The sequence below is a fragment of the Flavobacterium frigoris PS1 genome, from assembly GCF_000252125.1.
GTDB lineage: Bacteria > Bacteroidota > Bacteroidia > Flavobacteriales > Flavobacteriaceae > Flavobacterium > Flavobacterium frigoris_A.
This window is the reverse complement of record NZ_AHKF01000019.1, coordinates 1-57,671: the sequence shown is the minus strand read 5'-3', so window position 1 is coordinate 57,671 and position 57,671 is coordinate 1. Positions and strand designations below refer to the sequence as shown.

The following is a 57,671-nucleotide window of genomic DNA, read 5'->3' as shown; positions in this document are numbered from 1 at the left end:
CCGATGCAATATTATACTTTAGCTTACGGCCGACAAACAAAATACGGAAGCGTAATAGCTAAATTTAACTTCAACAGAAGGTTTAATGAAAATGGAACTCAATTTGAATTGGATATGTATCCAAAAATTGCAAAAGGAGTCTATGCTTATCTGAATGTGGGTGTAGCAAATACGTTCCTTTTTCCAGATTTAAGATATGGCGCCGAGCTTTATAAATCATTACCTAAAAGCTTCGAAGTTTCACTTGGATTCCGTTCTCTAAAATACGATACAACGACTAATATATATACCGGTTCGATAGGATGGTATACTGGAAACAGCTATTTGTCTATCCGCCCTTATTTTACACCAGGCGACAATGGCACCAGTTCTTCTGGAACTTTTACGTACAGAAAATACCGAAGCGATGCTGATAATTACCTAGGTTTTACTTTTGGAATGGGATTTTCTCCAGAAATTAACCAATTTAATTTCAGCGCAAATCAAAGCGCAATTGTGAATCTAAAATCCCAAAAACTAAATATGGGCTATTATTTTACGACCGCAAATAAAAAAAATGCCTGGGGAGCACAATTTGGTGTTACGCACCAAGAAATCACCTTCGATCAAGGCAATTACTTTTGGATTTACAATATTACTTTGTCATGGGATCTTCGTTTTAAATAAAAATATTATCGTTAGAGATATCTTTTAAATTCATTGATTAAAGGCAAAAAAAAAGCAATTAGTATCTTTACTTTCAAAAAGACTATCTTTGCAAAAAATTTAAGCAAATGACCACTTTTGAGCAATTCAACCTTCCTAAATCAGTACAAAAAGCAATTGATGATTTAGGATACACAACACCTACTCCTATTCAGGAAAAAACTTTCTCTGTGATAATGTCAGGTCGCGACATGATGGGTATTGCACAAACGGGAACTGGTAAGACATTTGCCTATCTTTTACCCTTATTAAAATTATACAAATTTACTGAAGGCCATACCCCAAAAATAGTAATCCTAGTCCCTACTCGTGAACTTGTAGTTCAGGTTGCAGAGGAAGTAGAAAAACTGACGAAATACATGTCGGTTCGTACTGTGGCTATTTTCGGTGGAGTGAACATCAATACACAAAAAACAACTGTTTACAAAGGTTGCGACATACTGGTAGGAACGCCCGGAAGAATCATGGATTTAACATTAGACAATGTAATCCGTTTTGAGGACATGCAGAAACTAGTTATCGATGAATTTGATGAAATGTTAAATTTAGGTTTCCGTACTCAGTTAACAGCTATTTTGGCTATGATGCCAAAAAAACGTCAGAACATTCTCTTTTCAGCAACCATGACTGATGAAGTGGATGCGATTTTGAACGACTATTTTGACTATTCTGAGGAGGTTACACTTTCAGCTTCTGGAACTCCGTTAGAAAACATTAAACAAATCGCGTATAATGCTCCCAACTTTAACACTAAGGTAAATCTATTAAAACACTTATTGCAAAACAATGAAAACATGAGTCGTGTTTTAGTGTTTGTCAACAATAAGAAAATTTCTGATATGCTTCATGAGCGTATCGAGGAAGATTTTGAAGATCAATTTGGAGTAATCCACTCTAATAAATCTCAAAATTACCGTTTGAGCACTATGGCTTCGTTTCAAGAAGGAAATCTTCGTGGTCTTATAACAACGGACATTATGGCTAGAGGATTGGACATTTCTAACATTACACATGTTGTCAACTTTGAAATGCCTGACATGCCTGAATTATACATGCATAGGATTGGTAGAACAGGTCGTGCGGATAAAACCGGTATTGCAATCAGTTTTATTGCTCCACGTGAAGAAGAGTATAAAGTCGAGGTCGAAGTCTTGATGAATATGGAATTAGCAATCGAAACATTCCCTGAAGAGGTAGAAATTTCTGCAAAACTAATCGAGCCAGAGAAAGAGCGACAAGTAGTTAAGTTCTTAATGAAAAAGAAGAAGCTTGAAGGAGATGGTGCTTTTCAAGAGAAAAGTAAAAAGAATAAAAAAGTCAATTTAGGTGGTCCTGGAGTTACCAAGAAAAAAACTCATGGATCTGTCAATCGCAATATGTTAAAAACGAGAGACAAAAAGAGAAAAGATAAAAACAAATAGCATAAAAAAAAGGCTAAAAAATGAATCTCATTTTTTAGCCTTTTTCCTTTTCCACAAATAATATTAGGGCTTTTCTAATTTTCAGCAAACACTAAACACACAGGAGAACATAAGTCAATTCTCTTGCCAGTATCAGTAAGCGCACCAGTTGATTGATTTCTTTTAAAAATCATGATGTTGTTAGTGTATTGATGTGCTACCAATAGAAAGTTCCCTGTTGGGTCAATTGCGAAGTTACGTGGTCCCTTACCCAACGTACTCGTTTGCCCTTTCAATTCTAATTTCCCATTCTTTGCTATTTTAAAGATAGTAATAGCATTAGCCTCTCCTCTATTTGACGCATACAGAAATTTGCCGTCTGGTGAAATATGAATATCAGCAGAACTAAATTTTCCTTTGAAATCTTTTGCCAAGATGCTGGTTTCACCTATTTTTTTTAATTTTCCTTTTGAGTAACAGAAAGTAGTTAAAGCGCCATCCAATTCTTGCAATAGATAAACATACTTTCCGTCTTTGCTAAAAGTCAAGTGTCTAGGTCCACTTCCCATAGCTACTGAAACGCTATCTTTTACTTTTAAGGTTTTGTTAGTTGAGTTGGCATCATATTCATACGAATACACCTTATCATTCCCTAAATCATTAGACAAAACAAACTTTTTATCTGGGGAAAAATGCACCATATGTACATGTGGCCCTTCTTGTCTTTTGGAGTTAGGCCCTTTTCCGTAATGCTGAATCACTTGTTTTGCTTCGGCAATACTTCCATCACTGTTTTTTCCAAAAACGGAGATATTCCCACCAGAATAATTGGCAACGATTACGTTTTTATCATCGTTAATGATATAACACGGATCTGCTCCCTCTGAATCTTGAGAATTTAAAAAATCTAATTTTCCAGTTGTTGAATCAAAACCAAAAGAACTCACTTTACTTTGAACTCCATTTTCATTTACAGAATAAATAAAATCATTATCTTTTGAAATAGACAAATAGCTTGGATTCACCACATTTTCAGAAGCATTTTTAAAATTAAAATCGGCTGTTTTTGAATCAAACTCATACACGTAAATTCCTTTACTATCACATCCCGTTGTATAGGTCCCAATCAACAAATTAAATTTATCCTTTTGTGCATGACCAATTGCACAAATTAAAAGTAAAAAAAGAGTGAAATATTGTTTTTTCATTTTTTGAAGTTTTATTAGAAAAGCTAAAATACACAATATACAGAACCCAAATCCTATTCCTTTAAAAATATAAAGTGAATTGAAAACTGATTTGGTAAAAAAAGAGATAAAATTGATTCCTCTAACAAAAAATCAAACAATAGCGTCTTACAACTGCAAACAAATATGTATTTTTGATAAACTAAATATTAGAATGCAATTTAGACATCCCGAAATTCTATACTTTCTCTTCCTGTTGATCGTACCAATTTTGGTTCACTTATTTCAATTTCGCCGTTTCAAAAAAGAATATTTCACCAATGTTCGTTTCCTAAAAGCACTTACCGTACAAACCAGAAAAAGCTCTAAAATTAAGAAATGGCTGCTCCTTAGCACCCGTTTATTATTGTTAAGCTGTATTATTTTTGCATTTGCACAACCCAACTTCAAAGCTAAAGACAATGAAAACACAACTAATGAACTGTACATTATATTAGACAATTCATTCAGTATGCAGGCGAAAGGAAAAAAGGGAGAATTACTAAAAAGAGCTGTGCAAGAATTACTCGAAGATACTCCGGAAAACACTACTTTTTCTTTGCTTACTAATTCCGAAAATTACTGGAATACTGACATTAAATCAATTCGCAATACCTTACAAAATATAAAATATAGTGCCATCCCATTTCAACTAGACTATGCGCTAGCCAAAATAAACTCGCACAAATCAGCATTTAAAAAAGATATTGTGATTATCACCGATGCAGTTGGTATTGAAACGAAAAAGCTCAAAAAAAGTGATCAAAATGAGCTAATACATTTCATCACACCAAAAGCAGAACAAAAAAATAACGTTGCCATTGATAGTGTTTTCATTCATGAAACACTCGATAATTTCTATGAAATCACTGTTGATTTGTCTGCTTATGGATCTGGTATTAAGCCTATACCTATTGCCATCTACAATCAAAACAAGCTTATCGCAAAAACGATTGTTGACTTTGAAACCAAGAAAAAGAGCATCAATTTCACTATTCCAAAACAAGCTTTTCATGGCTATGTTTCAATAACAGACAACAGATTACCTTATGACAATACTTTATATTTCAGTATTTCCGAAATAAAAAAGGCAAATATCATCAGCATTGGCGAAGCAGAAAAGAGCAACTTCCTGAGTCGGATTTACACCAGTGATGAGTTTAATTTCAACAATTCAACAATTAGTTCATTAGACTACAATGCTATTGAGAAACAAGACGCAATCGTATTGAACGAACTTGATGAAATTCCGCAAGCCTTACAAAGCACTTTAAAATCTTTTGTGCAAAAGGGAGGAAACCTGATTGTAATCCCTTCAGCAAAAAATTCAATTGCGAACATGAATACATTCCTGATGAATTTTGGAGCTATTCAATTTAAGAACTTTGAAAATGTAGAGAAACTCATTACTAAAATCAATTTCAACCATCCTTTATTTACTTCCGTATTCGAAAATAAAATCAACAATTTCCAATATCCAAGAACAAATGGTTCCTTTAGACTATCTAGTTCAAGTCCGGCTGCTTTGTCTAATGATGACCAAAGCACTTTCTTGAGCTCCGTATCAAATTCCATTTCTACAGTTTATGTGTTCTCGGCACCAATAAATACATCAAATTCAAATTTCCAGCAGTCGCCATTAATCGTTCCCGTTTTTTATAAAATGGCAATAAGCAATCATAATAACGGTATAAACAACTTAACGATAGGGAATTCAAATCCTTTTCTTGTGGACGTATTACTGTCTAAAGATGCTGTGCTAACCGTCAAAAACGCAACAGAACAATTCATTCCCATTCAACAGATCCTCAACAATAAGGTCAAATTAGTTTTTAATGATTATCCGGAGCAAGCAGGAAATTTTGAAATTTTCAACCAAGATGAAAAATTAGAAAACATCAGTTTCAATTACGGTAGAACAGAAAGTGATTTGGCAGCAGCCAATGAAAAAACACTTTCTGACTATAAATCGACTGATTCTATAGCGTCTTTTTTCGATACTTTACAAACGAACAGAATGGACAATCAAATTTGGAAATGGTTTGTTATCTTTGCACTGCTCTTTCTGTCAATTGAAACAGCAATCACACGATTCGTGAAATAAACGAATTCGTTTCTGGAATTCAGAATTAAAAAATAATACCCGTATATGAAAGTAATCATCCGAGACGCAAAAATTATCGATTCGAAAAGTCCTTTTCACAACAAGACAATAGATATTTTAATTGTAGATGGTTTAATTGAAAAAATTGGCGTTTCCCTTCCCAATTCAGAAAACATAGAAGAAGTAAAACGAGATAACCTACATATTTCCCAAGGTTGGTTTGACAGTAGTGTTTCGCTAGGCGAACCCGGTTTTGAAGATAGAGAGACCATTTTAAATGGGTTAAATGTAGCTGCAAAAAGTGGTTTTACGGCAATTGCTCTTCAACCGAACTCCTTCCCTATCATTGATAACCAATCACAGGTTCTCTTTGTACAAAACAAAGCCAATGGCAGTGCCACACAGCTTTACCCAATAGCTGCCTTAACAAAAGGCAGTGACGGAAATGACATGGCAGAATTGTTTGACATGAAAAAAGTAGGAGCCATTGCTTTTGGAGACTACAACAAAAGCCAGCCAAATGCAAATTTGCTAAAAATAGCCTTACAATATGTACAAGATTTTGATGGATTAGTGATTGCATTTCCTCAAGATGAAAAAATAAAAGGAAACGGAGTTGTCAACGAAGGAATTGTTTCAACACGTTTGGGATTAAAAGGTATTCCAAATCTAGCCGAAGAACTACAAATCTCGAGAAATTTATTTTTACTGGAATACACAGGAGGCAAATTACACATCCCAACAGTTTCTACAGCAAAAGCAGTACAATTAATAAAAGAAGCCAAGGCAAAAGGCTTAAATGTAAGCTGCAGCGTTGCTGTGCATCATTTAGTAATGACTGACGAAAAGCTAGAAGGATTTGACACTAGATTTAAAGTATCACCGCCTCTTAGAACTGAATCAGACCGAAAAGCATTAGTAGCTGGGATATTGGACAACACAATCGATATGATTACATCAGACCACAATCCGATGGACATTGAACATAAAAAAATGGAGTTTGATACGGCTAAAAATGGAACAATCGGACTTGAAAGTGCTTATGGTGCTTTGATGACCGTATTACCTATCGAAAAAGTAATTGAAAAACTGACTTCTGGAAAAGCTGTTTTCGGAATTGAAAGTCAGTCGATCAAAGAAGGTGCGCCAGCAAACATCACTTTATTCAATCCCGAAGGAAATAGCGTTTTTACAAAATCATCCATACTGTCCAAGTCAAAAAACTCCGCATTTCTAGGAATGGAAACCAAAGGTCAGGTTTACGGGATTTTAAATCAAGGAAAATTAATTTTAGCAGAACAACATGAATAACACTATTGAAACAGGTAAAACGGCGGCAATTACAAGCTATATTTTAGGCATTGGGGTATTTATTGCCATGTCAATGAATTCCGACGATAAGAATACTTTTGCCTCATTTCACATACGCCAAGGACTGGGATTAACACTGACTTTTATCTCATTGGGATTAATTATAAGCAATTTTGACAGCTTAATGATTTCTGCACCAATGTGGATTTTCGTTTCTGTTCTATGGTCATATGGAATTTTCACTGCTATAAAAGGAGAAACAAAACCGGTTCCATTATTAGGGAATCTTTTTCAAAAATGGTTTGCAAATATATCTTAAACAAATGAAATTATCACTGGACTATCTCATTAGAGAACCAAAAATCAAATTAGACAAAAACCCACTTATACTTTTACTTCACGGATACGGCAGTAACGAAGCTGATTTATTCTCGTTTGCATCAGAACTTCCAGACGACAGTTACGTCATCTCAGCTCGTGCTCCTTATGATTTACAATACGGGAGTTATGCTTGGTACGCTATTAATTTTGACGCTGATGAAAATAAATTTTCAGACTTAGAACAGGCCAAAGCATCTAGAAATTTAATTGCTGGTTTTATAGAAGAATTGATTGACACTTATCCCATTGACACCAACAATATTAGCTTATTGGGCTTTAGCCAAGGTGCTATTTTGAGCTATGCAATTGCACTTTCACATCCTGAAAAAATCAAAAATGTAATAGCCTTAAGTGGTTATGCTAATGAAGACATCATGGAGCCGAATTACCAAAATAACGATTTTAGTCAATTGCGAATATTCCAATCTCACGGAACTGTTGACCAAGTGATTCCTATTGATTGGGCTCGTAAAACGAAGCCTTTCTTAGATAAACTAAACATAGCATCTGTTTATAAAGAATACCCTATTGGTCATGGGATTTCCCCACAAATATTTAATGACTTTAAGAATTGGTTATTAGCATAAAAAAAGGTTCCAATTTAAATTGGAACCTTTTTTTTAGTCTTTTGGATAAAGCAACGATTGGTTGACTTCAAAAGAGATACTTTCATCCCCATTGACAAAGTATTTAAGTAAGACTTCACCCCAGATATTTCCATCGCTAAAATCAGCAATAATCCATCTGTGATTTAGAATTTTCACTTTGTTGATTATAAATTTGTTTTCTCCTATTTTATCCTGTCCGACATAAGGGTTTCCTTTAGGATTTGAATTATAATCCAATAATTTCTCAGTGACATAGGGAATTAGTTTTTCATATTGAATCGTTTTTTCTGAACTTCCGGAATCAAAATAATTTTGCGCATTTTCGTTTTTTTCCAAGGAAAAATAGTTGGCATTCTTCAATTTAGCATTAACAGACACCAAGCTGTCTTTTAATTTCTTGGTTACTTTTTCATATCTCCCCTGTTCGAATGCAACTTCTTTACTATAAAACATATACGTAAATACGTTCATAAGTACGAGTATAATAAAGGCATAGAGTAATAACGATTTTTTCATTTTAAGTTAAATTATAGTGTGATTTCTAGATTATCATAAGCAAGGTAAACATTTTCAGGTAGCCTTTTTTGGACTTCTTCATGAAAGCCCAACATATGGCTAACGTGAGTAAGGTATGCTTTTTCTGGCTTAACCAAGGCTATAAAATCTAATGCTTCCTGTAAATTGAAATGGGAAATGTGCTGTTCTTCTCGCAACGCATTTATAACCAATACCTTCAGGTTTTTCAGTTTTGAAATTTCATTTTCGGCCACCGTTTTCGCATCGGTCACATAGGCAAAATCATCAATTCTATATCCAAAAACCTGTAGGTCGCCATGCATCACATTCACAGGAATTATTTTTTTATCCCCTAGAGTAAAAAGCTCATTGTTAACCACTTCTATCGTTTTTACCGAAGGAGCACCTGGATATCTGTCTACGGTAGCAAAGACGTAATCAAATCGGCTTTTCAGATTATCAATTACCCTTTGATGCGCATAAATAGGAATTTTTCCTTGTTTAAAATTGAATGGACGAATGTCATCAATACCCGCCGTATGATCTGAATGTTCATGAGTAAAAAGGATTCCATCTACATGTTGACAGTTTGAAGCAAGCATTTGCTGCCTAAAATCAGGCCCACAGTCGATTACATAAGAGTGCTCTTCCCATGATATCCATACGGAAACCCTGAGTCTTTTGTCTTTATTATCAGTGCTTTTACAAACCGGATGATCGCTTCCTATAACTGGGATTCCTTGTGATGTACCAGTGCCTAAAAAATATACCTTCAATTGCGTTTAATTTTTTTACAAAAATAGGATTAAATCTCTTTCATTAGAACCCTATTTAATTAACTTTGTAACATATTAGCCATATTTAAAATAAAAATGGATACTGAAATAAAACTCAAAGGTGATAAAGTCATCGCACAAATACCTTCAATAAAGGACAAGGCACTTCGTATCAATTTGAATGAAAATATATACGGAACCTTTGCTGAAATTGGCGCTGGACAAGAAACGGTACGACATTTTTTTAGATCCGGAGGTTCTTCCGGAACTATTGCAAAAGCAATGTCAGCTTATGACAAAGATTTTAGTGATGCCATATATGGCATTGAAGAAGACGGCCGCTATGTTACAGAAAGCCGACTTAAAAAAATGCTAACATTTGAAGGCCAATTGATTGAAGAGCGTTTGAGCAGAGAAAAGCATCCTAACAAAATGTTTTTTAGTTATGCCAACACTGTAGCTACGATTGATTTTGCAAAACAATTTAAAGGACATGGTTGGGTTGGAATTCGATATCAAATCGAGCCTGACGAAGACTACAATGAGATTATCCTTCACATTCGATTCAAAGAAACGGATGCTCGTTTACAACAAGAAACCCTTGGTACCCTGGGTGTGAATTTAATTTATGGTGCTTACTATAAATACAATGACCCAAAGCGATTGCTGCGTTATTTATACGATCATTTAGACAAAGACCAACTTGAAATTGACACCATTAATTTTTCTGGTCCCCGTTTTGCAGATGTAGACAATCGTCTGATGAGTTTACAATTAGTAAAAAACGGAATGACTGATGCCGTAATGTTTGACCCTAACGGTAAAAACATCCTTCCGGCAGCAATTCTATACAAAAAGAACATTCTTGCCTTAAGAGGTAGTTTCCGACCTGTAACAAAGGTTAATATGGACATGTATGAGAAATCATTAAAAATGTTCCTTCAAGAAAACAAAGTTGAAAAAGAAAACACATTAGTCGTATTTGAAATTACCTTATCTAACTTACGTTCAGACGGAGAAATCGACGAACGTGATTTCATGGATCGGGCAGAATTACTATGTTCATTAGGGCAAACGGTAATGATTTCGAATTTCCAGGAATATTATAAGGTAGTTGAGTATTTTGCTAATTATACCAAAGCGAGAATGGGACTAGCCATGGGTGTAAATAACCTAGTTGATATTTTTGATGAGAAATACTACCGTCATCTAAGTGGTGGAATCCTTGAAGCTTTTGGAAAATTATTCTTCCGCGACATGAAAGTGTTCTTGTACCCAATGCTAGACGAAAATGGCGACATCACCACCTCAGAAAACTTAAAAGTTCACCCACGAATGAAAGAGCTTTACAAATTCTTTAAGTTCAATGGTAAAGTAGTTGACATAGGTAATTATGATCCAGAAATTCTAGAAGTTTTCTCTCGTGAAGTATTGAAAATGATTAGTGATGGAAAACCTGGTTGGGAACCTATGCTTCCTTCCGGTATTGCTGAGATCATAAAGGAGCATTACCTTTTCGGATATGAGCCAAATAAACTTTTGAAAGAGAGTGACCAATAAAAGCAACTAATTTAATAGTGTTCCGTTACTGTACGTAATAACACACTGACAAACTACATATAATAGAAAAGTCCATAATTAAGGTATTTTACAACCTTGATTATGGACTTTTTTTTATTTGCAATTGATTTTATAACTAACTAGTTGCGAATAGTAGCAGTATACTTATTTCAGTATCTGATCAGCATGTGCTTTAGTCTTTACTTTTTCTATAACCTCATCTATAATTCCGTTTTCATCGATTACAAAAGTGGTTCTGTGAATTCCATCGTACTCTTTTCCCATGAATTTCTTAGGTCCCCAAACACCAAACGCCTCAATCACTGATCTGTCTTCATCAGCTAGTAACGGAAATTGAAAATCATATTTTTCTTTGAATTTAGCCTGCTTTGCAGCTGCATCGGCACTTACTCCTAAAAGTTCATAATTATTAGCTTGAAAGCGCTCAAAATTATCCCTAAGATCACAGGCTTCAGCAGTACATCCCGGGGTACTTGCTTTTGGATAAAAGAAAACCACAAGCTTTTTTCCTTTGTAATCTTCTAATTTATGTTCTTTGCCATCTTGATCTAGTCCCGAAAAACTTGGTGCTTTGTCGCCTTTTTTTAATGTTGTCATAGTTATATGTTTATGTATTATTTATGATTTGCCCCAGATTGAAGTAAAAACCCCGGAATACAGTTAGTTTCAATTTTATGTGTTTACAAAGCGACCAAAGGAAGCTCTTGAAAACGCTTAAAAATTGCGCTAACTGGATGAGGAGTTGTAACGGAAAGCTGGATTAGGCACATCCTGAAATTTATTCTATTTTTACAAGATATAAAATTACGAAAATGACCAAGCAAGAACGGGTAACATTTGTTATAAATACGTTAAAAGAATTATATCCTACGATTCCAATTCCGTTAGACCATAAAGATCCTTATACTTTATTGATTGCCGTTTTGCTTTCGGCGCAATGCACCGATGTACGCGTCAATAAAATCACGCCTTTCCTTTTTGCAAAAGCTGACAACCCTTATGATATGATAAAAATGTCTGTCGAGGAAATTAAGGAAATCATAAGGCCTTGTGGTTTATCACCAATGAAATCTAAAGGAATACACGGATTGTCCCATATTCTAATTGACAAGCATGGTGGCGAAGTACCGCAAAGTTTTGAATATTTGGAAGAGCTACCTGCCGTGGGACATAAAACGGCCAGTGTGGTCATGTCACAAGCTTTTGGAGTTCCCGCTTTTCCCGTGGATACGCATATTCACCGACTGATGTATAGATGGAATCTGACCAATGGAAAAAACGTTGTGCAAACGGAAAAAGATGCGAAACGTATTTTCCCAGAAGAGATATGGAACGATTTGCATTTACAGATTATCTGGTACGGAAGGGAATATTCACCTGCTCGCGGTTGGAATTTAGAAAAAGATATAATTACGAATACTATAGGAAGAAAATCAGTATTGGATGAATACCGCAAAAAATAAGATTCACTTATTTAAAAAATAAGTGAATCTTATCAATACAGGACCTCTTAACCAAATCTTGTATTATTTAATTTTCGATAAAAATCTAATTTGATATTATTTCGAAGCTCTTGTTATTAATTTTCACAATGCTCAACGCTTTTGAATAATTTAATAAAAAAGAAACGATTTCCTTTTTTGGCTTCATTGCCTTGGTTTTCAATGAATCTTTAGAGTAAATTTTTGCCATGTTGTATGAATTTTGTTATCATACTACAACGTGCAAAATATTGATATATTGTCAATTCGTTAAAACAATTTGGTGCTTGTCGATAACTTTTCTTAAATTCATTAAAGCGTAACGCATTCTGCCTAAGGATGTATTAATACTAACCCCTGTAATCTCCGAAATTTCTTTAAAACTCATGTCTTGGTACATTCGCATTACCAAAACTTCTTTTTGATCTACCGGTAATTCCTCTATTAATTTCTTTATGTCGTGTTCTACTTGGGCAGTAATTAACTGACTTTCTATTGTAGGGGAATCGTCAGACATAACCGAGAAAATAGAAAACTCCTCTGTTTCCCTGAATAGAGGCATTTTTTTAGTTTTTCTAAAATGGTCAATTATTAAATTATGAGAAATTCTCATTACCCATGGAAGAAATTTACCTTCCTCGTTATAGGAATTTGACTTTAAAGTTTTAATTACTTTTATAAAAGTATCTTGAAAAATATCATTTGATATATCTCTATCTGCAATTTTGGAGTATATAAAGCCGAAAATTCGGGATTCATGTCTTTTGATCAATGTAGCTAAAGCATTTTCATCTCCTGCCACATAATTTTGTACCAATAAAGCATCTGGGGTTTGTATATTAGCCATAGTCTTACCTTTTAGTTTTGGTTAAAATTTGTAAAAAATTTTCTAAAAAAGTAGTTTTATGTTATAGGCTAATTGTATTTTTGGGTTAACTTAATTTTCAAATTTAATAATTAATTACTTGTAATTACTAATAAAATTAAGAAAAATTAACAAACAAAGCTTCAAAATCTTAAAAAATAGTTCTTTCACACAGCTTGATTCGTTTAATGAGCTTATAAAACAGCTGAATATGGTGAGTTCTCCATCCTCGATCGTAAAAAATACAAAATGAATATAAACAAATAAACATTTAGTATTCAGTCATTTAAATGTATTTTGTGCTGCAATTATGCATGCTGTTTTTCCTACGTAATTCTTTTAGCGGCATATACCTTAGTACGTTGTGCTGTGACATTTCATGATTAAAAATCGATTTCTTATATATTAGAAAAATAAACTTTACTACTTAAAAAAAGAGAGAAGAGTATTGTTTAAACAATATCTTCTCTCCTTCAAAAAAAACGACTACAAACTAAACATTACTGATAGACTTTTATATAATCGACGACAAATTTTTGGGGCAGGATATTATCATCAACTGCAGGTCCTCCAAAATTACCACCAATAGCCATATTGACTATAAAATAAAATGGTTGGCTAAATGGCCATGTATTTTCATTTTTAATAGCGGGTTGAAATGTATAAACCAATGCGTCATCAACAAAAAAATCAATTTTATCCTTTGTCCAATCTATTGCATAAAGATGAAACCCATCTTCTATACCCTCTATTTTAGTTTTCTTAGTATTGATAGTATTCCCATGGCTATCTTGTGTATGCAAAGAGGTAAAGACCGTGTTTGGTTCTTTTCCTACATACTCAAGAATATCAATTTCCCCCGATTTTGGCCAGCCAACAGTACCAATATTTGACCCAAGCATCCAAAAGGCTGGCCAAATACCTTGACCAAGAGGTAATTTTGCTCTAGTTTCAAAATAACCATACTGAAACTCCTTTTTTCCTTTTGTTGTTATTCTAGTAGAAGTATACTTATCTCCTTCTTTTTTAGCCGTAATTACTAAATTCCCTTGTAGAAATTCATGGTTTTCATTGGTATATAATTGCCTTTCATTATTACCCCAACCGCAATTAGGACAACCGTCCCCTAACTCGATGTTCCAAACTTTTTTATTTAATGATTTTCCTGAAAAACTTTCCTCCCAAACTAATTTGCGGTCCCCTTGCTGCGCTAGACCTACCTGCGCAAGAATCAATAGTATTAAAAATTTCTTCATTTATTATTAATTAGTATATTGAAAATTAGCCTCTAATGTTTTTGCTGAGCTTCCTCCAATAAAAACATTAAAATCACCTACTTCTGCTTCCCATTTAGAATTCGCGGTATAATATTGAATCGTATTTTCATCAATTACAAACGACACTATTTTGGTTTCATTTGGATTTAACTCAATCATTTCAAAGCCTTTTAGTTCTCTAACTGGTCTTGTTACACTTCCTATTAGATCTCTAATATAAAGTTGAACCACTTCTTTACCTGCTATTTTTCCTGTATTTTTAATTTTCACAGAGACTTTAATACTACCCGCTTGTGCGAATGAAGCACCCGAAAGTTTTAAGTCAGAATATTCAAATTTTGAATAACTCAAACCGTAACCAAATGGATATAAAGGGGTTGTCTTTTCGTCAATATAGTGGGACCAAAATACACTTTCAGGCTCGTTCATAGCAGGTCTACCCGTATTTTTATGATTATAATATAATGGTAGTTGCCCTACATTTCTTGGAAAAGTCATTGGTAATTTACCGCTTGGATTATAATCTCCATATAAAACCTGCGCTATAGCATTTCCACTTTGTGTTCCCAATTGCCAAGCCTCAACAATTGCAGGAATATTCTCAGCAGCCCAAGGAATTGCCAGCGGACGACCATTGTTTAGAACCAAAACTATATTAGGATTCACTTTGTAAACCTCCTCCAATAACTCTTGCTGAACTCCAGGCAAACCAATATCAGCTCTACTTCTACCTTCACCTGATTGCAAGCCATGCTCTCCTAAAACCATTACCACAACATCAGCTCCTTTTGCAGCAGCAATAGCATCGGCAAATTCACTTTTATCTGTCATGTTGATTTTTGTTTCCCAAATAAATTGCGTTCTACCCACAGCAACATCGGCTCCTTTTTTATATACAATTTGATTTTCTGGATACTTTTGCATTCCTTCCAAAACTGATACTGCAGTCTCATCATCAGCAGCAATTCTCCAACTTCCTAACGGGCTTGTTTTATCATTCGCTAATGCTCCAATTACTACAATTTTTTGACCCGATTTTTTAAGTGGTAACAATTCTTTTTCGTTTTTCAACAGCACAATTGATTTTTTAGCCATATCCAAAACTCCGGCTTGAAATTCGGCTTTTCCTACGGTTGTGGTTTCGCGATTTTCATCACAATATTTGTACGGATCATCAAATAAACCCAATTCAAATTTTACTTTTAAAATTCTTTTTACTGCATCATCAACAATGGCTTCTTTTACTTTTCCCTCATTTACTAATGCAACCAAATGATCTACATAAGCACTAGATTCCATGTCCATATCAGATCCTGCATTAATAGCAATTTCTGCAGCTTGCTTGCTGTCTTTTGCATACCCATGATTGATCATTTCATTAATTGAACCCCAGTCAGAAACTACAAAACCTTCAAATTTCCAGTCCTCCTTCAAAATTTTTCTTTGCAGATAAGCGTTTCCAGTCGCAGGAATTCCATTTAACTCATTAAAAGAGTTCATAAAAGTTCTTACACCTGCATCGACAGCTGCCTTAAATGGTGGAAAAATAGTATTTTGCAAAACAGTTTCACTAACATCTACTGTATTGTAATCTCTTCCAGCCTCAGCAAATGCATATCCGGCAAAATGTTTAGCACAAGCCAAAATAGTATTCGTTGCCCCTAAATTATCACCTTGAAAACCCTGAATACGAGCTACAGCAATTTTACTTCCTAGATATGGGTCTTCACCAGCTCCTTCCATTACTCTTCCCCATCGTGCATCTCTGGCAACGTCGACCATTGGCGCAAAAGTCCAATTTAGACCTACAGCGGCAGCTTCTTCTGCAGCAATAGCAGCTGAATTTTTTATCGCTTCCATATCCCAACTTGCTGATTCAGCTAATGGAATTGGACTAATTGTTTTATAACCATGGATGACATCAAATCCAAAAATGAGCGGAATCCCTAATCGGGTTTCTTCGACAGCAATTTTCTGTAAGGCTCTTACATCTTTGACTCCTTTGACATTTAGCATTGATCCTACCAACCCTTTTTTAAGGTCTGCGTATTTTTTAGCCGCTTGACCTTCTTTAGGCGTTGGCCCAGTTATTTCCCAAAAACCATTGTATTGATTCAGCTGCCCCACTTTTTCTTCCAAAGTCATCAACTTTAAAACGGAGTCTACTTTTCTTTCCAATGGATTCTCATTAGAGAAAACAGTCAAGGGTTGTGTGATTTTTTTACTACAGCCAGCCAAGACTACAACTAATATGCTGGATGATATTAATAAAAATGATTTCTTCATTTATTTCCTTTTTTTATTAAAATAAAAAGGTAGGCAAAAAAACCTACCTTTTACTTATATTATTACAATCAATAATATGATTATTGATACACTCTTACGTAATCAATTTCCATAGAAGATTGACTAAAAGCGGAATCAATTGCACCTCCAAAAGTTCCTCCCATCGCCACGTTTAAAATTAAAAAGAGATCTTTATTAAAAGGTAAAGAACTGTCATTAGTTACAGAATGAAATAGTTTATCATCAACATAAATTTTAACTGAACTAGGACTCCAAATAGTTTTGTAAACATGAAACTCAGATGCTGCGTTAGAAATAGAAGTTGAATTCCCGTTTCCATTACCACCAGAACGTCCAGGATAATGTAACGTACCATAAATAGTCGTTGGTTGACTCCCTTTATACTCCATGATATCTATTTCTCCACAACCTGGCCAAGTATTTGTTGCATAATCTTGACCTAACATCCAAATCGCAGGCCAAGTACCCGCACCAGTTGTTAACTTTGCTTTTATCTCTACTTTACCATACGTAAACTCAAATTTGTCTTCAGATTTCAACCTAGCAGAAGTATAAGTAGCGCCTTCCTTTTTGGCAGTTATTTTCAGACTTCCATCTTGCACTACCACATTATTAGCACTATTGGTATACGTTTGTTCTTCAGAGTTACCCCAACCACCTGCACCTAAATCATAACCCCATTTTGTTGGGTCAGGCGCACCATTTGTATTAAACTCATCAGAAAAAACCAATTTTGTATAATCTGCTACTGGTGTAGCTTGAGACGGCGGAGTTGTTGTAAATATATGATACCATGCTAAGGAAGTATTCCCTGGCATAACCCCTCTAACCACCATTCTATTCTCAGTGATAGAAAGTATTTCATACGCACTAGCTCCGAAAAAATACCCCATAAATCCATCATTAGAAAAATTCAACTGAGTCCCTCTAGTTTGCGTAGCATGATCTGGATTCATTGTCACAAAAGACTCAGATGGACTTAAGGTAACTACCTTGTCTCCTTTGGTGTCTAGCGGATAACAATTGTCATCGCCTCCTTTGATAGCTCCGTTGTAATAGGTTTCGCCTTTATTATCTAAATTAAATTTTATTTGTCCTTGAACTAGAGAAAAGGTCATTACACTATTGTATAAACAAGTAGTCGATTTTTCGTTGGCTTGTGTAGCATAATACGTTGGATAATAATTTAAATTCCCATTACCATCAATCTGCTCTGCAGTATTTTGCCCCACTCCTAGATGTGCAATTTCATCTTTCGCCCAATACCATTTTTTTGACGCACCGCCAGTTAAAAACTGGATAGCTTCATCATCTTTAAAGTTACTTAGCACCTCAACATCTACCGTTGTAGTCGTAGTGACTCCTGCTTTTCCTGAAGCCAAAATAACAACGGTATAGGTATTTACCCCAGTTTTTGTAAAAGTTTTTGTAAAACTGCCGCTAGGTGCATTTTCAGTCGTTCCATCAGGAAAAACAAATCTATAAGAAATAGCATTATCTGCCGTTACATTAAATGTAACTTTTCCAGAACCATCCCCATTTGGAGCATCGACGGTTTTTCCTTTAATTTCATAACTCACTTTCAACCCTGTAGGCGTACTTAAAGAACCAAAAGCAAAATTATCTTCTTGGCAATTTACCATTAGCAATAAGGTAAAAATGCTAAATATATTTATAATTATCTTTTTCATTTTTATAATTTTTTAAATTTTTAGTTACTACTGAAAGTAATATTATCAAAATAAACAACATTATCTTGGGCTCTTCCATTCAAATTAAAATCTGGAAAAATAATTATTTGGTCTATAACTCCAGTAGCTCCTTTACCAATACTTCCCGATAGATCGAATGTCAATTCTTCCCATTGATTAATTTTAGTATTTGCCACTTTAACCTCAGGTTGTGCATCTCCATTTGCTTCAGCAAACTTAATTCCTACATAACTTATTACTGTTTTGTAAACCATGATTCTAACGATTTTATTTGTTGAATCAAATTTAAATGAACCTATATCAGTACCATGCTTAGACTCACATCCAACCCAAGGCTGTCCCGCTTTTAGTGCTGTAATTTTAGCTACTTTTGAAGAACTATTGATACCGCTCGTATTGGGATTTGAAACAAATTCTATTAGTGCATTTGAACCATTTTCAAATACTGCCCAAGTCCAATTCGCTCCGTAACCACCACTTTCAAAATTAATAGGTGAGAAAGGAGCCACTCCTGAAGCTCCACCTCCTGAAGTACTACTTTTATAAAAATACAAATTATCAATATATACTGTAGCATCTGAAGATTCAAAGATTATTTGACTTATAGCTGAGAGGTCTGTATTGTAATTTGATAGTAAAATATCAACTCCTGTCCAAGCTCCTAAGGTTACGGTAGAAACAGATTTAATATCTTCTTTTCCAAGTTTAGTGTTAACTAATTTTAAACTTAAACTCTTAGCGTCATTAGACCAATAATCAAAATGTACATGAGTCATCCCTGAAAGATTTGTTGGATTATCATAATTTGTTACAATTCCGGTATAATTTAAATTAGTATATTTAAGTGTATTATTCCCCGCTATTAATTGATCTGTCAAAACAGTAGTTTGCCCCCAACCTGGATTCCACTCTGAAATTGCCAAAGGAGTATACGCATTACTGTATATTGAAATTACATTTTTAGAATCTACTGTAGGTGTTGGCGCTGCAGTAATAGGTGCTGAAGCTAGCGTAGAGTTTTTATAAAAGTAAAGGTTATCTATATAAACCGTTGCTCCTGAAGATTCAAATATTATTTGGCTAATGGCCGATAAATCGGTGTTATAACTTGAAAGTAAAATATCAACTCCTGTCCATGCACCTATAGTAATGGTGGAAACAGCTTTAATATCCTCTTTTCCTACATTAGTATTAACTAATTTTAAACTCAATGTTTTTGCATCACTCGTCCAATAATCAAAGTGTACATATTTCATTGCTGAAAGATTCGTTGGGTTTCCATAATCTGTAACAATACCCGTATAGTTTAATGCGCTATATTTAAGAGTATTATTTCCTGCAATTAAAACATCTGTTAGTACAGTGGTTTGTCCCCAACCAGGATTCCATTCGGATATTGCAATAGGTGTATATTTATTACTGTAAATAGCAATTACATCAGCTGCATTATTAGCTGGTGTTGGTGCCGCAACTGTAGGACCATTAATTGTCTTCGCCTCAAACTCCTGTGTGTATTCCGTAGTTTTAATCGCAGCACTTTTAGCCACTACTCTTATTGTATATTTTCCTGCTTGTTTGTATACACAAGAAGCCGTTTCTCCAATATTTGCAACTACAGGATCATCATTGCCTGGTTCTCCAAAATAAACTTCAAAGAACATTGCAAAATCTGCATTTGCGGTTACATTTACTTGTTTCGAAATAGATGAGTCATTTGAAATATTAACTACTAAATTTTCAGGAGCTTTGAATGAAACTGTTAATTCTTGGCTCACTTCAGTTTTCTTACCATTAAGTGTACTACCTATTATTTTAACTTGGTAAATTCCTTCAGCATATTTATGTAAAACTGTTTCTCCTGGCTTCAAAGTAGCTCCTTCAGCACTTCCATCACCAAAGTAAATTTCATATTGAGTAGCGCCTTCACCACGTGGTGTCAGGGTTACATTTCCTGAATTATCTTGAGATACGGTTGCTAGCGCAGAAACATTTGTTGGAGCGTCTAATGAATCTAAATCTACATCATTAGTGTCTGCCGTACAACCGATAAATATTGTTAAAACAATAAGGCCTATAATAAATTTTATATTTTTCATACTAGTTTGTTTTTAATATCCAGGGTTTTGTGACCAATTTCCATTTGCAAATTGAATTTCCTCGATAGGAATAGGAAACAATTCATTTTTTCCAGCGGTAAATCCAGTTATTTCTTGAGCCGCTTTTTTAGTTCTCACTAAGTCAAAGAAACGATGCCCTTCTCCTGCTAACTCCACTCTTCTTTCAGCCCAAATAAAATCAGTTAATGCCGCTCCAGAAGCTGAAATATCATGATTTGTATCTCCAAAAGCACGTCGCCTTACTTCATTTAAAAACAATCTTGCTTTACTATCATCGATTGCGCCTCTATTATATGCCTCAGCTGCCATCAACAATACATCAGCATAACGAATAGCTCTATAATTACTAGGGTTTGTTAAGTTTAAGTCTCCTACTGCAGTTGCACTTCTTTTTCTCGGAATATATTTTCTATTGAAGTATCCTGTATTTTCGTATCCTTCACCATAAGTGGCTCCTGTTTCTGTATTCCAAGCACTCATATCTAAAATCGCAACTGCTTTTCTTGAATCTCCTCCTTCGAATGCACTCACAATTTTTTGAGTTGGAATATTGAAACTAAAACCAGAAGTAAATAATGGCCCCGTATAATTTCTAGGTCCGCTAAAACCAACTGCTACATTACCTTCACTACATTGCAAACAAGTAAAACCAGCACCCTCTACATCAGTATATTGAACTTCAAAAACAGATTCGCTTCCATTTTCTCCTTCTGCTTCAAAAATGGAATTATAATCACTTACAAGTGAATAATTATTGGCAGTAATTAAAGTTTGAAAAGTAGCTGCAGCTTTCGTGAAATTTTCTTCATATAAATAAGCCTTTCCTAAAAGAGCTAAAGCAGCGCCTTTTGTCACTCTTCCTTTTTGAGAAGGAACTGCAGCTAAGTTTTCTGAAGCATAAATTAAATCGGCTTCAATAGAGGCATATACTTCTTTCACTGTAGAACGAGGAACTGTTTTCTCATCACCTACATTAAAACGTACATCCCCCTTTAATGGAATCCCTCCAAACCATTTAACTAATTCAAAATGATAATAGGCTCTTAAAAAACGAGCTTCTGCTATAATTTGGTTTTTTCCTTCAAATTCAGTTTTGTCTTTGAATTCCAGAATGTAATTAGCTCTGTTCACTCCAGCAAACATCCAGTTCCAAATGTCTCTCAAATTACTATTAACCGGAGTATGAATCATATCATCAATTTGTTGAAAACCTACTACATCAGATTGACTTTCACCACCGGCTAATGTGTTATCCGAAGCAATTTCTCCCAATAAAACGTTTACATAAGAAGATTGAAGTAAATCATACGCAGCCACAAGCGCGTTATCATAATCCGATTTAGAATTAAAATAATTCTCTGAATCGATTGAATAGGCAGCATCTCTATTAACAAACTCATCACTACAAGAAATAGTTAAAGTTGAGATTGCTGCTACAAATACTATTGTAAAAAATATATGTTTTTTCATTTTAATATAAATTAAAAATTAATGTTTAGTCCTAACAAATAGGTTCTTGGCGTAGGGTAAAAACCATAATCAATTCCCCCACCAATAGGCGCACCATTTGAAGCTCCTGGGTCAAAACCTCTGTACTTTGTAAAAGTGTATAGATTATTTACTCCAGTGTAAAGTCGTAACTTAGTTATTCCGGCTTTTTCAGTAACTGTAGAATTTAAGGTATATCCTAATTGTATGTTTTGAATTCTTAAATAAGAAGCATCTTCAACATAATAATCAGAAAAAACATTGTTTGTTGAAGCACCTGTAGTCACTCTTGGTGTTGAAAAACTAGTTCCTTCACCAGTCCATCTACCCAAAACGTAATTTAAACGATTGGCATCTGATAATGTTCTTTCATAGTTTCTTACCATATCATTTCCAACAGAAGCAAAAGTATAGACAGCAAAATCTAAGTTTTTATAACTCAATTGCAGATTAAAACCCATAGTAGCTTTAGGTATTGGATTACCTAAATTTGTTCTGTCTTTTGTATCTATAACACCATCTCCATTGACATCTGCATAGCGAATATCACCAGGCGCAGCATTAGCTCCTAAAGCAATTTGTGAAGGATGTGCGTTAATTTCTGTTTGGTTCTGAAAAACACCATCTGTTTTGTAACCATAGAAATATCCTATTGGCATTCCAACTTCCATTCTCGAAGGTGCTGGTTGACCTACTCCAAATGAACCACCCTCGATAAATCCTGTTCCATTATTAACTTCTAATACTTTATTTTCAAGAAACGTAACATTGTAACCAAGACTAAGAGAGAAATTCTCCGAGAATTTGTTTTTGTAATCAATTGCAAACTCAATACCTGAGTTTTTTACTGTTCCTGCATTAACTGTAGGTGCAGATGCACCCGGTGCGTATACTCCTGTTATTCCCGAAACCGGGATGTTTGGAATTAATAAATCCTTTCTCGTGTCAGAAAAATAATCAGTAACAATCGAAACTTTGCTATCGAATAACTTTAAATCTAATCCAATATCAAATTTACGAGCCTCCTCCCATTTTAAATCTGGATTAGGAATTTGCCCAGTTGCAGTACCATTAACTAAAGTACCATCAAAAACATAAGTCGCTTCCCCTCCAAGTTGAGAAATATAACCATTATTAGGTATTTGATCATTTCCTAAAGTTCCATAACTAGCTCTCAATTTCATGAAATTAACTAGTTTTTCGCCATAAAAACCTTCATCCGAAATTATCCAACCTGTAGTAAAAGAAGGAAAATATCCTACTTTGTTCCCAGGACCAAATTTTGTCGAAGCATCGCGTCTTAACATTGCTGAAAAAAGATATTTCCCTTTAAAGTCATATTGCAATCTTCCAAAATAAGATAGCCTTCTTTCATCATAAGAATACGAACTATTTGACTTTGCATCAGATATCCCAGTCGTCAAACTGATATCTGCATAATCCCATGAATTGTTAGGAACATCAAAACCAGTTGCGTACAAACCATTACCCCATTCCTTAAAAATGGTGTTACCCACTGTAGCAACAAAATTATGATCATTTGCAACGGTCTTTGTGTACGTTCCAAAAACATCAAACGAATAATTATTATCATTCACGGCACCTTGATTCACAGTACTCCTAGTAACATCAAAAACTTTTCCTCCGTAGCTTATTTGTTTTGCAAAATCTCTAGACTTACTGTTTGAAGTATTAAAACCCATTGAACTAGACAAAACAAAACCATCAAATAATTTATATTCTAAACCAAAATTCCCATTTAACTTTTTGAAATTATAATCGTTGTATGTGTTTTCAATTTGTGCTAATGGATTAATAATTTCTGTTCCTAAACCAGCTGTGCTTGGCACTAAAGTATACTCTCCGTTAGCATCATATGGACTTAAAGTTGCTGGTGTATTTAAAGCATTGAATAAAACAGAACCTAATCCATTCTCATTTAAAGTTTTTCTATTAAAATAGGTGTAAATAACATTCGTTTTAAGCTTTAACTTTTCTGACACATCAGCAGTTAAAGATACTCTCGCAGTATTCCTTAAAAATCCAGATTTATTTCCTCCAATAATACCTTCTTGATCTAAATGTGACCCACTTACCGCATAAGTAACTTTGTCTGATCCACCAGATATAGATAAATCATGATTAATAATAGGAACACCACCATCAAAAACTTCATTTTGCCAGTTAGTACCTTTACCCAAACCAGTTACGTTAGTATAAGGAAGTGTTTTTCCACCATTAGCATAACTTTCGTTTAACAATAAAGCATATTCAGTAGCATTTAATAAGTTTAACTTGTTTGAAGTTTCCTGAAATCCAGTGTACGTATTATAAACAATTTTTGATTTAGAATTTTTCTTCCCTGATTTGGTAGTTATCAAAATTACTCCATTGGCACCAATCGTTCCATAGATAGCAGCCTGAGCATCTTTTAAAACCGTAATGGACTCAATGTCATTTGGATTTAGCAATCCTAATTCTCCTACGTAACCGTCAATAATTGTCGTTGGTCCATTAGTCCCATTTGTCGCTATACCTCTAATACGAATATCTAAAGCAGCACCCGGCGAACCTGATTGAGACGTAACATTAACCCCTGAAACAGTTCCCTGTAATGCTTGTTCAATTTTTACAGGTTTTAAAATTTCAAGTGCTTTACTATCAATAACCGAAACCGCTCCGGTAACTTCTCTTTTTTTCTGACTTCCGTAACCTATCACAACTACTTCGTTCAAGCTCTTTGCGTCTTCTTCTAAAGCAATGGAGAGTTTTACATTAGAACTGTTGACTTTATATTCAAAATTTTTATAGCCAATGTAAGAGAAGACAACACTTGAACCAGCAGGAATTCCTTTTAAAATAAAGCCTCCATCAAGATCACTTGCAACTCCTTTTGCAGTATTCCTAATTTGAATATTTACTCCCGGGATAGGTAAACCAGTTCCCTTCTCTTTTACAATTCCACCTATATCATAACCTTGGGAAAATCCTAAAGTGGAGATAAAAAGAAATAAAATTAATAGATAGTTTGACTTCATAATTTATGTTTTTTGTGAATTATAAAACTACAACGGTCGCACTGTTAAATATTCAAAAACAACCTTTACAAAAAACATACAATGCAAAAAAAAGACTAATTATATATTAATAACACAATAAAAATAAGGGCAGAGCTATTCTAAAAACTTTCTTAAAAAAAACTTAAAACAAAAAAAACCACAACAATAACGTTAATGTTGTGGTAATGTATAGGTCTCTCCTAAAATAAGTCTGGGACTATATCGCCAATATATACTCAACAAGACCTTGTTCATGCGATAAATCCATTTTTTTACGCAAACGATATCTTTTTATTTCTAGACTCCGTACTGAAATATTTAATAAAGGAGCTACTTCTTTAGAAGAAAGGTTTAATCTAAGGTAAGCGCAAAGTCTCAAGTCACTTGGCGTTAAAGATGGATGTGCTGTTTTTATCTTTTTCAAAAATTCTTTATCGGTATTCTCAAATGCCTCTTTAAAAACATTCCATGAGTCTTTTTCAGTAATGTTATTGTTAATTATAGATATAACGGATTTAACCCCCCTATTATCATCCTTATTCGTTTTTTTTAAGTCTTCCTTAATAATGGCTAGCAATTCATTTTTATTATGCAAATTCATTGTAGAGGCAGCGAGCTCCCTGCTTTTCAAATCGACATCACCCAATAACTGTTCGTTCCTTACTCTCATCATTTGCTGCTCGTTCTCCAATTCTTTAATCTCAAGCAAAAGATTGTTTTCCTCAATTAACTTATCTTCCTTCTTTTTGTAATAACTCTTGTACGCTTTATGGATAAATCGTGCCAAGACAACACCAATTATTAAATAAAAGAACAAGGCTATATTAGAGCTATACCAAGGCTCTCGAATTGTGAATGAGTAGCTCGCAGTGTTTCCCAACGAAGAATTGGCAAATTTGGCCTTTAATTTAAATACGTAATCCCCAGAAGGTAAATTCTTAAAATTTATAGTTGGTTTTGAACTCCATTCACTCCAATTGTCCTGAAATCCCTCTAAAATATATTGGTATTCTGGATTAATATATTTATTATATTCTGGAACTGTATAATTAAAATTAATATTATTTTCTTTATAATTAAAAAGACCCTCTTCCTGTAGAATATTATTATGTGCTGGTTCGTCTAATATATTGGTTGAAATACTTGAAAATGAAACTTTATAGTTTTTTAATGCCAAATCATTAATATTCATGGTATAATACCCATCAGTAGTTCCAAAAAAATAATCGGAATTTGACAATTGAGAAATATTTTCATATCCCAACATAGAATTCGTTAAGGAAGCAGGAATCGGAATACTATTTTGCTTAAGCTCATCACTCAACTTCGTAAATGAATAATAATTGATGTAGTTTTTAGAAAATAACCATAATTTTCTGGTATTATCCACAATCATTTTACCTGAAGTATACTCATCTTTCTCAAAAACAGAACTCAACAATGTATCCTTGCTGAATTGCTTGGTTTTATTGTTCAATTTAAAAACACCTTCCTTGTACGCATAATAGATCGAATTGTTGAATTTTATCAAACTCGCATTCTTTCCCTTTTTGGGTTGCTTATAAGTCGTATATTTTTTAATTTTAAGCAGTTTAGCATCACTTACTAATCTAAAAACTCCTTTGTATTCGTGACTTACATAAATTTCAAAAGCATCGGTTAATTCAAAATATTTAGAAGAATAGTCAAATCCTTCTAATTTATTTCTGAAGCGCCACTGGCCGTTAACTTTTTCTAATATTGAAACCCCATAATAATTCCCTTGTAATAAAAGCTGTTTTTGTCCAGGAACTCCCTCAAACTTCCAAGTACCCGATTTAGAAAAAATGCTTCGAACATTTCCATTTTCAACTACAAATGTTCCCACATCATGCCCACAAAACAGCGTTCCATCGTACGAAAACAAGGACCAAACTTGTCCTTTGGTACCATTAACAAACTGAAACTCTTCATTGCTTTTATAGGTCTTGTAAAACAATCCATGATTAGTACCAACATATAATTTACCTTTATGCAGCTTTGAACTATAAACTGTCCCTAAAGCGCCTGTATCATCTACATAGCTTTGAATATTAGATTGTAAATTAATGCAGTTAATCCCATTATCCAGACCTACCCAAAGGTTTTTTTCGGCATCCTCAAATAATGACAAAGCAGTATTATTACTCAACCCTTTACTTTGCGAAATATGATATCTAACTACCCCTTCTTTCGATACAATAAAAACTCCATTTGATACAGTTCCAATAGCTAAATCCCCATCAGAAAGTAATTCGCAACTATAAATACTTCCTTCAGTTAGTGCAGGATCAATTTCCATGTGAAGCTTGGAGAGTACTGTCCCTACTAATTTATAAAACCCGTTCTTCTGGGTTGAGATCAAAAGTCCCTCGTCAATGGAAAACACATTGACAATTCTATTAGCCTTCAAAATTGGATTATTCGAAATTAATCGGCTCTTGCCTGCTTCTATTTCAAATAAGCCTTCATTATTTATTTGAAAATAAATAGCATTTAATGTTCTAAAAGACTTAATAACATCATTATTAGGTGCTATAATTTTAAAATTTCCTGACTTTGTATCATAAATATAAATCCTACTCAAGGATTGAAAAACTACCCATTGATCGTAATTTAAAATATTCCAAAATTGTTCATCGTCAAGAATTTTGTTTTTTATGGATTTGCTAAGCGATTGGTATTTAAGCATTCCGTTTGCTTGTCGTTTCCAAAAACCAAATTCCATATAACTACCCGTAAAAATTTTATCTCCTATAACTTTTACAGAACGAATGATAGTTTCATTTGGGGAAGGATACAATTGCCAATTTGAACCGTTGAATTCCAATAGACCTTCGTTATTGGCAAAAAAAACAAATTGATTATTATCTTGAGAAATCATCCAGTTTTGATTTCCTGCTCCATACGTTATGGGAGCATACTTTACAATTGGAGGTAACACCTGTGAAAAAACACAAGAACATATTAAAAAGAATGCTATAAGGAATTTGGTTTTCATCCGGGACCTGATATTAATTTATCGTAAAACTAAAAATTAAAAGACAATATCTTTATTAAAAGAAAATATTTTAACTCAACACCGGTAAAACTCAAGATTGTATAAGGCTTTTCTAATTCCACCGTTTTTTAAGAACATAAATTTGTGACTTGTTCTACCCCATTTCTCCGATGAAAATTCATTACTTTTGTAGAAATATAAAATTTTTATGCAAGTTGACTTTTCCAAGATAGATCCAAAGAAAAACATCATAATTAAAGGAGCAGAAGTACACAATTTAAAGAGTGTAGACGTTGTGATTCCTAGAAACAAACTGGTTGTAATTACTGGACTTTCTGGTTCAGGAAAATCCAGTTTAGCATTCGACACCTTGTATGCCGAAGGACAGCGCCGTTATGTAGAAAGCTTATCCTCTTATGCGAGACAATTCCTTGGACGATTAGACAAGCCAAAGGTAGAGTACATTAAAGGGATTGCGCCCGCTATTGCCATTGAGCAAAAAGTAAACACCACCAATGCCCGATCAACAGTAGGAACTTCTACTGAGATTTACGATTACATGAAATTATTGTTTGCACGAATTGGGAGGACATTTTCACCCGTTTCTGGACAAGAAGTGAAAAAAAATACGGTTACCGATGTTGTCACAGATGTGAAAGGTTTTGAAATTGACAGCAAATGGCTTCTCCTCGCCCCAGTCCACTTAGAAGAGGGAAGAAAACTAGAAGATAAACTAAAAGTATTATTACAGCAAGGGTTTGCTCGAATTCTAGTTAATAATCAAATGATACGGTTAAACGAAATCGACGAACATCCCCTCGAAAATAAAGATATTTTCCTCATCATTGACCGAATTGTAGTCAAGGAGGAAGAGGATTTTTTCAACCGTCTAGCAGATGCTGTACAGACTGCCTTTTATGAAGGAAAGGGAATCTGCCACTTGCAGGAATTGAATTCGGAAAAAAGATTTTCATACTCTAATAATTTTGAGTTGGACGGGATCACTTTTCTAGAGCCAAACGTTCATCTATTCAGTTTCAACAACCCCTATGGTGCCTGCCCGATTTGTGAAGGGTACGGAAATATTATAGGAATTGACGCCGAGCTGGTTGTCCCTAACACCACCTTGTCTATATATGAAAATGCCCTTTTCCCATGGCGTGGGGAAAGTATGAGTTGGTTTAGAGACGAATTAGTCAATAATGCGTACAAATTTGATTTCCCTATCCACAAACCTTTTTATCAACTGAATGAGGACCAGAAAGAGTTACTATGGACAGGAAATAAATATTTTCAAGGTCTAAATGAATTTTTCAAAGAACTAGAAGAAAAAAATTATAAAATACAAAATCGCGTAATGCTTTCCCGCTACCGTGGTAAAACCAAATGCTATTCCTGTAAAGGAAAGCGTTTGCGCATTGAGGCTTCATATGTAAAGATCAACTCAAAAACCGTATCTGATTTAGTAGATTTACCAATCAAACACTTGGTGACGTTTTTTGAAGCTCTAGAGCTAGATGTTTACGAAAAGCAAATTGCCCGACGCTTATTACTAGAAATCAATAACAGATTATCTTTCTTGACTGAAGTAGGTTTAGACTACCTGACTTTAAACAGGAACTCTTCTACCCTTTCTGGTGGTGAGTCACAACGCATCAACTTGGCTACCTCGCTTGGAAGCAGCTTGGTGGGTTCTATGTATATATTAGATGAACCTAGTATTGGCTTGCATCCAAAAGATACAGAGCGATTGATTAAAGTACTGCTATCTTTACGTGATTTAGGCAACACCGTAATTGTGGTGGAACACGATGAAGACATCATGAAGGCTGCCGATATGATTATTGATATTGGGCCTGAAGCGGGATCTTTTGGTGGAGAGTTAGTGGCCCAAGGTACATTTGAGGAAATCCTTAAATCAACCTCCCTTACCGCTAAATATTTAAATGGTGACCTTGAAATATCAGTTCCAAAAAAACGACGTGCTTTCAAAAATTTCATAGAGATAAAAGGGGCGAGAGAAAACAACTTACAAAATATCGATGTCCTCTTTCCTCTAGACGTACTAACGGTTATTACTGGTGTGTCTGGAAGTGGTAAAAGTACGTTAGTTAAGAAAATTTTGTTTCCGGCAATGCAAAAAAAACTCGATAATGTAGGTGAAAAAGCAGGGCAGTTTACTGAAATCAGCGGTTCATTTTCCCAAATAAAACACATCGAATATGTGGATCAAAACCCAATAGGTAGAAGTTCCCGTTCTAATCCCGTAACCTATATAAAGGCTTATGATGATATCAGAGATTTATTTGCCAAAGAAAAACTATCCAAAATTAGAGGTTATCAGCCCAAGCATTTTTCTTTTAATGTGGATGGAGGCCGTTGCGAAAGCTGTAAAGGTGAAGGTTCTATAAATGTAGAAATGGTTTTTATGGCAGATGTTCAATTACCATGCGAAACTTGTCATGGAAAACGATTCAAAAAAGAAGTGCTTGAAGTAGCATTTGCTGGCAAAAATATACATGATATTCTAACAATGACTATTGATGATGCTGTGGCTTTCTTTGAAATAAATCACCAACATAAAATAACACAGAAACTAAAACCGCTACAAGATGTGGGACTGGGATATGTACAACTAGGCCAATCTTCTTCCACTTTATCTGGAGGAGAAGCGCAAAGAATAAAACTAGCTTCTTTTCTTGTAAAAGGAGCTACAAAAGACAAAGCACTCTTTGTATTTGACGAACCTACCACGGGACTACATTTTCATGACATCAAAAAGCTCTTGGCTTCCTTTAACGCCCTAATAGAAAAAGGACAATCTATACTTGTCATAGAGCATAACCTTGATTTGATAAAATGTGCCGACTGGATTATTGATTTGGGCCCCGAAGGTGGCGAAAATGGAGGGAAACTTTTGGCAGTGGGAACTCCTGAACAGATTGTTAAAATAAAAGAATCCGTTACCGGAAAATACTTAAAAGACAAAATTTAAAAAAAATCTATCTGACTAAACTGGATAAAAAACGGCTCATTTACGCAGGTAAATGAGCCGTTTTTATTGATTATATACAAACATTTTTAAGCCTGTATAAAATGTAATTGGGTGAATTAATTATAACACTTATCTTCAAAAGTATTTCCATCTTCATCAATTGCAATCAAAACCCTTTCCTCTTTTGAAGAAACGCAGCACTGATAAATCCATGCGAAAGACCATACGCCCAGTGTAATGCAAGACAACACTAAATTAAAATCATGATTTACTTTTTTCCCCTTTTTGGATAAAACCGCAAAAGGCAATTTATCATTTCTTTCCTCTATTTCAAATCCTTTGCTCATTTTATCCTTTAAGGCTTTTGTAAATTTGAGTAGGTTCTCTTCATTGGTAATTTTCATCCTTTTTATCTTTTTATCTTGATTAATTTAATTCAAGAATATTTTATAAAATTAAGCAGATGATCTGTTCCACACAATACCCACTTTTAGTGATATTTGATAAATCTTTCCGCGACTATAAATTTGATTAAAAATATAGCTATTGCAAATATATTTGTTAAGTCAAAATAAGTTGTTACACTATATTTTTATTACTTTATATAATTCACACCATTACAATTTACAAAAACTAGATTCAAAAAAATAGCAATTGATTTTCTATAAAACGAAGAAACTACCTCAATTTTGTTTGAGGTAGTTTCTTCGTTTATTTCCAGAAAAGATACGAATAAACCTTCCTAAAGGCAGTTTTTTATGTTTAAAGTGTCTCGCTAGTAGAGTGAGAGCACAACTATAATTTAATTTTTAGCCTTTTTAAAACAGTGTCAATAACCTGATTTATTTCTATAGAAATCATAAATTTATAATTAAGATAAACATATGAAATAGTTACCAGAATTGACTTTAGTCCTATGGCAATAATTGGGCTAAGGGGAAATTGCCAAAAATAAAACATCAAAAACAACACAAATGTTAATGCCATGGAATATAATGTTTGTTTTGAAAAAGGATACAATTGTAACCTCTTTACAACAAACATTAATTTAGCCAAGCTATACAATGTTATTGACAATAAAGTGGCAAAGGCAGAACCTAAAATCCCGAAAATTGGAATAAAAATCATGTTCAATCCTACCGTCAAAAAAACTAAAACCACACCCAAAAACAATACCGCTCGATAGTATTTTGTATTGAAAATTATCGCATTATTATTCCCTAAAATCAAATCAAAATACTTTGACAAACCTATCATAAAAACAACTAAAATTCCTCCCCCATATTCCTTTGGAACCATTTCATATAATTGACTGATATTAACAAAAATACATAGCATCACGAAACCTCCCACTACTTGTAAATTGATAGAGGTTTTCTTATATAAATCATTTAACTCGCCATACTTGTTATCATGCATTAATTTTGCTGTTATGGGGTAAACAATTTGATGCATTGCACGACTTGGTACCGAGATAACTAAGGCAATATATGTAGCTACAGAATAATAAGCTATATTCTCAATTTTGATATATTGGTTTAGCATTATTTTATCAATGTCTAGAAGTAAAGTAGCAACACTTCCTGATAAAATAATAAAAAAAGTATAGACCATAATATCTTTTGCATTATGAGGAATAGAGAATTGAAATTCTGGCTTCTTTAAATGAAAAGCGTAAAACATCGTTACAGTAAACGCCAAGAAATAAATACCTGCAGTTACATAAACAAATTCAATAACTGTAATCCATTTAAAATACACACCAACCAAAGCCAGTAGAGAGAGGCTACGCAAAGCAACTTCTTTAATAAAATTACCAAAAACAGAATGCATATGCACTCTAGCCCAAGCATAGAATATTTCGAAGTAAGCCATACACAATCCCGTAAACGGAATCAACCACAAATAATCCTTTACTATTGGATTTTTCTTAGACAAATATGCCGAAATATCATCAAAAAAGTAGAGCCCAATTAAAAATAAAGGAATTGATAATAAAAGAGGTAATAAAACTGTAAAAGATAAAAACTGCGACTCTTCCTGCTCTGTCTTACATTGGGAGTAGAACTTCACCAAAGAATTCTGCATTCCAAAAGCAAATAATGGCATAACAATACTAGCCGCAGATAGAATATAATTAGTTAGCGCATAATAAGTTGCACCAAGAAAAAAAGGATATAAATATATTGTATTGATTGCACCAATACCAAAACCGATATAGGTTATTATTGTGTTTTTTAAAGACTGATTTAAAACTATTCCCATCCTTTATTATTGCGAGGCACGAAGCAATCTCTTTATATTATTTATTAAGGAGTTCAACTAATTGTTTTGTTAAACTTCTTCTTGAATATTTTTGCAAACCTACGCCATTCGACTGAAGTTTACCATCCAAATATTGATTATAACTATCCAAGATTACTTTTTTAAGCTTCTCCTTCTCAGAATAATCAAAAAACACTCCTGTATTAGTATTAGTAATTATTTCGGCAAAGTCAGAACCATTAGGTCCGATAGCTATAATTGGTCTATTAGAGACCATATATTCAAACAATTTACCTGGAATAATACTTCGTGTTTCCTTAGAATTAATTTCAATCAACAATAAAAGCTGCGATTTCTTTTGATGGGCAATTGCTTCTCCATGCGAAACATACCCCAGATTATTCAAATAAGGGTCTAGTCCATATTGCGTAATGGTCTCCAGAACTTCTTGGCTCACCGCACCTATCAATTTAATTTCCAAGTTCTTTTTAAAATCTAGAATTTCAGATAATAATTCCACTAGACTTTCCCATAAAATGCCGGGGTTCCTATCGGAAAGGAAAGATCCTATGTGCGCTAAACTAAACTTTACGTCCAAAACTTGCTTCTCTACAACCTCATTGTCGTAACCATTAGTTATTACCTCAATTGGCCTGCTCGTTATCGCTTCAAATTCAGTTTTTGTAGTTTTACTAGTCACAATAATAGTATCAGCAGAATTTAGCACTTTATGTTCTAAAAACAGATGCTTTTTAGCAGCATAGTTTGACAACCTCAAAGATTTATGATAGCCTATTGTTGTCCAAGGATCTCTAAAATCAGCTACCCATTTAATCCTTAGTTTATGTTTTAATTCAAGTCCAATAAGGTGTAAACTGTGGGGTGGGCCTGATGTGACGATGGTATCAATATTATTTTCGATAATATACTTTTCCAAGAAACGAACTGAGGGTTTTACCCAAAAAACACGTGCATCTGGAATAAATAGATTCCCGCGAATCAGCAGAAGCAGCTTATCTAAAAAAGATTGCTTTTTTTGGTTTGGAATAATACCCGAGCTTATCTTCCTTGTTTTGTTTTTCGAAAAAAAAGAAGCCAGTTGATAGGGTTCGAAAATTTTATGCTTTAAAATAATTACCTTATCCGATACTTCCTTTACTAAATTATCATCAATAATTGGGTAAGTTGGATTTTCAGGAATATAAACAATGGGCTGAACTCCGAAATCAGGTAAATATTTAACGAATTTCAACCAACGCTGCACGCCTGGGCCTCCAGCAGGTGGCCAATAATAGGTGATGATCAGGACTTTTTTAGTTTCAGGTTTCAAATTATATGTTTTATGCTAGAGATGCGCTTAGAGAAGCACTGCAGTGCGCCTCTACTATGAACTTCTTTTTCTTTCATAATAAATTCCACCAACCAAAAGCAACAACATTCCCGCAACACTAATCAGTGTTATAATACTTCCTGTTTTTATAACTTGCGGTTCAAATCTGAATTCAACGGTATGTTCTCCACCTGGTATAATTAATGCTCTCAGTACATAATCTACTGGAAAATGCTCGGTTTTAACACCATCAATGTAAGCATTCCATCCATTTTCGTAATAGATTTCAGAGAAAACTGCCAAACCTTCAGTTGGATTATTTGAAATATATTTAATGTAATTTGGCTTATACTCTCGAATTTTTATCGTTCCTGTTGTATCCAAGTTTCTTTTTAAACGTGCGTTTTTAAATTTATCTCCATACAGGTGAATATTAAAAATCGCCGCTTTTTTAGTATCAAATTTATTCAACATTTTCATTTCGTCATTGGCTTTATTTACCAATTTGACGTCATTAACAAACCAAGCATTTCCATTGGCATTCGGATTTTGAGTCGGAAATTCTTTCCCTTCTTTATCCGTTTGAATGATGTATTTAACATTCAACATATTTAAAACCTCCATGTTATTTTTAGAAATCTGATAATCGAATAGTTGCTGCACTCTTCTTGGTTTCGCAGCATGATAACCACCAATCGATTTATGGAAGTACGAGGCTCTGGCACTAGAGAAATTTCCACTCACTTCAAAAACACGGTAAATTGAGGTATCCTTAAGAATCTCCATATCCGAAGGCGTTTCCTGAAAAGGAACTTCTATTTCCCTACCACTTACAAAATCCTTAGCTGAAACATAATTTTTATCGACAAAGAATAAATCGGCAACCATGTATAAACCTACAAGAATAATAGCGGTATTTTGGGCAATTCTACTTTTTATAAACAACCATAATACCCCAGACACCAGCAGAATAAAAAATCCAGAACGCAATAAATCAGCGCTATACAAGCTCATTCTGTCGCCTTTCAATGCCTCAACGAATTCAGGCCCATAACTATCTAAATAATACCCGTCATTAACACCTGAGAAACTGAACAAGCCTTTGCTTAAGAATAAAACCACAATAAGCCCTAGTGCTACAGATCCAGCTTTTTTGAGCGCTTTCCACTGCAGTTCTTTCTCCAATTTGAAAAAAGATTGTAATCCCATAACAGCTAAAACAGGGAAACACAATTCTAGTATCACTTGTATGGATGAAACAGCTCTAAATTTATTATACATCGGAATGTAATCGATAAAAAAGTCTGTCAGTATAGGAAAGTTTTTACCCCATGACAGTAATAGTGCCGTGATGGCTCCTGAAAGAAAAACATATTTAATTTTTCGATCATCAATAAACAGGGCTAAAATTGCCAAAAAGAAAACCACAACGCCAATATAAGCTGGCGCAGCCACAATAGGCTGATCTCCCCAATAAGTAGGCATTCCGCTAACAAAGTCACTGGCTTGATCTGCTGGCACGCCTTTTCCAATCATGAACTCATACATCTTACTGTCTGTTCCTACTGCTTCATGATTTGACCCTCCAAAAAGTCTAGGAGCAATCAAGTTAAGACTTTCTGCCACACCGTAACTGTATTCCGTAATGTACTCACGACTCATCGCAGTAGAGTTAGTATTACTTGATCCATCTGGATTGTAACTCAATTCACTTTTTCCCCTGGTACTAAAGCTGGCATATTCTGCCGTCGCCAAAAGATTTGTAGCATTGGCACCAATCGCTAAAATCCCTGCGATAGCTAATACTCCAAAAGCTCTTAAAAGTGATTTATGATCTTTCTTTTTTATGTCTTGATAAATAAAATAACCCGAAAGTATCAATAAAAATATCAATAAATAATAGGTCATTTGAAAGTGGTTGGCATTAATTTCCAAGGCCGTAGCAAACATCGTCAGTAATCCCCCGAGAACGTATTTTCTCCTAAAAACCAATATAAAACCAGCAATAACAAGAGGCATATAAGCAATGGCATGCGCCTTGGCATTATGCCCAACACCCAGTATAATTATCAAATATGTCGAAAAACCAAAGGCCAAAGCACCAAAAAATGCTTTTAGTGGGTCCACTTTCAACACCAGTAGCAAACCATAAAACCCTAAGAAGTACAAAAATAAATAATCTGCCGGACGCGGTAAAAATCGTAATGCATCATCAATAGCACCTATATAATCGTGTGGATATTTAGCACCCAACTGGTAGGTTGGCATTCCTCCAAATGCTGAGTTGGTCCAATAAGGCTCTACATGCTCCGAAGCTCTAAAGTCGTTTTGCTCTTTAGCCATACCAGTATACTGAGCAATATCAGATTGAAAGATCTGTTTGCCCTGCAAAACAGGATAAAAATAAAGGAGGGAAATGAATACAAAACCAAAAATGGCAAGCGCGTGCGGGTAAAACTTATTTATTATTTTCAATTTTTCGAGAGTTTTTTTTTGAATATAAGACTGTAAACTTCGACAAATCTAATCTATTTCTTCGTAATCAACATATTCTCCTACTTTTTTAGTTTCTCGAGGATTTTTATTGTTTTTTGTATCGTAAATCACTTCATCTTTCGCTTGCGTATTGTCCCAAGAGGAACCTTGCGAACGTTGTTGCTGTTGCTGAAAATTTTCCCCTGCTTTTTGAACTACTTTTTTAACTATTAATGGCAAAAACAATTTAGCCAAAAACTTAAAAATATAATAGAAAGCAAGTATATAAAATACTATTCTTATAAAACCCGTAAAAGAGGCAGTTTGCATAATTTAATAATTTTTTTCAAAATTAATAAATCCTGCGGTCAAAATTAAACTATCATTCTTAAATAAATAATAAATTATAGTACATTTGAAAAGCGTTATTACTTTTAAACTCAAAAAAATAATATGTCAAAACTTAAAATCGTCTTTCTTTTTGCCCTAATTATTCTGCCGAGCGTTCATTACGGGCAACATACAGATCAAATTAACTCGAATAGACCCGGAGAAACGATGTCCGCATTTGCAGTGGGAAAAAATGTGATTCAAGTGGAAACAGGTATTTACGGAATCAAAGAAAATCACAGACTATTAGAATATGATGCTAGTGGTTACGGATTAGACTTTACCCTACGATGGGGATTGTTTATGGAAAAACTGGAATTAATAGCTGATATCCAATATCAAAACGAAGATTTCACCACACCCTACAGCAGCATTAAGAAATCAGCACTAAAGCAGACCGTTTTGGGAGCTAAATATTTGATCTACGACCCTTTTAAAAATTATGAAAAAAAAGTAAACATTTATAGTTGGAAAGCAAATCAAGCTTTCAATTGGCACCAATTAATCCCTGCCGTTTCTGTATTTGCGGGTGCTAATTTTACAATGGCAGACAATCCGTACTCTTTCTCTCCGTATGCTGATATCTCACCAAAAATCATGTTAATCACACAAAACCATTTGGGCGACGGTAGCTGGGTATTTGTAACTAATATTATTGCTGATTATGTTACAACTGATTATCCAAGTTACGGTTACGTATTAACTTTAACAAAGGGCTTTTCAGACAAATGGTCTGGATTTGTAGAGAACCAGGGGTTTAAAAGTGATTTTTACAGCGATGCTATTGTTCGTGGTGGTGCCGCTTATTTATTAAATAACGACATGCAAATTGACGCATCTATAAGCACCAATTTTAAGGATACTCCAACAGTTCTTTATGGTGGAGTTGGTTTCTCTTGGCGTTATGATGCTAATTATAAAGAAGTGAGAATGAGTCTTGACAATACAGGCAACAAAAAATCAAAGTCTCAAAAAAAGGCAGAAAAGAAAAATAAAAAACGCAAAGAAGCGTTAGAAAATACACTATAAAATTCCACAATGATTACAATTAAAGAAGCTACTACTAAAAGCGAATTAACTGATTACATAAAATTCCCTTTTTATCTCTACAAAGACAACGAATTCTGGGTACCACCAATCATTGCAGACGAACTAGAATCCTTTGATAAAACAAAAAATCCTGCATTCGAAAATGCCGAAGCTTATTTTTACATTGCCTACAAAGGCAAAGATATCGTGGGAAGAATTGCTGCTATCATCAACTGGAGCGAAGTAAACAATCAACAAAAAAAGAAAGTACGTTTTGGCTGGTTTGACGTAATTGATGACATTGAGGTTACCAAAGCATTACTTGAAAAAGTGTATGAATTAGGCCGAAAAAACAATTTAGAACACGTTGAAGGTCCGATGGGATTTTCTAATCTAGATAAAGTAGGAGTTCTTACTGAGGGCTTCGATCAATTGGGAACTATGATTACCTGGTACAATCACCCTTATTACGCCAAACATTTTGAGCAATTGGATTACGTTACTGAAAAAGAATACATAGAAAGTAAATTTCCTTTTGAAAATGTAAAGCCAGAATTTTTCGAAAAAGCCAATGATTTAGTAAAGAGAAGATACCAGTTAAGTCCGCTTAATTTCAAGACTACTAAAGAGGTCATGCCACATGTAGATAAAATGTTTGATTTATTTAATGCGTCTTATGCATCCCTATCTTCTTTTGTTGCCATATCAGATACTCAAAAAGAATATTTTAAGAAAAAATATATTAGCTTAATCAATCCGGAATACATCAAATTTGTGGAGGATAAAGACCATAACATCGTTGCTTTTAGCATCGTTATGCCATCTTTTTCCAAAGCATTACAAAAAGCAAAAGGAAAATTATTCCCTTTTGGCTTTATTCATTTGTTGAAAGCAAAGAACCAAAGTAAGGATATGATTTTCTACCTCATTGGTGTACATCCTGATTTTCAAAACAAAGCGGTTACCGCAATCATTTTTAATGAATACTACAACACATTCACTGAAAAAGGAGTTATTAACTGTTTTAGAACGCCTGAACTAGCTGATAATATTGCCGTTCATAATTTGTGGAAACACTTTAAACCTGAAGTACACTGCAGAAGAAAGACTTTTAGAAAAGAACTTTAAAATACCGTTTTTTTAAAATTCTTACAAACAAAAAAATCCATTAGTTTATGCTAATGGATTTTTCTGTTTTGTATTTATTGACGTTACTCTTTACAATCAATTTTCTTGTAAATTATATTTCCGTCAAATTTGATTTTACTTTTATCTTTCAGTACCATTTTTCCATTCGTTTCTATAACCTCGCCATAACCTTCCACATAAGTATTCACATCTTTCTTTAGAAAAACCAATTCCCTTATTGATGTTTTTCCTTCGGACTGAAATGTGTAATCCGCAAAAATAGTATCGCCTTTAACATTCCCCAAAAGGGTTCCAAAGCTTTTGTCTTTTTGATAGTAAGAATAATTTAACTGCCCCTCAAATTGGTTTATATTATTTACATCAACAGTTAACGTGATAGTATCTTTTTCAATTATGGCCCGGTAGCATTCTTTAACCTTTGTTTCCAGCGGTGCTTCAACTTGTAATTTAGGCACACCCTCCACTTCTTTTTTATTATTGATGCAAGAGCTTAATATAGCTATTAATATAACAGCTGAAAATAAATTTACATTTTTCATAATTGTTTATGGTTATGGTTAATACATTGGTAAAGTTACCTAAAAACAAAAAAATCCATTCATACAATGAATGGATTTTGTTATGTAATTCCCACATGGAGAATTTATGAATTTATAGAATTAAGCGTCTAAATCTACTTTTGTTCTTGAGGCAATTTCTTTATAAGTACCGTTTTCTAATTTTTCACGTATTGCTTCAAATGCTACAAGTGTTTCATCAATATCTGATAATGTATGAGAAGCCGTAGGTATCATTCTTAACAAGATAATCCCTTTTGGAATCACTGGATAAATAACAATTGAAAGGAAAATACCGTAGTTCTCTCTCAAGTCATTCACCATAACCATTGCTTCAGGTACACTTCCTTCAAGATATACTGGTGTAATACATGTATTTGTATCTCCAATATTGAAATTTCTTGAACGTAATCCTGTTTGTAATGCATTTACATTATCCCAAAGTTTCTCTTTTAATTCTGGATGATTACGTAACAATTCTAAACGCTTCAATGAACCTATTGTTTGGATCATTGGCAATGCCTTAGCGAACATTTGCGAACGCAAATTGTATTTCAAATAATCAATAATTTCTTTGTCTGCTGCTACAAATGCACCAATGTTAGCCATTGATTTTGCAAACGTAGAGAAATAAACATCAATATCATCTTGTATACCTTGCTCCTCACCTGCTCCAGCTCCTGTTTTACCAAGAGTTCCAAAACCGTGTGCATCATCTACAAGTAAACGAAAGTTGTATTTTTGCTTCATAGCAACAATCTCTTTCAATTTACCTTGTTGTCCGCGCATACCAAAAACTCCTTCGGTAATAAACAAGATCCCTCCACCTGTTTCAGTAGCTATTTTTGTAGCACGTTGCAGGTTTTTTTCCATACTTTCTAAGTCATTATGCTTGTATGTAAAACGTTTTCCACTATGCAAACGAACACCATCAATGATACAGGCATGTGCATCTACATCATAAACAATAACATCATTTCTACCAACCAAAGCGTCAATTGTTGACATAATTCCTTGGTAACCAAAATTCAATAAATAAGCCGATTCTTTCATTACAAAAGCAGCCAATTCCTGTTCTAATTGCTCATGGTATTTAGTGTGACCACTCATCATTCTCGCTCCCATAGGATATGCTGCACCAAATTGAATTGCTGCATCAGAATCCGCTTGCCTCACCTCAGGGTGATTTGCCAAACCTAAATAGTCATTTAGACTCCAGTTCAAAATATTCTTACCACCAAACTGCATTCTAGGACCTAACTCACCTTCTAATTTAGGAAAAACAAAGTAACCTTCAGCTTGCGAAGCCCATTTTCCTAATGGCCCTTTATTGTTTTGAATTCTTTCGAATAAATCTTTTACCATAATATATTTAAGTAATAATTTTAATTTTAAGAAGCTGCAAAAATAATTATTTATATTTTATAAAAGTATTTAAAGTAAATTTATTTTTAGCAGCAGTTTCTAGCAATTAAACCAAATCTAATTTATTTTAAATAAAAACAACATGAGACCATCTATTCTATCTGGGCTAGCGCGTGAAAATACACAATAAACATCGTACATTTGAATGAGTATTTGAGCGCTTTTAAAATAGTAGCAATCATTTAAAATCAACTATTATGTCCACAAAAAATAGAACATTTGATCTTAGTCATCGAATTTTACATTGGCTTATCGCTTTTTCGGTATTATTTATGATGTTTACTGTTTTTTTAAGATTAACTTGGCTCGAAAAAAATAATGTAGCCGCAATACTTCAAGAAAATTTAAAATTATTAAATATTTCTTTAAGTCAAGATGAGGCCATGAAAATAGCAAAAAGAATACGCAAGCCCATGTGGGATTGGCACATTTATGTTGGGTATTTTTTAATTGGAACATATATACTAAGAATGGTCTACTTCTATTTTAAAGGTATGGCTTTTCCAAATCCTTTAAAAAAAGACTCTTCTTTAAAACAAAAATTACAAGGTTGGACTTATCTTATCTTTTATTTTTTAATGTCAATTACTCTAGTAACAGGATTCTTTATCGTAAACGGCCCTTCAAGTTATAAAGATATATTAGAAACCATTCATGTGCAATCGCTTTATTTTGTTATACTATTTATCATCCTACACGTTGCGGGAATAATTATAGCTGAAGTAACAGATGATAAAGGAATCGTTTCAAAAATGATTCATGGAAAACAATAAGAATTCGATTTTAAACATTCAACTTTAATAATATGGCTGAAAACTCAAAAGAATTAAAACTTGCCGTTCTAATAGATGCAGACAATGTTCCTTATAGCAATGTAAAAGGAATGATGGAAGAAATCACTAAGTATGGAACGCCCACAACAAAACGTATTTATGCTGATTGGACCAAACCAAATGCTGGCGGTTGGAAAGGTGTTTTATTAGAACATGCCATTACCCCAATACAACAATACAGTTATACAGTAGGCAAAAACTCTTCCGACTCAGCGATGATCATTGATGCCATGGATTTATTATACTCTGATAAGGTAGATGGATTTTGCATCGTATCTAGTGATAGTGACTTTACCCGTTTAGCAATACGTCTTCGGGAATCTGGAATGAAGGTCATAGGAATAGGCGAGCAAAAAACACCCAACTCGTTTATAGTAGCCTGTGACCGATTTGTTTATATTGAAGTTTTAGACGGTGCCATTAAGAAAAAGAAGCCAAAAAGAACCTCTACAGCCGAAACTAAAAAAGTAGTTGGCAAGAACACTCCTAAAGTTATTGAAAAACCGACACCGAAACCACTAAATAAAATTGACGAACCAACTATTGACCTTATTGAGGACTCGATAGACGATATTTCTGATGATAGTGGATGGGCTTTTCTTGGCGATGTTGGAAACCTTATCGTAAAGAAAAAACCGGAATTCGACCCAAGAAACTATGGTTTTGCAAAACTGACCCCCATGCTAAAGTCCTTGACTGACATTCTTGAAATAGACGAAAGGGATTCTGACAAGAAAGGAATTAAGCATGTTTATGTACGCTTGCGTTATACCTAAACTAAGTTTTTTATTACCTGAAACAAAGTTTCTTTATTAATTGGTTTTGTTAAATAATGATTCATTCCTATTTCTGCTACTCTTAACTTGGTGCTTTCCATAACATCAGCCGTTAGAGCAATAATAGGAATGTTTGCGTTATCCTGACCCACTTCACCATTTCTAATTGCAATGGTAGCCTCGTATCCATCCATAACTGGCATTTGAAGGTCCATTAAAACGAGATCTATTACATTCGTTTTAAAAGCATCTAAGCCCTCTTGACCATTATTCGCATAGATAACAGTGGTATTCAACCATTTTTTAGTTATCATTTTGATGACCATCTGATTCATCGAATTATCTTCAACAACCAGAATCATTTTTCCTCCTAAATCATACACCACTGGCTCTAAAGAAACGGTTTCAAGCTTTTTCTGCTCGACAACATCAAAATCAATCGTGATTTTACAACTTGTCCCTTTTCCTACATAACTATTCATTGAAATAGTTCCATTTTGCATTTCTACAATGGTTTTTACAATGTAAAGTCCTAATCCCAACCCTCCAAACTTTCTCTTATTATCGATACTATTTTGAGAAAAAGAACCGAAAATGCTATCCAATTTCTCTTTTGGGATACCCACACCGGAATCAGTTACAGAAATTATTAAACTAGCCCGATTATCCTCTTTCAGTTGAGTTTCTATTTCAAATTTCACAAATCCTTCCGAAGTAAATTTAATGGCATTGCTCAACACGTTGTTTACTACCTGACTCAATCTATTTTCATCCCCCATCAATAAATGAGGAAAACTGTCCCGTTTTGAAAAATGGAATTCCAGCCCTTTATCTTGAGCCCTAATTTTTGCATTCCTACCTATTCTATCCAAAAGTTGCAGCGGACTAAAAGCCGCGTGCTCTAATTTCAATTCCTTTTTCTCAATTTTTGAAAAATCCAAAATATCATTAACGGAACTCAACAAACCATGGGACGAATATTTGATAACCTGACAATTTTTCTTGATTTTTTCGTCTTCTACTTCATTGGAAATCGAATCTATCAAATTCATGATAGCATTCAATGGAGTTCGCAATTCATGACTGATATTAGATAAAAAGTATGTTTTTAAGTCATTCATTTCTTCTGAACGAACCAAAGCGATGCGATTCAGTTCATTCTTTTCGTTTTTAAGATTCCTGATTAGATTAGACATGGAGAGCGAAAGAAAAATAATTTCTAATCCTGTCCCAAGCTTAGAGCTGTTTTGCGTTAAAAAATTGTGAGGCAACAATCCAAAATTATACAATATAAAGTCACCGAAACCCAAGATCAAAAACAAAAATCCAACGGTAAAAAAGGAGTCTACTGGTTTTCTTTTGTAATAGAGGTAGATTATCGAATATACGATTAGAATCAAGAATACTAGCGTAAGTACATTTATAGCAATATAACTCATCAACAATATGGAAGGAAAAAAAATCACACACAACAGCAATAAGAACAGTAATACATAAGCGATATTGAACAAGCGGTAAATACTTCTGCTGTGCTTCTTTATATTCAAAAACACTTCGCTATATTTTCCCGAAAGAAAAACTGCTACTATTGCGATTATCAATACTGAATTATTTGAAAACCAACCCGCATATGGAGTTACGAACTCATAAAAGAAACCATCTAAGGCAAATTGCAATAAGCCAACAAAAACAACGTATAAACTATAATATAAAAAAGTAATTTCCCTAAGGGCGAAAAAGAAAAAAAAGTAGATAATTGCTACAATTACTAAAATCCCGTAAAATAATCCAAAAACCAGCTGTTCAAAAGAAAGTGTCGCTATAAGGCTATCTGCAGAGTATAAATTTACCGGCAGCTTTATATTTTCACCATCGCTTCTTAAATGCAAAAACAATTTTAGCTTTGAATTTGGCTCAATATCAATTTTAAAAAGAGTTTTACGATTATCATATGTTCGATCTGAAAAGGGCAAGTTATCACCACTTATAGCTTTAGTGATCTTCCCTGAAGTTTCATCTATTGTATAAAGTTCAACCAAGTCAGTAATAGGACGAGCCGTTTCAATATAATAATGTAAATCTCTATCTGTTGCATTTTGAAGTTCTAATTTTGCCCAAAAATTATTTTGGTTAAAACCCAAATCATCATTCTCTGTTTTTAGTGACCTAGGATTCAAGGATTCAAAATTAGCCATTACATATTGGATTTCTAAATCACTCAGCCCTACATCTGCCACTCTAGTATAGTTGTGCAGAGAAATCTTTTCAGGCAAGGTATTGCGTTGAAAAACATATTGCGAATACGAATTCGTAAAAACCAACATGAAAAATAAAATCTTTAGGAAATTAGAGTATGGAAGGCGCTTATTAATTTTCATGTTTATTCTTTAATATATAACTACATACGTTAAAAACAACTCTTTGGTTTCAACAAAAGTCCATTTTTTTGTCCGAAATATAAAGTTAATTTTTTCATTTTTTTAGATTTTAAATGCTAATGACACCATATTCTTTATAATTTAGTTGAAAATTAATATTTTCGACATGAGAAAACAATTTTTTACTTTTGGTATTGCAGCATTCCTTATGACCTTAGCATTCCATTTCTTTTTTAAGATCAGTAGTATTATCCCATTAGTAATAGCGGTATTACTGGTTATTGGACTTATGAATAGTCTGCAGCAAAGGCACGCCATTCTTAGAAACTTCCCTGTTTTAGGATATTTCAGGTATATTTTTGAAGGTATTGCTCCCGAAATCCAACAATATTTTATCGAAAGAACGACTGACGGCAAACCCTTTTCTCGAAACGAGCGCTCCCTTGCTTATCAAAGAGCAAAGAATATTGATGCCACAACCCCTTTTGGGACACAATTAGACATTAACCAATCCAATTACGAAGGAATTAGACACTCTGTATTTCCGGCCAAGGTAAACCATGAATTACCACGTATCGTGGTTGGGGGGCCTGATTGCAAACAGCCGTATTCTGCTTCATTATTGAATATTTCCGCGATGAGCTTTGGCTCATTGAGCGAAAACGCGATTATAGCACTGAACAAAGGGGCCCAGAAAGGTAATTTCTACCACAATACTGGAGAAGGTGGATTGACGGAGTTTCACTTACAAGGTGGTGATGTTACCTGGCAGATAGGTACAGGGTATTTTGGTTGTCGCACTGATGAGGGAAATTTCGACGCCGAAAAATTTACGGAAAAATCTAATCTTCCTTCTGTAAAAATGATTGAAATAAAATTATCCCAAGGTGCAAAACCAGGACATGGCGGAGTATTGCCCGCATCCAAAAATACGGAACAAATTGCTAAAATAAGAGGGGTAAAACCACACACAACCATCCTTTCTCCACCAAGCCATACCGCTTTTAACAATGCGGAAGGCCTAATCAAATTTGTAGCTCAGCTACGCGAACTATCAAATGGAAAACCCGTTGGCTTTAAGTTATGTATCGGTCAGACGAACGAATTTGAATTGATTTGTCAAGAAATGATTTTGCAAAATTGTTTCCCTGATTTTGTAACAATTGACGGTGCCGAAGGAGGAACTGGAGCAGCCCCATTAGAGTTCTCTGATGGTGTGGGTATGCCATTTGAACCCGCACTAATATTTGCAAATAAGATATTAATAAGATTAAATATTCGCGACAAAATAAGAGTAATAGGCAGTGGTAAAATAATTTCAGGTTACTCTATCCTCCGAGCAATAGCAATGGGAGCTGACATGTGTAATAGCGCCAGAGGCTTTATGTTTTCATTAGGATGCATTCAAGCTTTACGTTGCAACACCAATAACTGCCCAACAGGAGTTGCAACTCAAGATAAAATGCTGATGAAAGGCCTTGTTGTGACCGATAAATCGGAAAGAGTTTTCTACTACCATAAAAACACCCTGCATGCTGCCAATGAACTTCTTGCTGCGGCTGGAAAATCTAGTTACAACGAAATCGACGGATCAATTTTTATGCGTGGTGATGAATTCGCTCATTTAGCCGATTTATATTTTCCAGATAACCTCACAAATGTAACAAAGTACTAAAAGGAATATAATGCCCACAAAAAAAGGAGGGCTTTTAAAAGCCCTCCAGTTGTAAGTTCTGATTTACCATTATCAACTCATACTGAAATTGTATAGCTGACTATTGCGTTATCGATCTTATGTGAAGATTGACATACACAAGTAATTAATCAAAACCACACTCAAAGATACAAATTAAAACATCTTAAACAACTCAACAATAGAATTTTAACTGATATTTAACTCACTAACATACAGCGACTAAAACTATTTTAATAGTGCTTTTAAAAGCGCATCATTTATCAAAATCAGCTTACTTTTATTAAAAAAATCTTATAAGTATTCAAGAATATTAAAATCTATTGTTTACTGCAAAAAAAGGAGGCCTTTTTACAGGCCTCCAATTATTGACTTTGGTTTATCATTTTCAACTTATACCTTACGATACAATTAACTATCAAATATGCTTCTCTTTGCAGATGGCCATATTCGAAAACAAACCAAAACCATACTCAAAGATACAATTAATTATTACTTAAAATAATGTATAACAATTGATTAACTAATTTTTAACTGATATATACAGCCTATAAAGATTAATGAAATTATTTGCTTTAAACAAGTTGATATTACCCAAATCAGTTGATTTTCATGACAATTCTGCAATTCAAACTTCGATCGATCTGCCTTTTTAGGACAATAAAAAAAAATGTATATTTGTTAGCTTTACTTAAACCCAAAAAAATGCAACTAGTTTTCGCTTCCAACAATAAAAATAAAATAAAAGAAATCCAGCAAATTCTTCCTCTATCAATAACAATACTAAGCCTTGAAGACATTGGTTGCCATGAAGAGATCCCCGAAACTTCAGACACCATAGAAGGAAATGCGATTCTGAAAGCGAATTATGTAACTCAAAAATACGGTTATGATTGCTTTGCTGATGACACTGGACTGGAAGTAGACGAATTGAATGGGGAGCCTGGTGTTTACTCTGCTAGATATGCGGGCGAACAACGCAATTCTGAAGATAATCTAAATAAACTTCTAGCCGCTTTAATTGGCAAAACCAATAGGAAAGCACATTTCACAACAGTAATTGCTTTAAACACTAGCGGTAAACAATATCTTTTTACTGGAATTGCTCCCGGGAGAATTACGATGGAAAAATCTGGACATGAAGGCTTTGGCTATGACCCCATCTTCCAACCAGAAGGCTATCAGGAAACTTTTGCCCAAATGGCATCAGATCTTAAGAATAAAATAAGCCATAGAGCTATTGCGACCCAACAATTGATTTCCTTTTTTGAAAACCAAAAATAATCTTTTAAATTTCAATAGTTTTTGATTAAATTTTTCAGAGAGACGCCAACTTTTCCATAGCTAAATCTAAAAATAGTACCTAAAGTATTCAATAAAAAATATAACTTTCTGATAATCAAATAGTATTAAAACAACGAAACTTGAAACAGCATTAGTTTATCTCGATAATTTAGAGTACTTTTGCACCCTATTTTAAAAATACATATGAACAAATTTGAACAATTAGGATTGAGTGAATCGTTACTGAAGGCGATTTTAGATCTAGGATTTGAGAATCCGACCGAAGTACAGGAGAAAGCGATTCCCCTATTATTGGAAAAAGACACAGATATGGTTGCGTTGGCTCAGACAGGGACAGGGAAAACGGCAGCATTTGGTTTTCCAGTTATCCAAAAAATTGATGCTAACAATAGGAATACTCAAGCATTAATTTTATCTCCAACACGCGAACTTTGTTTGCAGATTACCAACGAAATTAAAAACTACTCTAAATACGAAAAAGGTATTAATGTGGTAGCAGTTTACGGTGGGGCTAGCATAACAGACCAAGCAAGAGACATTAAGAGAGGTGCACAAATTATTGTGGCAACTCCAGGAAGAATGCAGGACATGATTAATAGAGGATTAGTAAACATTTCTCAAATTAACTTTTGTATTCTAGATGAAGCTGACGAAATGTTGAACATGGGTTTCTACGAAGACATCGTAAACATCCTATCAACTACTCCAGACGAAAAAAACACATGGTTATTCTCGGCTACAATGCCAGCAGAGGTTGCTAGAATTGGTAAACAATTCATGAAAGACCCTATTGAGATTACTGTAGGTGCTAAAAATTCAGGTTCTGCAACAGTTTCTCATGAGTTTTACCTTGTAAATGCTCGTGACCGTTACGAAGCTTTGAAACGTTTAGCTGATGCTAATCCTGATATCTTTTCTGTAGTTTTTTGTCGTACCAAAAGGGACACACAAGCAGTTGCTGAAAAATTAGTAGAAGACGGATACAGCGCTGCTGCATTGCACGGAGATTTATCTCAAGCGCAACGTGATGGTGTAATGAAATCTTTTAGAGGAAGACAAATACAAATGCTTGTAGCTACTGACGTTGCTGCACGTGGAATTGATGTTGATAACATTACTCACGTAGTAAACTACCAACTTCCTGACGAAATAGAAACTTACAATCACCGTTCAGGTCGTACTGGTCGTGCTGGTAAATTAGGTACTTCTATCGTTATTGTAACTAAAAGTGAATTACGTAAGATTTCTTCTATCGAGAGAATCATCAAACAAAAATTTGAAGAAAAAACAATTCCTTCTGGAATCGAAATCTGCGAAATACAATTATTACACTTAGCTAATAAGATTAAAGATGTAGAAGTTGATCACGAAATTGACAACTATCTTCCAGCAATAAACAATGTTCTTGAAGCTTTATCGAAAGAAGAGTTAATCAAGAAAATGGTTTCTGTAGAATTTAATCGTTTTATCAACTATTACAAGAAAACTAGAGATATCTCTAATCAAGCTTCAGGTTCTGAAAGACGTGATGATAGAGATGGTGCTCCAAGAGAAAATAACAATGGTGGTGCAACAAGATATTTTGTGAACATAGGTTCTAGAGATAACTTTGATTGGATGTCATTAAAAGATTACTTGAAAGAAACATTAGACCTAGGTCGTGATGACGTTTTCAAAGTAGACGTAAAAGAAGGTTTCTCTTTCTTTAACACAGATCCAGAACACACAGATAAAGTAATGGAAGTATTGAACAACGTACAATTAGAAGGACGTCGTATCAATGTTGAAATTTCTAAAAATGATGGTGGCGGAAGACGTGACCATAACGGAAGAAGTTCTGGTGGTTTTGGTGGAGGACAAAGAAGTTCTGCTCCAAGAAGAGAAGGTAGCTTTGCTCCAAGAAGAGAAGGCTCAGGTGGCGGATTCAGAGGCGACAGAAACTCAGCTCCAAGAGAAGGTGGCTTTGGTGGAAGAAGTTCAGCTCCAAGAGAAGGTGGCTTTGGTGGAAGAAGCTCTGCTCCAAGAGGAGAAGGCTCTTCTGATAGAGCTCCAAGACGTTCTGAAAGTTTCGGTGACTCGTCTAGACCAAGAAGACCAAGAAAAGACTAACATTTATTGTTAATTTTCTTATAATAAAATAAGGGACTACAAAATATTCAATCCTGTTTTATTACTTTTAAAGTTTTAAACCAGTTTATGAAATATTTTGTAGTCTTCTTTTTTTTAATACTATCCACAGCCGCTTCAGCACAGGATATAGTTCACTCCCAAAAAGTATCCGGTTATATCTACAACGATAACACTAAGTCACCCCTAATTAATGTCAATATTATCAACATTAATAAAGTCAGAGGAGCAAGAACCGACTCACAAGGTTACTTTGAAATCGATGTCCAGCCGACGGATACGTTACATCTTTCTTTTCTAGGCTTTCAATCCCTAAGGGTTAAAGTCACCAATGACTGGATAAAAAATAAAGTTGCCAAAATATTCCTTACCGAGAAAGCCATAGCATTAGAGGAAGTGGTGATCAGACCTTTTAACCTAACGGGCTATCTGGAGGTTGATTCGAAGACAATTCCAACAAACGAAAACTATCGTTATAGTATTTCAGGATTAACGCACGGCTATGAAGCTGGCGAATACTCCCCAAATGCGTTTGGAAGAGTTCTAGGCTCTATATTCAATCCAGCGGACATGCTGTATAATTTCTTTGGAAACAACCCTAAGGAGCTCAAAAAGCTTAAAGAGATGAAGAAGGACGATACCGTTCGAAACCTTTTAGAATCTAAGTTTGATAGAGAAACCATAGCCGTACTACTTGGTGTAGATAAAAGAGAAATTGCCGAAATATTACAACGCTGCAATTACTCGGAATCTTTCATAAAAACAGCAAATGATCTGCAAATTATGGATGCCATAAGTGGCTGCTATGAAGAATATAAGATTTTGAAAAAAAGATAAATATTCGGCAACAGCAAATTATGTGTTTAAACACATAAAAATATATGATCCTCAATTATCGTTATAATTGAGGATTTCATTTTAAAAACGAATTTAAGTTTTAATTAAACTACTCAAATTATGCCGAACATACCTTTCCAAGCTATTAATTGGGACAACATAGAAAAAACAGAACATCCCGGAGAAACCGGAGCCGTCATATCTCAAACTATACAAATAGGCGGACTTAGAATTCGAAAAGTTACTTATTCAGAAAATTATCAGGCTGACCATTGGTGCCAAAAAGGGCACGTTGTACACTGCCTTAAAGGACATCTAATAAGCGAAATGGAATCAGGGGAAGAAACATATGTTTCAGAAGGAATGAGCTATGTAGTATCCGATAATGAAAGCTCGCATCGTTCCATTTCAGTAAATGGAGCCGAATTATTAATCATAGATGGTGATTTCTTGCAATAATATTTAAAACAATCAAAATATTATATACATTTACTTACAGTACAATAGAAAACCCTAATACTTATATCATGGCAAAAAGTCAAGACGCGAAGAAAACCGCAAAAAAAGAGCCTCTTAAAACGGCTAAAGAAAAAAAAGACGAAAAAAGAGAAAAGAAAAACGCTCCTAAAAGAGACTAATTTCTTTAAAATAACAAACCCTCGTTTAGTGATAAACGAGGGTTACTTATTTTTATATGAAATGATTTCCTATTATTTCATTGGAATATTAGCTAAAATTTCCACTAAAAACTTCCAGAATTTCTGAGAAGAAGAGATACTAGCTCTTTCATCAGGAGAATGCGCTCCATGAATAGTAGGCCCAAAAGAAATCATATCCATTTCCGGATAATTAGTTCCCAAAATACCGCATTCCAATCCTGCATGACATGCAACCACTCTCGGTTTTTCTCCACCTTGCTTTTCGTAAAGAGGAACTAAAACATCCAAAATTTCTGATTCAGCATTGGGTGTCCAGCCCGGATAAGATCCTGAAAGTTCCACTTCGCATCCCATCAATTCAAAAGCAGAACGTAAACTATTTGCTAAATCAAATTTAGCTGTTTCTACAGAAGAACGTGTTAAGCATTGAACCGAAAGATTCCCTTGGCCTAATACTACTTTAGCAATATTGTTAGAAGTCTCTACTAGATCAGCAAAATCAGCACTCATAGCATAAACCCCATTATGAGCAGCGTACATTGCTCTAACAAAATAAAACTGAGCAATAGAAGGCATAACTTTAGCTGGAACTGAATCTAATTTTTCAAAAACAACCTCTAGATTTGGCTCTGTAGTTTTTAACTCCGTTTTGATGTCGTTTACGATTTGTTGCATATCATACACAAACGCTTCATCATACACTTCAGCAATTATCACTTTAGCAACGCTTTCTCTTGGAATTGCATTACGTAAACTTCCTCCTAAAATTTCAGAAATTTGTAATCCAAAGTTATCAAAACCATCAAATAACAAACGGTTCATAATTTTATTTGCATTACCTAAACCTTTGTGAATATCCATTCCTGAATGTCCGCCTTTTAATCCTTTTACAGTGATTTTATAACCTACTGAACCTTCTGGAGTTTCCTCTTCATCATATTCTGCTGTTGCAGTAACGTCAATACCTCCAGCACAACCAATATCGATTTCATCATCTTCTTCTGTATCTAAATTCAACAGGATTTGACCTTCAAGAATTCCGCCTTTTAGATTCAAAGCACCAGTCATTCCTGTCTCTTCGTCAATTGTAAATAATGCTTCGATAGCAGGATGAGGAATATCTGTACTTTCTAATATTGCCATAATTGCGGCAACTCCAAGACCATTATCAGCACCAAGGGTTGTTCCTTTGGCACGTACCCAGTCTCCATCAACATACATGTCGATTCCTTGTGTATCAAAATCAAAAACAGTATCTGAATTTTTTTGATGCACCATATCTAAATGCCCTTGCATCACAATCGCTTTACGATTTTCCATTCCTGCAGTGGCCGGCTTGCGAATAATTACATTTCGGATATCATCTTCAAAAGTTTCTAATCCAAGGTTCTTCCCGAAGTCTTTCATAAATTCAATTACTCGTTCCTCCTTTTTAGAGGGGCGAGGCACGGCATTTAAATCGGCAAACTTATTCCAAAGTACTTTGGGCTCTAAATTTCTTATTTCTTGACTCATTTATTTAAATTTGAATTATATTGTTTTTAAAATTCAAAGTTACAAAGTTTAAACTCTTTTTCGGCACTAATAGATATTGTAATTACCTTTACATTTTATAAAACATTGCTGTGAAACAAAAACACATTCTTCCGCTCTTTCTTTTGGTACAAATAATTATTCTTCAAATTATTCCTTTCTTTCCGAAATATGTGGAACGCTATTACAGCAACGGCTTCTACCCTGTTATCACGTCATTTTCAAGAACAACTTTTGGAAGCATTCCTTTTTCGGTAGGTGATTTTATTTATTTTATTTTAATCTTTTTTATAGTGAGATGGTTCTGGATTAAAAGAAAAACTTGGAAACTGGACTGGAAGGATAATGCTTTAGCTGTTTTAAGTTTTGTTTCTATTTTTTACTTTATGTTTCATCTGCTATGGGCCATGAATTATTATCGCCAACCTCTTTTTGAAAAAATGGCAATCGAAAGAAATTATTCTGATGAGGAACTACTTCAATTTACAAAAAAACTGATCGCAAAAACCAATGCCATCCAAAATCAAATAACAAAGAACAACAGTGTAAAAGTGGTATTCCCCTACTCTCAGGAACAAGCATTCAAAATGAGCATGAACGGTTATGAAAATTTAGCCATCACCCACCCCTTCTTTTCTTACAGGAATTTGAGTGCAAAAAAATCACTAATCAGCCTGCCTTTAACCTATATGGGATTTGGCGGTTATCTAAACCCATTTACTAATGAGGCGCAAGTAAATTATTTAGGGCCAATGTATAATTTCCCGACCACATCCTGCCACGAAATGGCGCACCAATTAGGATTTGCTAGCGAAACTGAATGCAATTTCATTGGCTTCCTGGCCTCAGTAAAAAATGACAATTTGTACTTTCAATATTCAGGATATAGCTTTGCATTGCGATACTGCCTAGGCAACTGGGAAATGCGTAATAAGCCCATTTTTAACCAGCTGCTAAAAACTGTTCATCCTGGAATTATAAAAAACTATCAGGAAAGCAAAGATTTTAGAGAAGAATATGAAACCGCAATACAAACTGGTTTTCATCTTTTTTATGATAATTTTCTAAAGCTAAATCAGCAAGCAGATGGAATGCAGAGCTACAGTAAATTTATCAATTTGCTAGTAAATTATTATGGCAAAAAAAATCATCAGCTGTAAATTTTGGTAAAACCCCTAAAAAAAACCTGTAAGAACATTAAACATGTCCATTAGCCACGATGGAAATGAAAATCCTTTGTTTTTCTTTTCTTTAGAGAAAAATAAAGATTGTAATGTACAGCGGGACGACTGTTTATTGCGCCTCAAAAAAGCTGTGCTACAAAATAAAAAAGCAGTACTTTGTAACAAATCTAACCAGAGTCGTACTAATGAATCATGAGTGAAAATCTAGAACATTCTTTTGTAAAGCAATTAACGGACAATCAAAATATAATCCACAAGATTTGTAGGTTGTATACTGATTGCGAAGATGCACACAAAGATTTGTTTCAAGAAATAACGATTCAGTTATGGAAGGCTTTTCCAAAATTTAGAGGCGATAGCAAATTTTCTACTTGGGCCTATCGCGTAGCACTGAACACGGCCATTACCTTATATCGAAAAAACAAGCGAACTGTAGCTACTGTGGAGTATGAGGGACGGCAGCACTTCATTAAGGAGATAGATTACAATTACGAGGAAGAGGAGCAAATAAAACTTATGTACAAGGCCGTTTATCAGTTGAACGACATTGAGAAAGCCTTAGTTTTTATGTATCTCGAAGATAAAGACTATCGAGAAATAGCCGAAACTTTAGGTATTAGCGAAGTCAACGCCAGAGTAAAAATGAACAGAATTAAGGGCAAATTAAAAAAAATATTAAATCCGTAAGGAATATGAAAGAGCTGGATTTACTAAAAAAAGACTGGAAAAAGAACGAAAATTCTTTTGAGCAGATATCAGAAATAGAAATTTACAAAATGATCCATAAAAAATCTTCTTCGATTGTGAAGTGGATTTTAATTATCAGTATTTTGGAAGTTTTGCTATGGACTTTGATTAGCGTGTGTTTTAACACTGATGAATATTTAAAGAAAATGAATCATCTTGAATTAGTGTCTTATTTTGAGGCGCTAACCATTTTTAACTATGGTGTGATATTGGCTTTTATATATTTATTCTACAAAAACTATGTTCGGATCACTACGACAGTATCGACTAAACAATTGATGAAAGACATTCTAAAGACCCGAAAAACGGTTCAGTATTACGTCTGGTATAATCTTGGAATGGCTGTTTTGAGTTTGATTTTAGGTTTTGTAATAGCTTTAGCCTACAATCCTGAAACTAGTATTCTGAACGACCAAATTGCAAATAGCGGAAAAATAATGGCAATCACTATAGGAGTTTTACTATTGACCACTGTTGTATTCTTTGTACTATTTTGGCTTTTTTACAGACTCTTATACGGAATTCTACTCCGAAGATTGTATGCCAATTATAAAGAATTGAAGAAAATTGACTTATAAAAGAAAAGAGTTCGCTACTGCGAACTCTTTTCTTTTATATCAATATTCCCATCGACGTAGTTTGTTTAATTTTTCTGCTTCTTCTCTCTCCTCGCAAGGGATTACTTTAAGGAATGAACTGTGCTGCTCTATAGCATATTCTACTTTTTCAACAATCTCATCAATAGTGTCATTATCATAATCAATATCTAAAGGTTCCTTAATGATAAAGGATTGTAAAATCCCTTTCTTTTTCATTCTCAAACCTTTTTTGTCAAACGAGCGTCGGAAACCGTCTATGACGATTGGCACCACAATAGGTCGGTGCTCCTTGATGATATGAGCCGTTCCCTTTCGTACTGGTTTGAACGATTTGGTTGTACCTTGTGGGAAAGTAATCACCCAACCATCTTGAAGTGCTATTTTAATATTTTCTGTATCATTAGGGTTTACCTCTTTTTTCTCTGTTACATCTACTCCTTTTGAACGCCAGGTTCGTTCAACTGTAATTGCACCCGCATAAGCCATAATTCTGGGTAAAAGTCCTGATTGCATGGTCTCTTTGGCAGCTACATAATAGATATTTAGTTTAGGATTCCATAAATATAGTACGTCTTTTATATTGTTTTCTCTCCCTTTAAGACTGGCATTAAAAACGTGAAACATAGCCACAACATCGGCAAAATACGTTTGATGATTGGATATGAAAAGCACATTCGTTTCTGGTAAATTTCGGATAATTTCTGAGCCTTCAATCTGTAATTCATTGAATCCTCTATATCGTCTATGAGTCATGCCTCCAAAAATTCGGATTAAGAATTTCTTCAGAAACAATATATGACCAAAAGGATTTCTCTTAAATAACCCCATAAAATTGTGTTTAATTTATGTAAACTTGAATTACAAACTTACGAAATTTATTTTTTAAGTTTCTTCCTGAAAATGCTGCAGAGCCAATGACTACTGTAATAAATTCAAAACTATTTATTAGCCCTACAATATCAAAGGCTTGAATTCAGAACCCCTTTCAGAACATCTTTCAACTCACTCAACATCATCGCAGTAGCACCCCAAACAACATGTCCATCAATATTAAATGCCGGAACATTGGCCTCCTTTGTATAAGAAGTGGCTATTTTCGCTTCAATGAGTATTTCATCATTCAAAAAAACGGACAGCGGCAACTCAATAATACTCGATACCTCCGTAGGATCAAGAACGAAGCAAATTTCCTCCTTACAGATTCCTAAATAAGGATGGACCATAAAATTACTGGGAGGAATATACACTTCTGTAAAAGATTTGACTACATCAATTATCGCAGGATTCACACCTACTTCTTCCTGTGTTTCCCGCAAAGCCGTCCAGGAAAAATCTGCATCACCAATTTCAAATTTCCCTCCAGGGAATGCTATTTGTCCTGAATGCACACCTTCATAAGAATTGCGTACGATAAGTACTAGATGTGTAACCCCGTTTTTAGGATAAAATAGC

At 34.3% G+C, this 57,671-nt stretch carries 44 protein-coding genes (1 of these 44 running past the window's edge); 21 read left to right on the top strand and 23 right to left on the bottom strand.

Annotation, left to right across the window (positions count from 1 at the left end; genetic code table 11):
• On the top strand, positions 1-666 hold the 3' portion of the coding sequence (locus HJ01_RS12365; RefSeq protein ID WP_007138778.1) for a YaiO family outer membrane beta-barrel protein. Its footprint begins 600 nt before the window's first position; the window shows 666 of its 1,266 coding nt (coding positions 601-1,266); the start codon falls outside the window, past its left edge; it ends in the stop codon at positions 664-666.
• 107 nt (positions 667-773) lie between these two features.
• Positions 774-2,126 (top strand): DEAD/DEAH box helicase, encoded by a 1,353-nt coding sequence (locus tag HJ01_RS12360; protein WP_007138777.1) that lies wholly within the window; start codon positions 774-776, stop codon positions 2,124-2,126.
• A gap of 74 nt (positions 2,127-2,200) precedes the next feature.
• Here the strand turns inward: HJ01_RS12360 and HJ01_RS12355 are convergent, their stop codons facing one another.
• Complete coding sequence (locus HJ01_RS12355) at positions 2,201-3,313, bottom strand: lactonase family protein (RefSeq protein WP_007138776.1); 1,113 nt, start codon at positions 3,311-3,313, stop codon at positions 2,201-2,203.
• A 193-nt stretch (positions 3,314-3,506) separates the two neighbouring features.
• Here HJ01_RS12355 and HJ01_RS12350 point away from each other — a divergent pair, with 193 nt between their 5' ends.
• The 4 genes from HJ01_RS12350 to HJ01_RS12335 are packed head-to-tail and all read left to right on the top strand — an operon-like array spanning position 3,507 to position 7,714.
• Positions 3,507-5,435 carry a vWA domain-containing protein gene (locus tag HJ01_RS12350; RefSeq protein ID WP_007138775.1) on the top strand — a complete coding sequence of 643 codons (1,929 nt, stop codon included), beginning with the start codon at positions 3,507-3,509 and terminating at the stop codon, positions 5,433-5,435.
• Positions 5,436-5,480: 45 nt separating this feature from the next.
• Positions 5,481-6,746, top strand: coding sequence for a dihydroorotase (locus HJ01_RS12345; RefSeq protein WP_007138774.1), 1,266 nt, complete (start codon positions 5,481-5,483; stop codon positions 6,744-6,746).
• A complete protein-coding gene (locus HJ01_RS12340; RefSeq protein ID WP_007138773.1) occupies positions 6,739-7,065 on the top strand; it encodes a hypothetical protein in 327 nt (108 codons plus the stop codon). The genes HJ01_RS12345 and HJ01_RS12340 overlap by 8 nt, the downstream gene beginning before the upstream one ends.
• A 4-nt stretch (positions 7,066-7,069) precedes the next feature.
• On the top strand, positions 7,070-7,714 hold the full coding sequence (locus tag HJ01_RS12335) for an alpha/beta hydrolase (protein ID WP_007138772.1): 645 nt from the start codon (positions 7,070-7,072) through the stop codon (positions 7,712-7,714).
• 33 nt (positions 7,715-7,747) lie between these two features.
• Here HJ01_RS12335 and HJ01_RS12330 read toward each other — a convergent pair whose 3' ends face one another.
• Together HJ01_RS12330 and HJ01_RS12325 are read right to left on the bottom strand one after the other, a co-directional pair.
• On the bottom strand, positions 7,748-8,251 hold the full coding sequence (locus tag HJ01_RS12330; RefSeq protein WP_040473939.1) for a hypothetical protein: 504 nt from the start codon (positions 8,249-8,251) through the stop codon (positions 7,748-7,750).
• An 11-nt stretch (positions 8,252-8,262) separates the two neighbouring features.
• Positions 8,263-9,027, bottom strand: coding sequence for an MBL fold metallo-hydrolase (locus tag HJ01_RS12325; protein ID WP_007138770.1), 765 nt, complete (start codon positions 9,025-9,027; stop codon positions 8,263-8,265).
• Between the two features lie 96 nt (positions 9,028-9,123).
• On the opposite strand from HJ01_RS12325, the gene HJ01_RS12320 reads away from it, so the two are divergent.
• Entirely contained in the window at positions 9,124-10,587 is a 1,464-nt protein-coding gene (locus tag HJ01_RS12320) for a TonB-dependent receptor (protein ID WP_007138769.1), read from the top strand.
• Between the two features lie 165 nt (positions 10,588-10,752).
• Here HJ01_RS12320 and bcp read toward each other — a convergent pair whose 3' ends face one another.
• On the bottom strand, positions 10,753-11,205 hold the full coding sequence (bcp, locus tag HJ01_RS12315) for a thioredoxin-dependent thiol peroxidase (protein WP_007138768.1): 453 nt from the start codon (positions 11,203-11,205) through the stop codon (positions 10,753-10,755).
• Between the two features lie 215 nt (positions 11,206-11,420).
• Between bcp and HJ01_RS12310 the strand changes: the two genes are divergently transcribed.
• Positions 11,421-12,071 carry an endonuclease III domain-containing protein gene (locus HJ01_RS12310; RefSeq protein ID WP_007138767.1) on the top strand — a complete coding sequence of 217 codons (651 nt, stop codon included), beginning with the start codon at positions 11,421-11,423 and terminating at the stop codon, positions 12,069-12,071.
• Between the two features lie 280 nt (positions 12,072-12,351).
• Here HJ01_RS12310 and HJ01_RS12305 read toward each other — a convergent pair whose 3' ends face one another.
• The 8 genes from HJ01_RS12305 to HJ01_RS12265 form a co-directional block, all read right to left on the bottom strand.
• The gene (locus HJ01_RS12305) at positions 12,352-12,936 is read right to left on the bottom strand and encodes an RNA polymerase sigma factor (protein ID WP_007138765.1); all 585 of its coding nucleotides are present in this window, start codon (positions 12,934-12,936) and stop codon (positions 12,352-12,354) included.
• A gap of 518 nt (positions 12,937-13,454) precedes the next feature.
• Positions 13,455-14,210, bottom strand: coding sequence for a family 16 glycosylhydrolase (locus HJ01_RS12300; RefSeq protein ID WP_007138764.1), 756 nt, complete (start codon positions 14,208-14,210; stop codon positions 13,455-13,457).
• A gap of 6 nt (positions 14,211-14,216) precedes the next feature.
• Positions 14,217-16,517, bottom strand: a complete 2,301-nt coding sequence (gene bglX / locus HJ01_RS12295; protein WP_007138763.1) for a beta-glucosidase BglX — start codon at positions 16,515-16,517, stop codon at positions 14,217-14,219.
• A gap of 80 nt (positions 16,518-16,597) precedes the next feature.
• Positions 16,598-18,229, bottom strand: a complete 1,632-nt coding sequence (locus HJ01_RS12290) for a family 16 glycosylhydrolase (protein ID WP_007138762.1) — start codon at positions 18,227-18,229, stop codon at positions 16,598-16,600.
• A 20-nt stretch (positions 18,230-18,249) separates the two neighbouring features.
• Entirely contained in the window at positions 18,250-20,346 is a 2,097-nt protein-coding gene (locus HJ01_RS17175; protein WP_007138761.1) for a hypothetical protein, read from the bottom strand.
• A gap of 12 nt (positions 20,347-20,358) precedes the next feature.
• Positions 20,359-21,837 carry a RagB/SusD family nutrient uptake outer membrane protein gene (locus HJ01_RS12275; protein ID WP_007138760.1) on the bottom strand — a complete coding sequence of 493 codons (1,479 nt, stop codon included), beginning with the start codon at positions 21,835-21,837 and terminating at the stop codon, positions 20,359-20,361.
• Positions 21,838-21,848: 11 nt separating this feature from the next.
• On the bottom strand, positions 21,849-24,893 hold the full coding sequence (locus HJ01_RS12270; protein WP_007138759.1) for a SusC/RagA family TonB-linked outer membrane protein: 3,045 nt from the start codon (positions 24,891-24,893) through the stop codon (positions 21,849-21,851).
• 238 nt (positions 24,894-25,131) lie between these two features.
• Positions 25,132-27,933: a triple tyrosine motif-containing protein gene (locus HJ01_RS12265; RefSeq protein WP_040473938.1), complete on the bottom strand. Its 2,802-nt coding sequence runs from the start codon at positions 27,931-27,933 to the stop codon at positions 25,132-25,134.
• Positions 27,934-28,141: 208 nt separating this feature from the next.
• Here HJ01_RS12265 and uvrA point away from each other — a divergent pair, with 208 nt between their 5' ends.
• Positions 28,142-30,928 (top strand): excinuclease ABC subunit UvrA, encoded by a 2,787-nt coding sequence (uvrA, locus tag HJ01_RS12260; protein ID WP_007138757.1) that lies wholly within the window; start codon positions 28,142-28,144, stop codon positions 30,926-30,928.
• A gap of 116 nt (positions 30,929-31,044) precedes the next feature.
• On the opposite strand, the gene HJ01_RS12255 is transcribed toward uvrA, so the two are convergent.
• From HJ01_RS12255 to HJ01_RS12235, 5 genes are all read right to left on the bottom strand, one after another.
• A complete protein-coding gene (locus tag HJ01_RS12255; protein ID WP_007138756.1) occupies positions 31,045-31,332 on the bottom strand; it encodes a hypothetical protein in 288 nt (95 codons plus the stop codon).
• Between the two features lie 391 nt (positions 31,333-31,723).
• On the bottom strand, positions 31,724-33,193 hold the full coding sequence (locus tag HJ01_RS12250) for a lipopolysaccharide biosynthesis protein (RefSeq protein ID WP_007138755.1): 1,470 nt from the start codon (positions 33,191-33,193) through the stop codon (positions 31,724-31,726).
• Positions 33,194-33,230: 37 nt separating this feature from the next.
• A complete protein-coding gene (locus HJ01_RS12245; protein WP_007138754.1) occupies positions 33,231-34,523 on the bottom strand; it encodes a glycosyltransferase family 4 protein in 1,293 nt (430 codons plus the stop codon).
• A gap of 54 nt (positions 34,524-34,577) precedes the next feature.
• Positions 34,578-36,998: a YfhO family protein gene (locus tag HJ01_RS12240; protein ID WP_007138753.1), complete on the bottom strand. Its 2,421-nt coding sequence runs from the start codon at positions 36,996-36,998 to the stop codon at positions 34,578-34,580.
• A gap of 48 nt (positions 36,999-37,046) precedes the next feature.
• Positions 37,047-37,328: a DUF4834 family protein gene (locus HJ01_RS12235; protein ID WP_007138752.1), complete on the bottom strand. Its 282-nt coding sequence runs from the start codon at positions 37,326-37,328 to the stop codon at positions 37,047-37,049.
• Between the two features lie 123 nt (positions 37,329-37,451).
• Here HJ01_RS12235 and HJ01_RS12230 point away from each other — a divergent pair, with 123 nt between their 5' ends.
• Together HJ01_RS12230 and HJ01_RS12225 are read left to right on the top strand one after the other, a co-directional pair.
• Entirely contained in the window at positions 37,452-38,417 is a 966-nt protein-coding gene (locus HJ01_RS12230; protein WP_040473937.1) for a transporter, read from the top strand.
• A 9-nt stretch (positions 38,418-38,426) separates the two neighbouring features.
• Positions 38,427-39,545 (top strand): hypothetical protein, encoded by a 1,119-nt coding sequence (locus HJ01_RS12225; protein WP_007138750.1) that lies wholly within the window; start codon positions 38,427-38,429, stop codon positions 39,543-39,545.
• 83 nt (positions 39,546-39,628) lie between these two features.
• Here the strand turns inward: HJ01_RS12225 and HJ01_RS12220 are convergent, their stop codons facing one another.
• Both HJ01_RS12220 and HJ01_RS12215 read right to left on the bottom strand, forming a co-directional pair.
• On the bottom strand, positions 39,629-40,105 hold the full coding sequence (locus HJ01_RS12220; RefSeq protein ID WP_007138749.1) for a hypothetical protein: 477 nt from the start codon (positions 40,103-40,105) through the stop codon (positions 39,629-39,631).
• Positions 40,106-40,225: 120 nt separating this feature from the next.
• The gene (locus HJ01_RS12215; protein ID WP_007138748.1) at positions 40,226-41,488 is read right to left on the bottom strand and encodes an aminotransferase class I/II-fold pyridoxal phosphate-dependent enzyme; all 1,263 of its coding nucleotides are present in this window, start codon (positions 41,486-41,488) and stop codon (positions 40,226-40,228) included.
• A 257-nt stretch (positions 41,489-41,745) separates the two neighbouring features.
• Here HJ01_RS12215 and HJ01_RS12210 point away from each other — a divergent pair, with 257 nt between their 5' ends.
• Positions 41,746-42,321 carry a cytochrome b/b6 domain-containing protein gene (locus tag HJ01_RS12210; protein WP_007138747.1) on the top strand — a complete coding sequence of 192 codons (576 nt, stop codon included), beginning with the start codon at positions 41,746-41,748 and terminating at the stop codon, positions 42,319-42,321.
• 32 nt (positions 42,322-42,353) lie between these two features.
• Complete coding sequence (locus tag HJ01_RS12205; protein ID WP_007138746.1) at positions 42,354-43,157, top strand: NYN domain-containing protein; 804 nt, start codon at positions 42,354-42,356, stop codon at positions 43,155-43,157.
• On the opposite strand, the gene HJ01_RS12200 is transcribed toward HJ01_RS12205, so the two are convergent.
• Positions 43,154-45,535 carry a hybrid sensor histidine kinase/response regulator gene (locus HJ01_RS12200; RefSeq protein ID WP_007138745.1) on the bottom strand — a complete coding sequence of 794 codons (2,382 nt, stop codon included), beginning with the start codon at positions 45,533-45,535 and terminating at the stop codon, positions 43,154-43,156. The two genes, HJ01_RS12205 and HJ01_RS12200, sit on opposite strands and share 4 nt — an antisense overlap.
• Before the next feature lie 166 nt (positions 45,536-45,701).
• Here HJ01_RS12200 and HJ01_RS12195 point away from each other — a divergent pair, with 166 nt between their 5' ends.
• The 5 genes from HJ01_RS12195 (at position 45,702) to HJ01_RS12175 (ending at position 51,956) form a co-directional block, all read left to right on the top strand.
• Entirely contained in the window at positions 45,702-47,210 is a 1,509-nt protein-coding gene (locus tag HJ01_RS12195; RefSeq protein ID WP_007138744.1) for an FMN-binding glutamate synthase family protein, read from the top strand.
• A 723-nt stretch (positions 47,211-47,933) separates the two neighbouring features.
• Entirely contained in the window at positions 47,934-48,512 is a 579-nt protein-coding gene (locus tag HJ01_RS12190) for a non-canonical purine NTP diphosphatase (protein ID WP_007138742.1), read from the top strand.
• 204 nt (positions 48,513-48,716) lie between these two features.
• The gene (locus tag HJ01_RS12185; protein WP_007138741.1) at positions 48,717-50,642 is read left to right on the top strand and encodes a DEAD/DEAH box helicase; all 1,926 of its coding nucleotides are present in this window, start codon (positions 48,717-48,719) and stop codon (positions 50,640-50,642) included.
• A gap of 87 nt (positions 50,643-50,729) precedes the next feature.
• The gene (locus HJ01_RS12180; protein WP_007138740.1) at positions 50,730-51,497 is read left to right on the top strand and encodes a carboxypeptidase-like regulatory domain-containing protein; all 768 of its coding nucleotides are present in this window, start codon (positions 50,730-50,732) and stop codon (positions 51,495-51,497) included.
• Positions 51,498-51,617: 120 nt separating this feature from the next.
• Complete coding sequence (locus HJ01_RS12175) at positions 51,618-51,956, top strand: DHCW motif cupin fold protein (protein WP_007138739.1); 339 nt, start codon at positions 51,618-51,620, stop codon at positions 51,954-51,956.
• Between the two features lie 251 nt (positions 51,957-52,207).
• Here HJ01_RS12175 and HJ01_RS12170 read toward each other — a convergent pair whose 3' ends face one another.
• A complete protein-coding gene (locus HJ01_RS12170; RefSeq protein ID WP_007138738.1) occupies positions 52,208-53,671 on the bottom strand; it encodes an aminoacyl-histidine dipeptidase in 1,464 nt (487 codons plus the stop codon).
• A 110-nt stretch (positions 53,672-53,781) separates the two neighbouring features.
• On the opposite strand from HJ01_RS12170, the gene HJ01_RS12165 reads away from it, so the two are divergent.
• From HJ01_RS12165 to HJ01_RS12155, 3 genes are all read left to right on the top strand, one after another.
• Positions 53,782-54,849, top strand: coding sequence for a DUF3810 domain-containing protein (locus HJ01_RS12165; RefSeq protein ID WP_007138737.1), 1,068 nt, complete (start codon positions 53,782-53,784; stop codon positions 54,847-54,849).
• Between the two features lie 216 nt (positions 54,850-55,065).
• Positions 55,066-55,560 carry an RNA polymerase sigma factor gene (locus tag HJ01_RS12160; RefSeq protein WP_007138735.1) on the top strand — a complete coding sequence of 165 codons (495 nt, stop codon included), beginning with the start codon at positions 55,066-55,068 and terminating at the stop codon, positions 55,558-55,560.
• Between the two features lie 5 nt (positions 55,561-55,565).
• Entirely contained in the window at positions 55,566-56,198 is a 633-nt protein-coding gene (locus tag HJ01_RS12155; protein ID WP_007138734.1) for a hypothetical protein, read from the top strand.
• Between the two features lie 39 nt (positions 56,199-56,237).
• On the opposite strand, the gene HJ01_RS12150 is transcribed toward HJ01_RS12155, so the two are convergent.
• Both HJ01_RS12150 and HJ01_RS12145 read right to left on the bottom strand, forming a co-directional pair.
• A complete protein-coding gene (locus tag HJ01_RS12150; RefSeq protein WP_007138733.1) occupies positions 56,238-57,047 on the bottom strand; it encodes a lysophospholipid acyltransferase family protein in 810 nt (269 codons plus the stop codon).
• Between the two features lie 131 nt (positions 57,048-57,178).
• Positions 57,179-57,671, bottom strand: a 493-nt coding sequence (locus HJ01_RS12145; RefSeq protein ID WP_040473936.1) for an NUDIX hydrolase, incomplete at its 5' end; no start/stop codon positions are given.

What these genes read in the sequence shown, in the direction of transcription:
- HJ01_RS12360 (WP_007138777.1), top strand. Translation starts at nt 774, where the DNA reads ATGACCACTTTTGAGCAATTCAACCTTCCTAAATCAGTACAAAAAGCA.
- HJ01_RS12355 (WP_007138776.1), bottom strand. Translation starts at nt 3,313, where the DNA reads ATGAAAAAACAATATTTCACTCTTTTTTTACTTTTAATTTGTGCAATT.
- HJ01_RS12350 (WP_007138775.1), top strand. Translation starts at nt 3,507, where the DNA reads ATGCAATTTAGACATCCCGAAATTCTATACTTTCTCTTCCTGTTGATC.
- HJ01_RS12345 (WP_007138774.1), top strand. Translation starts at nt 5,481, where the DNA reads ATGAAAGTAATCATCCGAGACGCAAAAATTATCGATTCGAAAAGTCCT.
- HJ01_RS12340 (WP_007138773.1), top strand. Translation starts at nt 6,739, where the DNA reads ATGAATAACACTATTGAAACAGGTAAAACGGCGGCAATTACAAGCTAT.
- HJ01_RS12335 (WP_007138772.1), top strand. Translation starts at nt 7,070, where the DNA reads ATGAAATTATCACTGGACTATCTCATTAGAGAACCAAAAATCAAATTA.
- HJ01_RS12330 (WP_040473939.1), bottom strand. Translation starts at nt 8,251, where the DNA reads ATGAAAAAATCGTTATTACTCTATGCCTTTATTATACTCGTACTTATG.
- HJ01_RS12320 (WP_007138769.1), top strand. Translation starts at nt 9,124, where the DNA reads ATGGATACTGAAATAAAACTCAAAGGTGATAAAGTCATCGCACAAATA.
- bcp (WP_007138768.1), bottom strand. Translation starts at nt 11,205, where the DNA reads ATGACAACATTAAAAAAAGGCGACAAAGCACCAAGTTTTTCGGGACTA.
- HJ01_RS12310 (WP_007138767.1), top strand. Translation starts at nt 11,421, where the DNA reads ATGACCAAGCAAGAACGGGTAACATTTGTTATAAATACGTTAAAAGAA.
- HJ01_RS12305 (WP_007138765.1), bottom strand. Translation starts at nt 12,936, where the DNA reads ATGGCTAATATACAAACCCCAGATGCTTTATTGGTACAAAATTATGTG.
- HJ01_RS12300 (WP_007138764.1), bottom strand. Translation starts at nt 14,210, where the DNA reads ATGAAGAAATTTTTAATACTATTGATTCTTGCGCAGGTAGGTCTAGCG.
- bglX (WP_007138763.1), bottom strand. Translation starts at nt 16,517, where the DNA reads ATGAAGAAATCATTTTTATTAATATCATCCAGCATATTAGTTGTAGTC.
- HJ01_RS12290 (WP_007138762.1), bottom strand. Translation starts at nt 18,229, where the DNA reads ATGAAAAAGATAATTATAAATATATTTAGCATTTTTACCTTATTGCTA.
- HJ01_RS17175 (WP_007138761.1), bottom strand. Translation starts at nt 20,346, where the DNA reads ATGAAAAATATAAAATTTATTATAGGCCTTATTGTTTTAACAATATTT.
- HJ01_RS12275 (WP_007138760.1), bottom strand. Translation starts at nt 21,837, where the DNA reads ATGAAAAAACATATATTTTTTACAATAGTATTTGTAGCAGCAATCTCA.
- HJ01_RS12270 (WP_007138759.1), bottom strand. Translation starts at nt 24,893, where the DNA reads ATGAAGTCAAACTATCTATTAATTTTATTTCTTTTTATCTCCACTTTA.
- HJ01_RS12265 (WP_040473938.1), bottom strand. Translation starts at nt 27,933, where the DNA reads ATGAAAACCAAATTCCTTATAGCATTCTTTTTAATATGTTCTTGTGTT.
- uvrA (WP_007138757.1), top strand. Translation starts at nt 28,142, where the DNA reads ATGCAAGTTGACTTTTCCAAGATAGATCCAAAGAAAAACATCATAATT.
- HJ01_RS12255 (WP_007138756.1), bottom strand. Translation starts at nt 31,332, where the DNA reads ATGAAAATTACCAATGAAGAGAACCTACTCAAATTTACAAAAGCCTTA.
- HJ01_RS12250 (WP_007138755.1), bottom strand. Translation starts at nt 33,193, where the DNA reads ATGGGAATAGTTTTAAATCAGTCTTTAAAAAACACAATAATAACCTAT.
- HJ01_RS12235 (WP_007138752.1), bottom strand. Translation starts at nt 37,328, where the DNA reads ATGCAAACTGCCTCTTTTACGGGTTTTATAAGAATAGTATTTTATATA.
- HJ01_RS12230 (WP_040473937.1), top strand. Translation starts at nt 37,452, where the DNA reads ATGTCAAAACTTAAAATCGTCTTTCTTTTTGCCCTAATTATTCTGCCG.
- HJ01_RS12225 (WP_007138750.1), top strand. Translation starts at nt 38,427, where the DNA reads ATGATTACAATTAAAGAAGCTACTACTAAAAGCGAATTAACTGATTAC.
- HJ01_RS12220 (WP_007138749.1), bottom strand. Translation starts at nt 40,105, where the DNA reads ATGAAAAATGTAAATTTATTTTCAGCTGTTATATTAATAGCTATATTA.
- HJ01_RS12215 (WP_007138748.1), bottom strand. Translation starts at nt 41,488, where the DNA reads ATGGTAAAAGATTTATTCGAAAGAATTCAAAACAATAAAGGGCCATTA.
- HJ01_RS12210 (WP_007138747.1), top strand. Translation starts at nt 41,746, where the DNA reads ATGTCCACAAAAAATAGAACATTTGATCTTAGTCATCGAATTTTACAT.
- HJ01_RS12205 (WP_007138746.1), top strand. Translation starts at nt 42,354, where the DNA reads ATGGCTGAAAACTCAAAAGAATTAAAACTTGCCGTTCTAATAGATGCA.
- HJ01_RS12200 (WP_007138745.1), bottom strand. Translation starts at nt 45,535, where the DNA reads ATGAAAATTAATAAGCGCCTTCCATACTCTAATTTCCTAAAGATTTTA.
- HJ01_RS12195 (WP_007138744.1), top strand. Translation starts at nt 45,702, where the DNA reads ATGAGAAAACAATTTTTTACTTTTGGTATTGCAGCATTCCTTATGACC.
- HJ01_RS12190 (WP_007138742.1), top strand. Translation starts at nt 47,934, where the DNA reads ATGCAACTAGTTTTCGCTTCCAACAATAAAAATAAAATAAAAGAAATC.
- HJ01_RS12185 (WP_007138741.1), top strand. Translation starts at nt 48,717, where the DNA reads ATGAACAAATTTGAACAATTAGGATTGAGTGAATCGTTACTGAAGGCG.
- HJ01_RS12180 (WP_007138740.1), top strand. Translation starts at nt 50,730, where the DNA reads ATGAAATATTTTGTAGTCTTCTTTTTTTTAATACTATCCACAGCCGCT.
- HJ01_RS12175 (WP_007138739.1), top strand. Translation starts at nt 51,618, where the DNA reads ATGCCGAACATACCTTTCCAAGCTATTAATTGGGACAACATAGAAAAA.
- HJ01_RS12170 (WP_007138738.1), bottom strand. Translation starts at nt 53,671, where the DNA reads ATGAGTCAAGAAATAAGAAATTTAGAGCCCAAAGTACTTTGGAATAAG.
- HJ01_RS12160 (WP_007138735.1), top strand. Translation starts at nt 55,066, where the DNA reads ATGAGTGAAAATCTAGAACATTCTTTTGTAAAGCAATTAACGGACAAT.
- HJ01_RS12155 (WP_007138734.1), top strand. Translation starts at nt 55,566, where the DNA reads ATGAAAGAGCTGGATTTACTAAAAAAAGACTGGAAAAAGAACGAAAAT.
- HJ01_RS12150 (WP_007138733.1), bottom strand. Translation starts at nt 57,047, where the DNA reads ATGGGGTTATTTAAGAGAAATCCTTTTGGTCATATATTGTTTCTGAAG.